This window comes from Paenibacillus tyrphae (assembly GCF_027925525.1).
In the GTDB taxonomy this organism is placed as follows: Bacteria; Bacillota; Bacilli; order Paenibacillales; family NBRC-103111; genus Paenibacillus_G; species Paenibacillus_G tyrfis_B.
In genome coordinates this window covers 228,589-286,259 of sequence record NZ_BSDJ01000001.1, presented here as the reverse complement: position 1 = coordinate 286,259, position 57,671 = coordinate 228,589, and the positions used below count along the sequence as shown (strand labels likewise).

Annotated in this window: 45 protein-coding genes (2 of these 45 only partly in view); 28 read left to right on the top strand and 17 right to left on the bottom strand. The window is 56.7% G+C overall.

Annotated features, from left to right (window positions below):
• From QMG93_RS01340 to QMG93_RS01300, 9 genes are all read left to right on the top strand, one after another.
• Positions 1-155, top strand: partial view of a sensor histidine kinase gene (locus QMG93_RS01340; RefSeq protein ID WP_281933101.1) — the 3' end only. Its footprint begins 1,654 nt before the window's first position; 155 of the gene's 1,809 nt are visible here — the last part of the coding sequence; its start codon lies off the left edge, out of view; it ends in the stop codon at positions 153-155.
• On the top strand, positions 148-1,671 hold the full coding sequence (locus QMG93_RS01335; RefSeq protein WP_281933100.1) for a response regulator transcription factor: 1,524 nt from the start codon (positions 148-150) through the stop codon (positions 1,669-1,671). Before QMG93_RS01340 ends, QMG93_RS01335 begins: the two co-directional genes overlap by 8 nt.
• A 149-nt stretch (positions 1,672-1,820) precedes the next feature.
• Positions 1,821-3,296: an ABC transporter substrate-binding protein gene (locus tag QMG93_RS01330; protein WP_216791762.1), complete on the top strand. Its 1,476-nt coding sequence runs from the start codon at positions 1,821-1,823 to the stop codon at positions 3,294-3,296.
• A 126-nt stretch (positions 3,297-3,422) separates the two neighbouring features.
• Positions 3,423-4,358 (top strand): ABC transporter permease, encoded by a 936-nt coding sequence (locus QMG93_RS01325; protein ID WP_036686454.1) that lies wholly within the window; start codon positions 3,423-3,425, stop codon positions 4,356-4,358.
• Positions 4,359-4,379: 21 nt separating this feature from the next.
• Entirely contained in the window at positions 4,380-5,306 is a 927-nt protein-coding gene (locus tag QMG93_RS01320) for a carbohydrate ABC transporter permease (protein WP_174806914.1), read from the top strand.
• Positions 5,307-5,550: 244 nt separating this feature from the next.
• Positions 5,551-6,870 carry a glycoside hydrolase family 125 protein gene (locus QMG93_RS01315; protein WP_281933099.1) on the top strand — a complete coding sequence of 440 codons (1,320 nt, stop codon included), beginning with the start codon at positions 5,551-5,553 and terminating at the stop codon, positions 6,868-6,870.
• Positions 6,867-9,980, top strand: coding sequence for an alpha-amylase family protein (locus tag QMG93_RS01310; RefSeq protein WP_281933098.1), 3,114 nt, complete (start codon positions 6,867-6,869; stop codon positions 9,978-9,980). The genes QMG93_RS01315 and QMG93_RS01310 overlap by 4 nt, the downstream gene beginning before the upstream one ends.
• Before the next feature lie 24 nt (positions 9,981-10,004).
• Complete coding sequence (locus tag QMG93_RS01305; protein WP_281933097.1) at positions 10,005-12,740, top strand: alpha-mannosidase; 2,736 nt, start codon at positions 10,005-10,007, stop codon at positions 12,738-12,740.
• Positions 12,741-12,880: 140 nt separating this feature from the next.
• A complete protein-coding gene (locus QMG93_RS01300; protein WP_281933096.1) occupies positions 12,881-13,402 on the top strand; it encodes an RNA polymerase sigma factor in 522 nt (173 codons plus the stop codon).
• A gap of 65 nt (positions 13,403-13,467) precedes the next feature.
• Here QMG93_RS01300 and pqqE read toward each other — a convergent pair whose 3' ends face one another.
• From pqqE to pqqB, 4 genes are read right to left on the bottom strand one after another with little or no spacing between them, the layout of a single operon-like run.
• Entirely contained in the window at positions 13,468-14,562 is a 1,095-nt protein-coding gene (pqqE, locus tag QMG93_RS01295) for a pyrroloquinoline quinone biosynthesis protein PqqE (RefSeq protein ID WP_281933095.1), read from the bottom strand.
• Complete coding sequence (gene pqqD / locus QMG93_RS01290; protein ID WP_281933094.1) at positions 14,559-14,834, bottom strand: pyrroloquinoline quinone biosynthesis peptide chaperone PqqD; 276 nt, start codon at positions 14,832-14,834, stop codon at positions 14,559-14,561. Before pqqD ends, pqqE begins: the two co-directional genes overlap by 4 nt.
• Complete coding sequence (pqqC, locus tag QMG93_RS01285; protein WP_281933093.1) at positions 14,831-15,538, bottom strand: pyrroloquinoline-quinone synthase PqqC; 708 nt, start codon at positions 15,536-15,538, stop codon at positions 14,831-14,833. The genes pqqD and pqqC overlap by 4 nt, the downstream gene beginning before the upstream one ends.
• 2 nt (positions 15,539-15,540) lie before the next feature.
• Positions 15,541-16,461, bottom strand: coding sequence for a pyrroloquinoline quinone biosynthesis protein PqqB (gene pqqB, locus QMG93_RS01280; protein WP_281933092.1), 921 nt, complete (start codon positions 16,459-16,461; stop codon positions 15,541-15,543).
• A 435-nt stretch (positions 16,462-16,896) separates the two neighbouring features.
• Here pqqB and QMG93_RS01275 point away from each other — a divergent pair, with 435 nt between their 5' ends.
• The 3 genes from QMG93_RS01275 (at position 16,897) to QMG93_RS01265 (ending at position 25,199) form a co-directional block, all read left to right on the top strand.
• The gene (locus QMG93_RS01275; RefSeq protein WP_281933090.1) at positions 16,897-17,352 is read left to right on the top strand and encodes a GNAT family N-acetyltransferase; all 456 of its coding nucleotides are present in this window, start codon (positions 16,897-16,899) and stop codon (positions 17,350-17,352) included.
• A gap of 274 nt (positions 17,353-17,626) precedes the next feature.
• Complete coding sequence (locus QMG93_RS01270; RefSeq protein WP_281933089.1) at positions 17,627-22,744, top strand: polysaccharide lyase family 8 super-sandwich domain-containing protein; 5,118 nt, start codon at positions 17,627-17,629, stop codon at positions 22,742-22,744.
• Positions 22,745-22,880: 136 nt separating this feature from the next.
• Positions 22,881-25,199 carry an AraC family transcriptional regulator gene (locus tag QMG93_RS01265; RefSeq protein WP_281933088.1) on the top strand — a complete coding sequence of 773 codons (2,319 nt, stop codon included), beginning with the start codon at positions 22,881-22,883 and terminating at the stop codon, positions 25,197-25,199.
• A gap of 278 nt (positions 25,200-25,477) precedes the next feature.
• Here QMG93_RS01265 and QMG93_RS01260 read toward each other — a convergent pair whose 3' ends face one another.
• Positions 25,478-26,194 (bottom strand): TetR/AcrR family transcriptional regulator, encoded by a 717-nt coding sequence (locus QMG93_RS01260; protein WP_281933086.1) that lies wholly within the window; start codon positions 26,192-26,194, stop codon positions 25,478-25,480.
• Positions 26,195-26,356: 162 nt separating this feature from the next.
• On the opposite strand from QMG93_RS01260, the gene QMG93_RS01255 reads away from it, so the two are divergent.
• On the top strand, positions 26,357-26,725 hold the full coding sequence (locus QMG93_RS01255; protein WP_281933084.1) for a VOC family protein: 369 nt from the start codon (positions 26,357-26,359) through the stop codon (positions 26,723-26,725).
• Positions 26,726-26,791: 66 nt separating this feature from the next.
• Here the strand turns inward: QMG93_RS01255 and QMG93_RS01250 are convergent, their stop codons facing one another.
• The gene (locus QMG93_RS01250) at positions 26,792-28,195 is read right to left on the bottom strand and encodes a TraB/GumN family protein (RefSeq protein ID WP_281933083.1); all 1,404 of its coding nucleotides are present in this window, start codon (positions 28,193-28,195) and stop codon (positions 26,792-26,794) included.
• A 332-nt stretch (positions 28,196-28,527) separates the two neighbouring features.
• On the opposite strand from QMG93_RS01250, the gene QMG93_RS01245 reads away from it, so the two are divergent.
• From QMG93_RS01245 to QMG93_RS01220, 6 genes are all read left to right on the top strand, one after another.
• Positions 28,528-29,523, top strand: coding sequence for an ABC transporter permease (locus QMG93_RS01245; protein ID WP_281933082.1), 996 nt, complete (start codon positions 28,528-28,530; stop codon positions 29,521-29,523).
• 1 nt (position 29,524) lies between these two features.
• Positions 29,525-30,406, top strand: coding sequence for a carbohydrate ABC transporter permease (locus QMG93_RS01240; protein WP_281933081.1), 882 nt, complete (start codon positions 29,525-29,527; stop codon positions 30,404-30,406).
• Between the two features lie 89 nt (positions 30,407-30,495).
• On the top strand, positions 30,496-32,028 hold the full coding sequence (locus QMG93_RS01235; RefSeq protein ID WP_281933080.1) for an extracellular solute-binding protein: 1,533 nt from the start codon (positions 30,496-30,498) through the stop codon (positions 32,026-32,028).
• A 107-nt stretch (positions 32,029-32,135) separates the two neighbouring features.
• Positions 32,136-33,395 (top strand): alpha-L-fucosidase, encoded by a 1,260-nt coding sequence (locus QMG93_RS01230; RefSeq protein WP_281933079.1) that lies wholly within the window; start codon positions 32,136-32,138, stop codon positions 33,393-33,395.
• Between the two features lie 128 nt (positions 33,396-33,523).
• Positions 33,524-34,450, top strand: coding sequence for a helix-turn-helix transcriptional regulator (locus QMG93_RS01225; RefSeq protein ID WP_281933078.1), 927 nt, complete (start codon positions 33,524-33,526; stop codon positions 34,448-34,450).
• Positions 34,451-34,550: 100 nt separating this feature from the next.
• Complete coding sequence (locus QMG93_RS01220) at positions 34,551-34,967, top strand: GyrI-like domain-containing protein (RefSeq protein ID WP_281933077.1); 417 nt, start codon at positions 34,551-34,553, stop codon at positions 34,965-34,967.
• A 130-nt stretch (positions 34,968-35,097) separates the two neighbouring features.
• Here the strand turns inward: QMG93_RS01220 and QMG93_RS01215 are convergent, their stop codons facing one another.
• The gene (locus QMG93_RS01215; RefSeq protein ID WP_281933076.1) at positions 35,098-35,571 is read right to left on the bottom strand and encodes a hypothetical protein; all 474 of its coding nucleotides are present in this window, start codon (positions 35,569-35,571) and stop codon (positions 35,098-35,100) included.
• Positions 35,572-35,802: 231 nt separating this feature from the next.
• On the opposite strand from QMG93_RS01215, the gene QMG93_RS01210 reads away from it, so the two are divergent.
• On the top strand, positions 35,803-36,315 hold the full coding sequence (locus QMG93_RS01210; RefSeq protein WP_281933075.1) for a TlpA family protein disulfide reductase: 513 nt from the start codon (positions 35,803-35,805) through the stop codon (positions 36,313-36,315).
• A gap of 74 nt (positions 36,316-36,389) precedes the next feature.
• Here the strand turns inward: QMG93_RS01210 and QMG93_RS01205 are convergent, their stop codons facing one another.
• From QMG93_RS01205 to QMG93_RS01190, 4 genes are read right to left on the bottom strand one after another with little or no spacing between them, the layout of a single operon-like run.
• The gene (locus tag QMG93_RS01205) at positions 36,390-37,604 is read right to left on the bottom strand and encodes an ABC transporter permease (protein ID WP_281933074.1); all 1,215 of its coding nucleotides are present in this window, start codon (positions 37,602-37,604) and stop codon (positions 36,390-36,392) included.
• A 1-nt stretch (position 37,605) separates the two neighbouring features.
• Complete coding sequence (locus QMG93_RS01200; protein WP_281933073.1) at positions 37,606-38,292, bottom strand: ABC transporter ATP-binding protein; 687 nt, start codon at positions 38,290-38,292, stop codon at positions 37,606-37,608.
• Positions 38,292-39,152 (bottom strand): hypothetical protein, encoded by an 861-nt coding sequence (locus QMG93_RS01195; RefSeq protein ID WP_281933072.1) that lies wholly within the window; start codon positions 39,150-39,152, stop codon positions 38,292-38,294. Before QMG93_RS01195 ends, QMG93_RS01200 begins: the two co-directional genes overlap by 1 nt.
• Positions 39,153-39,211: 59 nt before the next feature.
• Positions 39,212-41,260, bottom strand: a complete 2,049-nt coding sequence (locus tag QMG93_RS01190; protein ID WP_281933071.1) for an alkaline phosphatase — start codon at positions 41,258-41,260, stop codon at positions 39,212-39,214.
• 289 nt (positions 41,261-41,549) lie between these two features.
• Here QMG93_RS01190 and QMG93_RS01185 point away from each other — a divergent pair, with 289 nt between their 5' ends.
• The 5 genes from QMG93_RS01185 to QMG93_RS01165 all read left to right on the top strand — a co-directional run bounded on the left by QMG93_RS01185 (position 41,550) and on the right by QMG93_RS01165 (position 48,660).
• On the top strand, positions 41,550-42,470 hold the full coding sequence (locus QMG93_RS01185) for an ABC transporter permease (RefSeq protein ID WP_281933272.1): 921 nt from the start codon (positions 41,550-41,552) through the stop codon (positions 42,468-42,470).
• Positions 42,471-42,489: 19 nt separating this feature from the next.
• Positions 42,490-43,377, top strand: coding sequence for a carbohydrate ABC transporter permease (locus QMG93_RS01180; protein ID WP_281933070.1), 888 nt, complete (start codon positions 42,490-42,492; stop codon positions 43,375-43,377).
• Positions 43,378-43,424: 47 nt separating this feature from the next.
• Positions 43,425-45,107 carry an extracellular solute-binding protein gene (locus tag QMG93_RS01175; RefSeq protein ID WP_281933271.1) on the top strand — a complete coding sequence of 561 codons (1,683 nt, stop codon included), beginning with the start codon at positions 43,425-43,427 and terminating at the stop codon, positions 45,105-45,107.
• Between the two features lie 105 nt (positions 45,108-45,212).
• Complete coding sequence (locus tag QMG93_RS01170; RefSeq protein ID WP_281933069.1) at positions 45,213-47,117, top strand: sensor histidine kinase; 1,905 nt, start codon at positions 45,213-45,215, stop codon at positions 47,115-47,117.
• Positions 47,095-48,660, top strand: a complete 1,566-nt coding sequence (locus tag QMG93_RS01165) for a response regulator (RefSeq protein ID WP_281933068.1) — start codon at positions 47,095-47,097, stop codon at positions 48,658-48,660. The genes QMG93_RS01170 and QMG93_RS01165 overlap by 23 nt, the downstream gene beginning before the upstream one ends.
• A 62-nt stretch (positions 48,661-48,722) precedes the next feature.
• Here QMG93_RS01165 and QMG93_RS01160 read toward each other — a convergent pair whose 3' ends face one another.
• A complete protein-coding gene (locus QMG93_RS01160; protein WP_281933067.1) occupies positions 48,723-50,768 on the bottom strand; it encodes a LuxR C-terminal-related transcriptional regulator in 2,046 nt (681 codons plus the stop codon).
• 239 nt (positions 50,769-51,007) lie between these two features.
• Here QMG93_RS01160 and ilvB point away from each other — a divergent pair, with 239 nt between their 5' ends.
• From ilvB to QMG93_RS01145, 3 genes are all read left to right on the top strand, one after another.
• Positions 51,008-52,705, top strand: coding sequence for a biosynthetic-type acetolactate synthase large subunit (gene ilvB, locus QMG93_RS01155; RefSeq protein ID WP_281933270.1), 1,698 nt, complete (start codon positions 51,008-51,010; stop codon positions 52,703-52,705).
• A gap of 3 nt (positions 52,706-52,708) precedes the next feature.
• Entirely contained in the window at positions 52,709-53,212 is a 504-nt protein-coding gene (gene ilvN, locus QMG93_RS01150; RefSeq protein ID WP_281933066.1) for an acetolactate synthase small subunit, read from the top strand.
• A gap of 204 nt (positions 53,213-53,416) precedes the next feature.
• On the top strand, positions 53,417-53,983 hold the full coding sequence (locus QMG93_RS01145; protein WP_281933065.1) for a hypothetical protein: 567 nt from the start codon (positions 53,417-53,419) through the stop codon (positions 53,981-53,983).
• A gap of 87 nt (positions 53,984-54,070) precedes the next feature.
• Here QMG93_RS01145 and QMG93_RS01140 read toward each other — a convergent pair whose 3' ends face one another.
• From QMG93_RS01140 to QMG93_RS01120, 5 genes are all read right to left on the bottom strand, one after another.
• Complete coding sequence (locus tag QMG93_RS01140) at positions 54,071-54,913, bottom strand: Rpn family recombination-promoting nuclease/putative transposase (protein ID WP_281933064.1); 843 nt, start codon at positions 54,911-54,913, stop codon at positions 54,071-54,073.
• 73 nt (positions 54,914-54,986) lie between these two features.
• A complete protein-coding gene (locus QMG93_RS01135) occupies positions 54,987-55,460 on the bottom strand; it encodes a VanZ family protein (protein ID WP_281933063.1) in 474 nt (157 codons plus the stop codon).
• 7 nt (positions 55,461-55,467) lie between these two features.
• Complete coding sequence (locus QMG93_RS01130; RefSeq protein ID WP_281933062.1) at positions 55,468-56,439, bottom strand: nucleotidyltransferase domain-containing protein; 972 nt, start codon at positions 56,437-56,439, stop codon at positions 55,468-55,470.
• A gap of 452 nt (positions 56,440-56,891) precedes the next feature.
• Entirely contained in the window at positions 56,892-57,368 is a 477-nt protein-coding gene (locus tag QMG93_RS01125) for a hypothetical protein (protein ID WP_281933061.1), read from the bottom strand.
• Between the two features lie 119 nt (positions 57,369-57,487).
• Positions 57,488-57,671: the 3' end of a hypothetical protein gene (locus QMG93_RS01120; protein ID WP_281933060.1), read on the bottom strand. 272 nt of this gene lie beyond the right edge of the window; 184 of the gene's 456 nt are visible here — the last part of the coding sequence; the start codon falls outside the window, past its right edge; its stop codon occupies positions 57,488-57,490.

Here is a 57,671-nt window from a genome sequence, read left to right as displayed (position 1 = left end):
TCGGCGGCTCGTTCGGACTGCGGGTCGTCTACGAGCGGCTCAAGCTGCTGCATGGAAATAGGGCCGGGATGGAGCTGAAGAGCAAGCCCGGGGTTGGTACGACCGTGACGGTGTGGTTCCCGGAAAAGGAAGGAGCAGGAGAATCCGATGTATAGAGTGTTTTTGGTGGATGACGAGCCTTTCATTATTGAAGGGCTGTACGATATTATCGACTGGGCCGCGTTGGGGCTCGAAATCGTCGGTCACGCGGGGAACGGGCAGAAGGCGCTGGACGCCTTGAAGCGAACGCCCGCCGACATTCTGATAACGGATATCTCGATGCCGGTCATGACGGGGCTGGAGCTTGTCCGCGCTGTCCGCGAATGGAATCCGGGCCTCAAGGTCATCATCCTGAGCGGCTTCAACGAGTTCGATTATTTGAAGGAAGGCATGCGGCTTGGGATCGAAAATTATTTGCTCAAGCCGATCGACGTGCAGGAGCTTCGCTCCACGCTGACCACGACGACGGACAAGCTGAACGCTGCGCAAGCCGAGCGCGTCTTGGGCGAACAGGACATGCGCATTTTGAAGGAGCATATTATGCACCGGTGGCTGACCGGCCAGATTGCGCCGAACGAATTCGACGAGCGTGCCGAGCTGCTGCAATTGCAGCTGAACCGTCCCTATGTGCTTGTAGCGCTCGTCCGTTTTCCGGAGGGGGACGCGGGAGACGCCGACCTCGCCGCGGAACAGAGGCTGCCGGGCTTGTCGGCCATTCCGTTCCATAATATGGACGGCGAGCTGGTCGTCGTCTTTACGCTGGACGAACCGGCGGAGGGCAAGCGCGCCGCGCTTGAGATGTTGGCCCGGATAAAGGCCGATTGCGCCGCGGCTTCCCGCTCTTGCCGCATTTCGCTCGGCAGCGTGGAGCGGCTGCCTTACGAGGCAGCGCAAAGCTACGCGCATGCGAAGAAGGCGCAGGAGTTTTTCTTGCTTTATCAGGGCTGCGACATTCTGGATTATGAAGAGGTCGCCGTTTCCGGCGAGACGGCCGGACTCGATTTTCCGCTGGAGTGGGCGGAATATTCCAAGCTTATTTTAGCCAAAGATAAAGATAGCTTACTCGCCCGCATCGATCAGGATTACGAGCGGCTGCTGGCGCAGGAGGGCATGACGCCCGCCCGGCTCCAGCAAATCTCCATCGAGCTGATGATCCGCTTCAAGATGGAGCTGAAAGCGATTAAGCATACGGATTCGTCCGAGCTGTATCAGGAAGCCTTCGACCGCGTGCTGCATGCCGGAACGGTGGATCGGCTGGCCGACGCCGTGAAGACGGTGGCGGGCCTAACCGTCGATTCGTTGATCCAGGACGTCCGCAGCCCCGTCATTCAGCAGGTGCTGAAGCTGATTCACGACAGCTATGCCGAAGAGCTGTCGCTGAAGACGCTCAGCGGGCAGTTCAATATTCATCCGGTGTATCTCGGCCACCTGTTCCATAAGGAGACGGGCGAGAACTTTACGGAGTATATCAACAAGTACCGCATCGAGAAGGCGAAGACGTTATTGAAGGAGACGCATCTGAAAGTTCAGGAAATCGCCAAAACCGTCGGGTATTGGGAAACCAGTTATTTTTACAAACAATTCAAAAAATATGTCGGGATTTCTCCGACGGATTACAAGGGGCTGCTGTGAAGGGTGAAAAACGGCAGACCCTTTCTTTATTTTGTACAGCATACCTTTAGTTTCTTGCCTATTTGTAAATGCTTTCTTGAGTTAATGTAAAGGTAGCCATTGAAACGATTCAACGGCTGCTTGAAAGAAAAAGGGAGGTATCTGCGAACATGAAAATGAAAAAAAGAAGCCTGTTTGCCGGACTGGCGCTCATGCTGTCTGCTTCGGTCGTTCTGACCGCATGCGGAGGCAGCAAGGATAGCGCGCAGGACGCAGGAGGCGCCGCGGGCAAACCTGTTGAGCTGATTTGGTATACGATCGGCACGCCTCAAAAGGACGTTGACCGGGTCATGGAAGAGGTCAGCAAATATACGAAAGAAAAAATCGGAGTTACCGTCAAAATGAACATGATCGACTTTGGCGATTACTCGCAAAAGATGCAGGTCATGACCGCTTCCGGTACGCCGATGGATATTATGTTCACGTCTTCCTGGGCGTTCGATTACGTTCAGAACGCAAGAAAAGGCGCGTTCATGAAGATCGACGATCTGCTTGAGAAACAAGGCAAAGGCATCAAGGACATGCTTGATCCCGCCTTCTTAAGCGGTTCCAAAGTCGACGGCCACAACTATGGCATTCCGGCCAACAAAGAGCTGCCGGCGCAAGAGGTATGGCGCTTCAACAAGCAGCTGCTCGACAAGTACAACCTCGATATCAAGAACGTCAACTCGCTGGAAAGCCTGGAGCCGCTCTTGAAAACGATTAAAGAAAAAGATCCGGGCGTTATTCCGTTCTCCGTCGACAAAAACTACGGCGTCTTCGTACCTTACGACTACGTGATCGAGAAAATGCCGATGGCGGTCAGAGTCGACAACCAAGACTACAAGGTCGTCAACATCCTGGATACGCCGGAAATGAAGCAAACGCTCCAAACGATGCACAAATATTACAAAGCCGGCTACATTCCTACGGAAGCGGCAACGATGGTTTCCTCGACGGACGTTCAAAAAACCGGCAAATGGTTTGCAGACAAAGCAACGACGCAGCCATTCGCAGACAACCTGTGGACGGCAAGCTACGGATATCCGGTCGTCTCCACGCCAGCCAGCCCGGCTTACATCTACAACTGGTCCGTTATGGGCTCGATGCAAGCGATTTCGGCGAACTCCAAAAATCCGGAGAAGGCGATGGAGTTCCTGAACCTGCTGAATACCGATCCGGTGCTGCGCAACATGGTCGACTCCGGGATCGAAGGCGTACACTACAAAAAAGTCGGCGACGACGTGATGGAGAACCTGCCGGAATCGAAAAACTACGACATGCCGACGTTCTCGCTGGGTAACCTGATGATCACGTATCTGAACCCGACCGATCCGAAGGACAAATGGGATGGCTTCAAGAAATTCAACGCTACCGGTAAGCCTGCCGCGCTGCTTGGCTTCAACTTCGACCCGTCCAAAGTGACGAGCGAAATCGCAGCGGTACAGAACGTCAAAGAAGAATTCTGGGCGCCGCTGATGACCGGTACGGTCGATCCGGATCAAATTATTCCGCAGGCCAACCAAAAGCTGAAAGCTGCCGGCCTCGACAAAATCATGGAAGAAGCACAGCGTCAAATCGATGCATGGAAAGCAACCAAAAAATAATCAAGCTTCAAAAGGCAACAGAGCTTCTTGACCGAAGCCTTGACCGAAGCTTTGTAGGTGAACGATAAGAACGGGACTCAGGGCGAATGGCATTCATTCGCCCCGTCTCTTTGAACGCGAGGGGTGATGAATGTGAAGGGTGTGCTCAAGGATCTCAGTCGGAACAAAGCCTTGCTTCTCATGGTGCTTCCCGCCACGATCTGGTTTCTTTTCTTCTCTTACCTGCCGATGGCCGGGACGATTATCGCTTTCAAGGAATACCGGTACCACCGTGACGGGTTTCTGGCCAGCATTGTGAACAGCAAGTGGGTCGGGCTCAAAAACTTCGAATTTCTGTTCAGCACGAAGGACGCTTTTCTCATTACGCGGAACACGCTGATGTATAACGCCGTATTCATCGTAATCGGCCTGATTCTGGCCGTGGGGCTGGCTATCATCTTGGCGGAGATCGCCAACAAGAAGCTGGCCAAGCTGTATCAGACCGGGATGTTCCTGCCTTATTTCTTGTCTTGGGTTATTGTCGGGTATTTTGTATTCAGCTTCCTCAGCTTCGACAAAGGCATGATCAACCAAATCGCCAAAGCGTTCGGGCTTACCGCCACGCAGTGGTATAACGACCCGACGTATTGGCCGCTTATTTTGACACTCGTCTTTCTGTGGAAGTCGATCGGCTACAACAGCGTCGTGTATCTGGCGGCCATCATGGGGATTGACAAGTCGCTGTACGAGGCGGCAATGATCGACGGAGCGAACAAATGGCAGCAAATCCGCCACATTACGGTGCCGATGCTGACGCCGCTGATTACCATTTTGACGCTGCTTGCGATCGGACGTATTTTTTACGCGGATTTCGGGCTGTTCTACCAGGTGCCGCGCAACTCGGGAACGCTGTATTCGGTTACGAACGTTATCGACACGTATGTGTACCGGGGTCTGAAGTTTACCGGGGAAATCGGTATGAGTACCGCGGCCGGTTTGTATCAGTCGTTCGTCGGTTTCGTGCTCGTCATTACCTCCAATGCCATTGTTCGCAGATTCAATAAAGACAACGCATTGTATTAATCCATATGGAAAAAGGAGGAGATGACCGTGTCTGCGCGAACGATGAAACGAAGCCGGGATTTTCATCATTTGTCTCCGGCTTGGAACGTCATTTTTAACCTGATTGCCGGCTTTTTGGCTATTGCGTGCGTGTTTCCTTTCGTGTTCGTTACGATCATTTCGTTTACGGACGAAGGGACGCTGGCGCGCAACGGCTACCGGATCATTCCGGAAAAATGGAGTCTGGAAGCTTACCGCTACGTGTTTAAAGCCGGGGATCAACTGCTGCGGTCCTACGGTGTCACTATTGCCGTTACCGTCATTGGTACGCTGCTCAGCATGATTATGATTGCGCTGTTCGCCTACGCGATCTCGCGCAAAAGCTTCAAATACCGCAATTTCTTCTCATTTTTCGCTTTCTTCACGATGCTGTTCAACGGCGGGCTCGTCCCGACCTATATCGTCGTCACGCAGCTGCTTGGACTGAAGGACTCCATCTGGGGACTCATTCTGCCGCTGGCCGTGAACGCCTTCTACATCATGATTATGCGGACGTTCTTCTCTACGAGCGTACCGGATGCCATTATCGAATCGGGAAAAATCGACGGTGCGGGCGAATTCGGGATTTTCTTCCGCCTGGTTCTGCCCTTATCGCTTCCGGGGCTCGCGACGATCGGCTTGTTCAGCACCCTCGGGTACTGGAACGACTGGTTCAACGCGCTGCTCTATATTGACAAGCCGAGCTTGGTGCCGCTGCAATCCATGCTGATGCGGATCGAGACGAGCATGCAGTTTATTTTGCAAAATACGAGCAACCCGTCGATGGGCGTAGCCGTGCTGCAATCGCTGCCGCAGGATACGTCGCGGATGGCGATGGTCGTCCTGGCGACGGGGCCGATTGTGTTCGCGTACCCGTTCTTCCAACGGTATTTTATTCAAGGGTTGACGGTTGGTGCGGTGAAGGAGTAAGGAAGTTTTATCGGGCAAACGGCGGCGGCGGGCGGTGGGGTATCCACTTCCGGTCGCTCTTGTCCGCAGGAAATCTTTAATTTAAGCCGCTTGGCGGCGGATATTTCCCGCGGACAAAGGCGAACGCTGCCGCTCCTCCAGTGGATACCCCACCGCGTGCTACTGCAGCCGTGTGAGTACCCGACCCCAAAACATTCCTTTCTCCTTCGGTGAGTAGTAGAAAAAATGGAGGTTGACGGACGAGATGGAACAATTCAGATTACCTAAAATTCCGATTCCTGCGATGGAGCTGCCGCGGGCGGTGCAGGACGTGCTGGCGGAGGCGGAGGTCAAGCTGGCTCATCGTCCCAAGCTGCTGCAATTGTTTAAAAATTGCTTCCCGAACACGCTGGCGACGACGACGAAACGGATGGAAGACGGAACGACGTTCATTATTACCGGTGACATTCCGGCGATGTGGCTGCGCGATTCCGTAGAGCAAGTGATTCATTACGTGCCGCTGGCGAAGAACGACCCGGACCTGCAGCAACTGATCGCAGGCCTGATTAAACGGCACATTCAATATATCCATATCGATCCGTATGCCAACGCCTTCAACGAATCAGCGAACGACTGGCACTGGAATACGACGGACGAGACCGAAATGTCCCCATGGGTGTGGGAGCGCAAATTCGAGCTCGATTCGATCTGCTTCTCGATGCGCTTGGCTTACAAGTACTGGAAGGAAACGGAACGGACGGACATTTTCGATACGAACTTCAAGTCTGCGATGCGCAAAACGGTCGACCTGTGGAAAACGGAGCAGCGCCACTTCGAGCTATCGCCGTACCGTTTCATGCGCAATAACGACGTGCCGACGGATTCGCTGCGCAACAACGGGCTGGGCATGCCGGTGAACTACACGGGGATGATCTGGTCGGGCTTCCGTCCGAGCGACGACGCCTGCGATTTCCACTACAACATTCCGTCGAACATGTTCGCGGTCGTGACGCTGCGGCAGATGCGCGAGATGGCCGAATGGGTGTTCCGCGATCTGGCGTTCGTCGACGAGTTGAAGAAGCTGGAAGCGGATGTCGATCACGGCATTCAGTTGTACGGCATTTACCGCCATCCGGAGTTTGGCCCGATTTACGCTTACGAGACGGACGGCTTCGGTAACTACTGCCTGATGGACGATGCCGGAACGCCGGGACTGATGTCGATTCCGTATATCGGCTACACGACGCCGAACGACCCGATTTATCAAAATACGAGACGGTTTGCCCTGAGCAAGCAAAATCCGTTCTATTACGAGGGCAAAGTAGCGAAAGGCATCGGAAGCCCGCACACGCCGCCGGATTATATTTGGCACATGGCGCTGTCGATGCAGGGGCTGACGGCGGTCACGAAAGAGGAGAAGCTGGAAATGCTGGCGATGCTGGAAGCGACGGACGCGGATACCGGCTTTATGCATGAAGGCTTCCATGCGGACGACCCGACGATCTTCACGCGGAGCTGGTTTGCATGGTCCAACAGCTTGTTCTCGTTGCTTGTATACGAAGCGATGAAGGAAGGGATTGTATGACACGGCCGATCGTCATTTTCTACGATCCGGGCTTTCCGCTCGGCGAAGGGATGCAGGTCGATGCTGGACAATTGCAGGGCGTGGGGCAGGTCGTTTCGGCGGACCGCTTGGCGGAGGCGCTGAGCTCCGCCGAGGGCGGCTGCTTCGTCAACCTGCATGCGCCATATTTTCCGAAAAACGCTTGGCCCGCGATTCTCGGTTTTCTCCGGCAGGGCGGCGGGCTCATTAGCGCCGGCGGCGCGCCGTTCAAGCGTCCGGTCCGGGCGGAGAACGGAAGCTGGCATGTCGAAGCCGAGCAAACGGCTTACCACCAGCAGCTCCATATTCATGAGGTGCTCCGGGTCGATGCGGCTTCAGTAGAGAAGCTGGCAGCCACAACCGACATTCCGCTGCTGGTCGGCAAGGAAGCGCTGCTTACGATAGCGGACACGTGGAATCTGGTGCCGCATGTGACGAAGAGCAGCGATTTACCACATCAAATGGGCTCCGCCGGACCGATGGACACGCATATTTATGCGCTGCTGAAGGGCATCTCGGCCGAAGGCCGGGAGGTAGCCGCGCCGGTCGTGCTCTGGGAGCAAACAAAGGGCCCCTTCGTCGGAAGCCGCTGGCTGTTCCTTCATTTACCGCTGACCGCAGCATTCTGGAACGAGGGCGGGGCCGAAGCGCTGAAGGAATGGGCCGCGTTTTGCGCCAAAGGCGTGACCGAGCTGTGGATCAAGCCGAACTACGCTTCGTACGAGCCGGGCGAACGGGCGATGCTTACGCTGCAAACGCAGCGGATCGGGCGCGGAACCGGGGCGGGCGACGAGGCTTGGAAATTCTCGGTTTCCCTGGAGCACGAGGCAGGACAAGCCTCCTGGAAGCACCGCTTTGAAGCGGACGTCACGGAGGAGCTGAATATTCACCGCATTTCCGTCCCGCTTGACATTCAGAGCGGCTTTTACCATATCGTCTGTCAGGTGCAAGCGCCGGACGGGGAGACGCGCATCCTGCGGCAGGGCTTCTGGGGCATGGACGCCAAGCTGCTGGCCACAGGCACGCCGGTCAGCTGCGGCCGGGACTATTTCGTCAAGGACGGACGTCCGCTACCGGTCGTTGGGATGACATACATGACATCGGACGTGGCGCGCAAGTTTTTATTCCTGCCAAATGCGGCCGTATGGGACCGCGACATGGCGCAGATGAGGAAGGCCGGGATCAACTGGATTCGGACCGGCATTTGGACGGCGTACCGCAACATCATGCAGGTTGACGGGCACGCTTCCGAAGAGGTGCTGCGCTCGATCGATGCCTTCCTGCTCACGGCAAAGAAGCATGATTTGCAGATCACCTTCACGTTCTTTTCGTTTACGCCGGAGCCTTGGGAGGGCCTCAACCCTTACCTCGACCCGCGCAGCGTGGAAGCGCAGAAACGGTTCGTGCGTTCGATCGTCTCGCGGCATAAGGATACGAAGCATGTTGACTGGGATCTGATCAACGAGCCGTCGATGTTCGATCCGCCGCAGATTTTCTCCGATGGCCCGCGGTCGTGCCGCGATCCGTTCGAGCTGGCTGCTTACCGCGAATGGCTGAAGCAGCGGCACGGCTCGATAGGAGTGCTGCAGGAGCGCTGGAACATGTCGCCGGTGCAACTGCCGGACTTTGAAGCGGCGGTCCCGCCGGAGCCGGAAGAGATCAACTTCAACGTGCAGGATATGCACCAAGGGAAAAAAGGCACCCGCTGGCTCGACTACGCGCTGTTCTCGATGGAGATGCACAACCGGTGGGCGAAGCAGCTCTACGAAGCGATCAAGGACGTCTGCCCCGATCATATGGTTGTCGTCGGGCAGGACGAAGCCTTGGGTGCGCAGCGGCCGTCGCCGTTTTTCTACGCGGAGGCGTCGGATTACACGACCGTTCACTCGTGGTGGCTGAACGATCATCTTGTATGGGACGGCATCTTTGCAAAGACGCCGGATAAGCCGAATCTCGTGCAGGAGACCGGCATCATGTACGTCGAGACGCCGGACGGACGGGCGAAGCGCTCGGAGACGGAGCTGCGCAGCATTTTGGAGCGCAAATACGCTTATGCTTTCTCGACGGGCGGCGCGGGGGCGGTTCATTGGATTTGGAACACTAATTTCTATATGGACAATGCCAACGAATCGCACATCGGGGCGCTGCGGGCGGACGGAACGGAGAAGCCGGAGGCGGACGTTTCCTATGATTTCGGCCGTTTTATGGAAGAAATCCGGGATTTGTTCCAAGGCCGCAAGCTGGAAGAGGTCGCCGTCGTCTTCCCGTATTCCAACGACTTTTCCAACCGGAAATTGGCGTTCGATGCAACGACCCGTCTGACGCGGATGCTGTCCTACGAGCTGAAAGTTCCTTTCCGCGGAGTCGGGGAATACCATCTGGATTCACTCGCCGAAGTGCCGGCGAAGCTGATCATCCTGCCGAGCGCACATAATATAGATAGCGAAGCGTTTGCGAAATTGATCGCCATTGTACGGGCTACCGGAGCGACGCTGCTCGTCACCGGTCCTCTCGGACTGGATGCTTACTGGCAGCCGGAAGAGCGTCTTAAGGATGCGGTCGGCTCTTACCGTTCGGCCAACGTGCGGCGCGAAGAAATGCTGGAGCTCGACGGCCGCTTGCTGCCTGTTTCGTTCGGACAGCGCCGGATCGCCGAGGTGGCGAAGGAAGTTCGAACGGATGAGGCTGCTGAGGCGAAAGCCGACAAGCTGATCGACGTTCCGCTCGGTTCGGGGCGGCTCCTCTGGTGCCCGCTGCCGGTCGAATTGAACGAGCGCGCCGAGCCGCTTGCGATGCTATACCAGCACGCGCTGACGGTGGCGGGCTTCCGCGCGGAGCTGGAATGGCTTCGCGGCGGCGGATTCCCGGGCGTGTACGGACGGAAGCTCGCTTTCCAAGACGGCGCACTGTTCGTCTTCGTGTCCGAATTCGCCTTCGATACCGATGTCGAAGTGAAGGACCCGGTTACGGGCCGTCGGTATTCGTTTGTGCTGGAGAAAGAGCGTTCGGTGCTGTTCGCGGTCGACCGGGAAGGACGCTTGAAGTCCGTGTACCGGCCGAAGGAAGTTCATATCCAAGTGACCGGAGAGTAGTCCGGGGAGGAGGCGTCACAAGCCATGAGCAAAAAAAGAACCGCGCATATCATTTCCCATACGCATTGGGACCGGGAATGGTATCTGCCTTATGAAAAGCATCATATGCTGCTGATCCAGCTGATGGACACGCTGCTTCATACGCTTGAGCGCGATCCGGAGTTCAAGAGCTTTTATTTGGACGGCCAGACGATTATTTTGGAGGATTATCTCCAGGTGCGGCCGGAAAAAAAGGAGCAGCTTGAAGCGTACATCCGGGAAGGCCGCATTCATATCGGGCCTTGGTACATTTTGCAGGATGCATTCCTGACGAGCAGCGAAGCGAACCTGCGCAATCTGCAGATCGGGCATCAAGACGCTGCACGGTACGGGACGATCGCCAAGGTCGGCTATTTCCCCGACACGTTCGGCAACATGGGGCAGGCGCCGCAAATTTTGCGCCAGGCGGGTATCGACAACGCGATGTTCGGCCGCGGCGTCAAGCCGACCGGCTTCAACAATACCGTGTCCGATTCGGACTACGAATCGTCGTTCTCCGAGCTGCTCTGGGAAGGTCCGGACGGCTCGCGGGTGCTTGGCATCTTGTTCGCGAACTGGTACTGCAACGGGATGGAGGTTCCGACGGACGAGAAGGAAGCGAAGGAATACTGGGAGCGGAAGCTGGCGGATGCCGAGAAATACGCTTCCACCGGGGAGCTGCTGTTCATGAACGGATGCGATCACCAGCCGATCCAGCAGGACTTGTCCGATGCGATCCGTACGGCGCGGAAGCTGTTCCCGGACACCGACTTCGTCCACTCGAACGTGGCGGATTATTTGCAGGCCGTGAACCGGTCCTTGGACCGGGAGCTGTCCGTGGTGAAGGGCGAGCTGCGCAGCCAGCGCACGGACGGATGGTCGACGCTGGTCAATACCGCGTCCGCCCGCGTTTACTTGAAGCAGATGAATCAGCGGGGGCAAGCGCTGCTGGAGAAAGTGGCCGAGCCGCTGGCGTCCTTCGCGCACTTGCTGGGTAAAGAGTATCCGCACCATTTGTTCACGTACGCTTGGAAAACGCTGATGCAGAATCACCCGCACGACAGCATCTGCGGCTGCAGCGTGGACGAGGTGCACCGCGAGATGGTGACCCGCTTCGACAAAAGCCGCCATGTGGCCGAGACGATCGTCGACGACAGCAAGCGTGTCATCGCCGAAGCGATCGACACGTCCGTCTTCGCCCGCATGGGCGCGGAGGCGCGTCCGCTCGTCGTCTTCAATACGACGGGCTGGGAGCGGACCGGAGTCGTCACCGTGGAGCTGGACGCGGAGCGCTTGTATTTCCGCGACGGCTTCCCGCTGGACGAGATGAGCCGCCGCATGCAGGCGCTCGACGTCTCCGGCCGCACGCTGGTCGATGCGGAAGGCCGAGCCGTACCGTTCACGATGCAGGATCTGGGCCTGCAGTTCGGCTACGACCTGCCGGACGACAAGTTCCGCCAGCCGTATATGTGCCGCAGGGTGAGCCTCACCTTCGAGGCGAAGAACGTGCCTGCGCTCGGTGTCGCCGCGTACGCGTGGCTCAAATCGGCCGATCCGGCTTCGTCTCCGGCTGCCGATGCCGCTTCGCTGCTGAACGGCGACCGGGTGATGGAGAACGCCCTGCTTCGCGTCGAGATCGCGGAGGACGGTTCCCTCGCCGTGACGGACAAGCAAACGGGCCGCACGTTCCGCGATTTGGGCGTGTACGAGAATACCGGCGATATCGGCAACGAATATATGTATAAGCAGCCGAACGGCGAGACGACGCTGACGACGAAAGGACTGAAGGCGGATATCCGCATCGTCGAGGATACGCCGTACCGTGCGACGGTGGAAATCGTGCACGAATGGTCGGTTCCGGCATCCGGCGATGCCGTATTCGAGCAGGAGAAGCGGGAGCTGGTCTATTTCCCGCATCGCCAAGGGCAGCGTGTCAAGGACATGGTGCCGCTCACGATCCGCACGCAGGTCAGTCTGAGCCGCAGTGGCCGCGGTGTCGAGCTGCAGGCGTCCTTTAACAACCAGGCGAAGGATCACCGGCTGCGCGCACTCTTCCCGACTGACGTGGAAACGGCCGTACACCGCGCCGATTCGATCTTCGAGATTGCGACGCGGGACAACGAGCCGGCGGCGGAGTGGGAAAATCCGAGCAATGCCCAGCATCAGCAAGCGTTCGTCGACGTAAGCGGAGCAGGGGCGGGCCTCACGATCGCCAACCTCGGGCTTCAGGAGTACGAAGTGCTGCGGGACGGACGCAATACGATTGCTGTCACGCTGCTTCGATCCGTCAGCGAGCTGGGCGATTGGGGCTTGTTCCCGACGCCGGAGGCGCAATGCCTCGGCGAGCATACGGTGCGGATGGAAATTATTCCGCACAGCGGCGACGGCTCGGCTTCGGGCGCTTTTGCCGAGGCGTACCAGTTCCAGATTCCGTGGACGGTTTGCCAAACCGGCGTGCACGGCGGTCCGATCGCTTCGGGCTATGCCCCGTACCGCTGGGAAGGCGGCGCGCTTGCGTTCTCGTCCATGAAAGTGAGCGAGGCTTCCGGCGATCTCATGCTGAGATGGTTCAACATGGAAGCGGCCGGGACGGAGCTGGGGCTGCATTCGGCCCGCGGCGCGGAATCGGTCTACAAAAGCAACGTCTTGGAGGAAGCGGGAGCGCTTGTTTCGGAGGAGCCGAACCTGTCTCTGCCGGTCGGTCCTTACGAGATTGTCACGCTGGGCGTTAAGCGCAAATAAGATATATGCTGCAGGGCAGTCTAAACCTCACGAATCGGGGTTTAGGCTGCTTTTTTTGTGTCTGCTTTTCCAAAAAAGACACTTGAAGTACACATCGCGTTCTTATAATGGAAGAGATGATGAGAACGGAGGCAAAAAGCATGAATCCAAAGCAATACCAGCCGGCTTCTGCAGACGGCCAAAAACAGCTTCAACCATTCCGCAGCTTTGTCGAATCGCTGCAAGATCCGATCTACCGGCTTGCGTACCGGCTGCTCCAAGACCGCGAGCTTGCGGCGCAGGAAGTGGAGCGTACGTTCGTCGAGGTGTTTCGCAGATATGCGGAGGAAGGGTTTGCGCCGACGAACGGTTCCATGAGGACGGCTGCTTACCGGATGCTTATTCACCGGTGCAAAATGGCGAAAGCCGCGGGCAAACGCAGGCTGAAGCCGCGCAAGCTCAGCCCCCGTACGATTCTCGAAGCCGTCGATGCGCTGCCCGATGAGGTAAGGCTGATCGTTTCGCTCAAGTACGAATGTCAGCTATCCTATGAAGAGATCGGGGAAATTTTGGAGATGTCCTCGGAACGTGTAAAAAAAGGCGTTTGGCGGAGCAGGGAACGGTTAAGCGAATGGATGGAGGAGCCCCGCTCCCCTTTGAGCTTCGGGATCATTATGCATTAATCCAAGACCTTGGGACAGTAAAGCTTCCGTACAGGTCTTGGATTTATTTTTTTCTGGGGGCTATTTCAGCCCCGGTAAACGTAAGAAGGCGGCGCTTCGACAGAGCCCAAAGCTGTCGGACGGGCTTCGTTTACTTCGGCAACAGCGTCCGAGATCAAGCTGTGGTGATGCGACTGACGGCATACCGGATCCGTCTGCCAGGCATCGCCGGTGAGCAGGTAGGCTTGGCAACGGCAGCCGCCGAAGTCCTCGAAGCGGCGGTCGCAGCTGCGGCACGGCTCCGGCATCCAATCCGTGCCGCGAAAGGCGTTCAGCGCGGCGGATTCGGACCAGATCGAAGCGAGGCTCCGGTCCCGGACCGAATCGAACGTGAGCGTCTCGATGCTCGAAGCGGCAGGGCAGGGCAGCACTTTGCCGCTCGGAGACACGGTGAGCGAGATCCGGCCCCAGCCACCCATACAAGGCTTCGGAAGCTCGGCGTAATAATCGGGGACGACCCAGATCAGCTCCATTTGTTTGCTAATCCGCTTCTTTAGTTCGTCAAAAGAGGCTTCGGCCGTCTTGAGCTGCTCCTTCGTCGGCATGAGCGTTTCCCGGTTGACGAGTGCCCAGCCGTAATACTGGGTGTTGGCCAGCTCCAGTCGCGACGCCCCCCAGGAGAGGCAAAGTTCAACGATTGCCTCCAGTTCCCCGATATTGTGCCGATGCAGAACGACGTTCATATTCAAAGGAAGGCCTGCGACCCGGATGAGGGCGGCGGCTTGCCGCTTTCTATCGAACGCCTGGAAGCCGGCAATATGGTCGGACAGGCTCGGGGTTGCCGCTTGAAGGCTGAGCTGCAGGCTGTCGACCCCGGCTTCCGCCAACCGGCGGAGCCGTGCTTCGGTCAGCCCGACGCCGCTTGTGATCAGGTTCACGAATAGGCCGAGCGAACGCGCCCGTTCGATGAGCAGCTCGGTGTCGGCCCGCAGCAGCGGCTCCCCGCCCGTCAGGTGTAGCTGGACGACGCCCAGCCCGGCGGCTTCTTCCAGGACGCGCAGCCATACGTCGGTAGGCAGCTCGTTGTCCCGCCGCTCCAGCTCCTGCGGATTGGAGCAGTACGGGCAGCGGAGGGGACAGCGGTGAGTCAGCTCGGCGGTCAGCGCGTACGGCAAGCTCATAGACATCGTTCCACCCAGCCTTCCTCTACGGCCTCCGTTAAAAATTCAGCAATGTCGTCCTGCAGCCCGGTTTGTCCGTACTTCGCTTCCAACTCGCGCGTCAGCTCCCCGACGGTTCGCCGCCCGTCGCACAGCCGCAAAATCGCTCCGGCGGTCTCATTCAATTGAACGACACGCTCCGGGAGGAGCAGCAGCTCCTGCTTGCGCAGCGCGTCGAATTTCAGGCGGGCGGGGGGGCGAATGGCCGGCCGTTCCTGCAGCCCCCAGCTCATGCGCGGCTCTCCGCATCCGGGTAAGCGAGCTGCAGGGCATCAAGGAGTGACCATAGCACGTCGCACTTGAACGAGAGCGCGGCGACCGCCCGTTCCTGAGCGCGGCGGGTGCGGCATTCGCGCAGCACGAGCTCCAGCCCGTGATCGGAGTCGCGCGGCGCTTGGTGGAGCCGGGTGCGGAAATAGTCGAGCCCCTGCGGACGTATCCACGGATACAAATCCTCGAAGACGACGATGCGCCGGGAGACGAGCGTCGGCGCGAACAGCTCCGTCAGGGAGGAAGCGACGGCCTCCGGCCACGACTGCAGCCTGCAGAAGTTGACATATGCGTCGACGGCGAAGCGGACGGCAGGGAGCACGAGCCGCTCGCTGAGCAGGTCCTCGCGGGAGATATCGACGGCTTCTCCGAGGCGAATCCACGCTTCGATGCCGCCTTCGTCCCCCTCGCGGCCATCGTGGTCGACGATACGCTGCAGCCAGCGGCGCCGGTCCTCCCGGGTAGGCAGCTTGGCCAGGATGAGTGCGTCTTTGACCGGGATGTTTTGCTGATAATAAAACCGGTTGGCAACCCAGGCCCGAAGCTGCTCCGGGCTGAGCTTTCCCTCGTGCATGCGGACGTGATATGGATGCTTGTCGTGATACCGCTGTTCTCCGATCCGGCGCAGCCGCATCAAGAATTCGTCGTTCGACCATGGCTCGCTCATCGTCATACCTCCAGCTCCATGCCGTCGTATCCGATTTCGATGCCGAGCGCAAGCAGCGTGTGGCATTCGGACGACGCGGGATTCAGTATCGGATTGGTGTTGTTGATATGCACGTAAATTTTACGCGCCGCGGTCAGGCGGGCAAGCCGATGCAGGCTCCCGTCCGTTCCGTCGATCGGGACATGCCCCATGTCCCAAGCGGCGAGATCCGAGACGCCCAGCCCCTTCAGCTCGTCTGCTTGCCAGAAGGTGCCGTCCAGCAAAATGCAGTCCGCATCCGTCAGCATCCGCTCCAGCTCGTCCGACCAGGCCTCTACGCCCGGGGCGTAGACGGCTTTGCCGCCGGTCAGCCGGTCCTCGATCCGGTAGCCGACAACCCAGACGGGCGCTTCCTCGCCTCCGTCTCCGCCCAAGCAACCGTAAGCATAGCGAGGTGCTTTCGAGCCGAGACAGAATGGGATAACCTCCAGCCTTCCGCCGAACAGGGCAATAGGAACGCCGGGTGTAATTGTCCGCCAGTGTGCGCCAGCGTAAGGCTCCAGCATATGGCGGACGGGAAACGGCCCGGCCAGCGCTTGCATGACCGGACCGGTCGCATAAATGTCCAACTGCCCGCCTTCCCTTAAACTAAGCAGCCCGATCGTATGATCGAGCTCCGCATCGGTCAGCAGCACCCCCGCAATCGGCGTGCTGCGGAGCCCCGGTCCGGGCCGAAGGGAGGGCTGCGCTTCGATCTGCTGGCGGATATCCGGCGTAGCGTTGATCAAGTACCACGCGGCTCCGTCGTTGCTGACGGCCACGCTGCTTTGCATCCGGGTAAGCGCCTGTCCGTCGCGGGCGCGTGCCAAGCGGCAGTTGGGGCAAGCGCAGTTCCACTGCGGGAAGCCTCCTCCGGCCGCCGTCCCGATAATTTTGAGAAGCATCCGTCGTCCCCCTTATAGAAGGGATGCCGGATTTCTCCGGCAACCCGATTGTTGTGCGCTGCGGCTTCAGGAGCCGCTTATTTCTGGCAGGCATAACCGGTCACTTCGGCGCAGACGTCGATGATTTTGGCTTTTGGCTTGACCCACATCGTCGTTCCCTCCTTCCGTACTCGAATTCCCGGTAAAGTACAATCCGGCTGCAAGCTGCCGTTAACGGCAGGAAAACGGGCGCATCGGACCGGGGGCCATGTCCACAATGTATCCTATTCGAACGTCTGCAGTGATATGTATTTTTATGGAAAAATGACTCGGGTTTTGTTCAAAATTATCCTCTTGGATTGTTTGACTAAACCTATTTTTTAGCTTGGCCGGTCCCGCGCCTCTTCGTTACGATAAAGGGATATCAAACTAAGACGAGAAGGAGATAGGATTGAGATGATACAGCAGTTGGACATGACGCAGCCTGCGGTGGCCGAGCAAGTGCTTCGGGTGCAGCTTCCGGCCTACCGTGTCGAAGCGGAGCTGATCGGCTTCGACGGCATTCCCCAGCTCCGGGATACGGTCCAGACGTTGATGCAAGCGGAGGAGACGTTTTACGGCTATGCTGCGGACGGGACGTTGGCGGGGGTCATTGCGGTCGAAAAGCAGGAGGACGTGCTGCACATTACCCGGTTGGTCGTGCATCCGGATTATTTTCGCAGAGGCATCGGGAGAAGCTTGGTTCAGTACGCGCTCGAATCCGAACCGGGCATCCGCAAATTTGCGGTGAGCACGGGGGCCAAAAATGGTTCCGCAATCTCGTTATACAAGCAATTCGGATTTGCGGAGACCAAAGACGTCGAAGTCGCGCCCCAAGTGTTCATTACCATATTGGAAAAAGAAGTTAATTAATCCGGCTTGCGTCCGGAAATTACGATGCTGCCTAACCCGTCCTTATGGGCCTCTATAAGACGGGTTTTTTCGTTTGAAAATGGCTGTCTACGGCGGCGAAAAGCCGGGAACATTTTTTGCCCGGGCGGATGTACAAGAATTGAGCCTTGCCGAGCGGACGGCGTTTCTGTAAGAATAGGTTTCTGTAAGAATAGAGATGCAATAGCGGCCGAGTCCCGCGCGTTCTGCTTGAACTGGGGGGACGTTTGGCCGAAAGCCGCTGGGAGGGACCGGAATGAAAATGAACATAGTGAAAATTTTGACGATCCTGGCATTAGTGATGCCCGGCTGGTTGGTCTCGACAGGAGGAGGGATCGGGATGGCCGCTACAGGGAGCTTGGTGTTGAACGGCGATTTTGAAACCGTTGTCACGGACAGCTCCGGGAAGTGGACGGGAGGAAAAGCGCCGTCCAACTGGACAGGCGGATTCAAGGTCGGCGGCGGCGCCTTCGCTGTGGACTCAACACAAGCGCACGGCGGTACGAAGGCCCTGAAGCTGTCCGGAAGCGCGACATCGGACCGGGCTTCCGTCACGCAATCGCCGCTCGTCACACCGAATAAAAGCTATAAGCTGTCTTTGTGGATGAAGACGGACAACGTGAACGCCGGAAGCGGCGGCATGTATGTCCGGACGCAGTATCTTAACTCGAGTACGAAAATCGGCGACGGCCCGCTGACGCCGAAATTAAAAGGAACCAACGACTGGCAGCCGTACGATCTGTATTTGACGATTCCTTCGAACGTGAATAAAGTCGTGGTGGAGCCGATCTTCGATTTTGCTTCCGGTACCGCTTGGGTGGACGATGTGACGCTTACGGAGTGGACCGGGGCGACCGGTCTTGCCTTGGAGCCAACCGGCGTATCCGTCGAAGTGGGGAAAACCGCGCAGTTGACTCCGGTCGTTACGCCGAGCAGCGCGGCACCCGACGTAACGGTGCTCTGGTCGTCGTCCGACGCTTCGGTCGCTTCCGTATCGGCGGCGGGCTTGGTTACCGGTAACAAGGTAGGTTCCGCTACCATTACCGCTCAGACCGATGACGGCCGTTTGTCGGCGCAATCGATTGTCAGCGTGGAAAGCGCCCAGATGATGCAGGCCTACGATGCAATCCGGCTGAAATGGCTGGACAAGCTGACGGGCGGTACCGGCTATGACCCTGCGGATGCCGACTACGCTTATTTTTTGGACAGTCTGGCTTCCTCCGTCAGCAATGCGGAGCAAACCGGATTTTGGAACAAGCTGAACACGGCGGCGGGACGCACGTATCTCTGGAGCGATCTGGCCAGCACGACCGTCTCCGCGCAGATGACATCGAATTTCTCCCGCCTAAGAACGATGGCGGTTGCTTATAAGACGCCTTACTCGGCCTTGTACAACAATCCTGCGCTGAAAAAGGATCTTGTCGAGGCCATGGACTGGATGTACGCGAACCGGTACAACGAGAATAAAACGCCGTATGACAACTGGTGGGATTGGGAGATCGGGGCGGCTCAAACCATTAATGATATTCTTGTGCTGCTGTATGACGATCTGAGCCCGGCACAGGTGGAGCAGTACATAAGAGCGATCGACAAGTTTTGCCCGGATCCGGTCTATTCCTCCGTTCTCGGAGTGAAAGGGAAGAAGCAGAACGGCGCGAACCTGCTGGACAAGGCGCTGGTGGTCACGCTTCGCGGCGTGATTGGCAAAAACGGCGCGAAAATCGTACAGGGCCGCGATGCGATCGGCAGCGAGTTCGTCTATACGACGAGCGGCGACGGGGTGTACCGCGACGGCTCGCTGGTGCAGCACACGAACATCGCTTATACCGCAGGGTACGGCGGGGTGTGGCTGAAGGGCGCTGCGGATATGGGCTACATGCTGAACGGCTCGCCTTGGCCGATTACGGACCCGCGGACGAACACCGTGTACGATTGGGTGTCGCAAAGCTTCGAGCCGATCATCTATAACGGGCTTGCGCTCGATATGACGAACGGGCGGGGCATTTCCCGGCAGACGGCTGGCTCCGCACGGGGGCTGATGATGACCATCCTGCGCATGTCCGACGGCGCACCGGCGGATAAAGCGGCCGCTTACCGCAGCATGGTCAAGGAATGGATTACGAAGGACCAAATCACGACGAATTATTACCAGGCCTCCTCGTCGATTTATGAAATCAAGCTGCTGAAAGGATTGTTGAACGATCCCGGCGTGCAGCCGCGCGGCGAGCTGGTGAAGAGCCAGATTATGGCGGGCATGGACAAAGTGTTTCATTTCCGTCCGGGTTACCTGTTCGGCGTCAGCCTCTTCTCCGACCGGATCTCCTCGTTCGAGAAGGGGAACGGCGAGAACCTGAAGGGCTGGTTTACGGGCGTGGGCATGACCTATTTGTACAATGACGATCAGACGCAGTACCGCAATGATTTTTGGCCGACGGTGGACTCGTTCCGACTGCCGGGCACAACGACGGACGGCTCCGGCAAAACGCTGACGGCGACCGATTGGGCAAGCTATCCCAACACCCAAACATGGGTGGGCGGCTCTACGCTGGACGGTCTGTACAGCGCGGTCGGCATGGACTTTACGCTCAAGAAGCTCACCGGAAGCGACCTGCAGGGCAAAAAGTCTTGGTTCCTGCTCGACGACGAAATCGTCGCGCTTGGCGCGGGCATCACCTCTACGGGCAGCAATCCCGTGGAGACCATCGCTGACAACCGGAAGCTCACGGACGGGAACGACAACATTCTGACGATCGACGGCGCGGTTGTGCCGAAGGAGACCACAGATCTCAATCGGACGGTTCAATGGGCGCATCTGACCGGGAATGTTCCGGGGACGGATATCGGGTATTATTTCCCGAACGGAGCGAATGTGGCTGTGAAGCGGGAAGCGCGCACCGGCGCATGGAAGGACATCAATACGGGGTTCAGCTCGACGCCGATCACCCGCAATTACTTAAGTCTGGCATTCTCGCACGGCGTCAAGCCGGTGAACGCGGATTACGCTTACGTTCTGCTTCCGAACCGGAATGCGGCGGCAACCCAGAGCTACAGCGCGCAGCCGCCGGTGTCGATTCTCGCAAACAACGCTCAGGTGCAGGCGGTGCGAAAGCCGTCGCTCGGGATCACGGCGGCGAATTTCTGGCAAGCCGGGACGATCGACTCTTTGACGGCGAGAAATCCGGTATCCGTGATGGCGAAGGAACGGAATGGAGAAATTACGCTTTCCGTTTCCGATCCGACGCAGAAGCAATCGTCGGTGACTGCCGAGCTGAACCGCGGCTCGCTGGTACCGGTAAGCCAGGACAGCACGGTGCAGGTCGTTCAAACGTCGCCTAAGCTGATCGTACAGATCAACGTGGCCGGTTCGGCAGGGGCAACGCACACGATCAAGCTGCGCGACCCGCTCGTCCCGCACTGGGAGGGCGGCGCGCTGCAGGCCGCTAACGTCTCGGAAACCGGCGTATCCCTCGCCTGGTCCGGGGCGGTGACGAGCTCGGTAACCGATGCGACGTATCGCATCTATCAGAACGGCGCCCCGATCGCCAGCGTCAGCGGCAGCACCTACGGGTATGACGTGCGCCAATTGGCGCCGGGCACGACTTACACGTTCACCGTACAGATGGCGGATGCGGGCGGACGCGTCAGCACAGACGGTCCGAGCGTCACAGTAACGACTTTGCGTACGGAGCGGCCGGATACGGCCGCTCCTACTTGGCCGCCCGGCAGTACGCTAACCGCGGCGGAAGCGAACCGCGGCGAAGTCACGCTCGCTTGGACGCCTGCCGCCGATGACAACGGCGTAGCCGGATACCGCGTCGGCTGGGGCGCCGGTCAATCGGCTACCGTGGCCGGAAGCGTGTATTCGACCGTGATCCGGGGCTTGGCCCCGAACACGGCGTATACGTTCCGCGTCGAGGCGGTGGACGGCGCGGGCAATTGGAGCGCCGGCGGCCCGAGCGTGACGGTGACCACGGCGGGCATGGAGCCCGGGAAGCCGGGTCCCGGCCCGGGGCCGAAGCCTGAGCCCGGCCCAACGCCTGAGCCTGGTCCTGGCCCGCTGCCTGAACCAGGCCCTGGCCCCGGACCGTCGCCGAAGCCTGATTCGAGCTCCGATTCGGATTCCAGCTCGGACTCGGGTTCGAACTCGTCAACACCCGAAGCTTCGCCGAGTTCCACTTCGCAGCCGGGAGCATCCGGCTCTGTTGCGGCGGGATCGAACGAGCCGTCGAAGAAGCCCGGCACGGTCGTCGTGAAGGAAGAGGAGCTGCAGCGAGCAGCGAATGGTAAAGTGACGCTGCGCATGGACGAATCGGCGTCAGAACTGGCGCTCCCTGCGCAAGCGGCCTCCTTGCTGCGGAACAATCCGCTGGAAGTGGAAATCGGCAAGGCAGCGCTCACGATTCCGGTCGCGGTGCTGGCACAAGTGAGCGGCAGCCTGCCTTCTGATTCGGTGGACGCGCGGATTATGCTGCGTCTGCGTCCGGCGGCAGAGCAAGCGCTCGCGCCGAATGCGGCCAAGCCCGACCCGTCATCAGAGCTGCGCTTGGCGGGAACGGTGTATGAACTGCAAATCGACGCCGTCGCGTCAAACAAACCGGTTTTCCGTCCGGAGAAGTTCACTGCGCCGGTCGTGCTGAAGCTGCCTTACGATGCGGCCCGGACAGCCGATCCGGACAGACTGGGCATCTACGCCTATAACGAAACGTCGAAGACATGGGATTTTGTCGGGGCGAAGGTCGATAAAGCGGCGGGGACGGTATCGGCCGCCGTTACGGCCTACCGCACGTTCGCCGTACTGGATTACGACAAATCGTTCGCGGATGTGCCGGAGGATCATTGGGCGAACCGCACACTGAAGGTCATGGCGTCCAAGCATATCGTCAGCGGCGTGACGGAACGCGAATTCAACCCCCAAGGAGCGACGACGCGTGCGGAATTTGCCGCCATGCTCGTTCGCGCTCTTGGACTGAAAGCAAGCCCGTCGGGGACGTCTTTCCACGACGTGGACCCGAAAGCGTGGTATGCGGACGCGATTGCGGCTGTTCATGAAGCGGGGGTAGTCGACGGAGTGACAAGTACGTCGTTTGCTCCGGGCGAACCGATCACCCGGGAGCAAATGGCCGTCATGCTGATGCGGGCTTACGCTTTCCAGGGCGGCAAGGCGGCAGCGCCAGATGTACAGCAGCTTGCAGGCTACCGGGATGCCGGACAAACTTCCGCATGGGCGGAGGACGCGGTCCGGCAGGCGGTTCAGCTAGGCTTCCTGCAGGGGCAGGCGGAAGACCGGCTTGCTCCGCAAGTTCACGCAGCACGCGCCGAAGTCGCTCAAGTGCTGCTGCACATGATCACGGCAGCAGACCCGCAGGGGAAATAGCACTTGCCGGACAGGACCATAGAAAGCCATCCATGCGGGCGTACCGTGTCTTTTTGACCGGTGCGCCTGTGGTCTTGCCAAATGGCAGGACGACGCATTAGACTATAGTGGAGAAAGCGAGGGGGAGTCATACACCATGAAACGCACCTATTTCCGCATACGGAACCCGTTTGCTTCGTTTCGCAAGTCGATGCTGCGGCGCATGCTCGCCGTATCGCTTTTTGCCTCGATCTTCCCCGTCATCTTTGTCGGGTTCTCCAGCTATTGGTTTTCGTCGTCCGCGATCCGCGAGGAAGTGGACCAAGCCAACGCCCGCGTCTTGAAGCACGCTTCGTATTCCATCGATACGGCGCTGCAGCGGGTCCGCAGCAATGCACTCCAGATGTTGCTCGGTTCGTTTTTTAACGGCAACCTGACGGAGCAGAAATGGGCGAACTACGCCGGATTTTACTCCAATTTATTCCAAAATTTATCTTCTCTTCAAAATAGCAACGCCGAGATTAGCCGCATAGTCATGTATATTGCCGAAGACGATTATCTGGTGTCGCCGGATCAAGGCGGACATAAGGTTGCCGGAGAGGAGGACCGCCGGCAGCTGCAAGGCCTGCTTGCTTCCCGCGAGGCAATGTACTGGAGCCACGATACGTTCCGGTTTATGGGGGACGCCTCCGGCGGACAGGCGGGCGTAACGCTCGTGTGTCAGGTGCCGTTTCAAGCCTCGGAGCCGATCGGGCTGCTGCTTCTGCAGCTGAATCCGTCGTTCCTTCAGGAAAATATGACGCGATTTTCCGCTTATCCGGGCGAGCTTTCGTTCATCTTGAATGAGGAGGGCCGGGAGGTCGTCTCGTCGGCCGGGCAGCCCGCACCCCAGGGGTTGTATGAGCAGGTGGGAGAGCATCCCGGACGCGCCTTCTCCTTCGCGTGGGAAGGGCGGGATTATTTGGTCACCGCTCTCCATTCTTCATTCAACGGCTGGACGTACCTCGACATGGTGCCGTTGCAGGAGTTGAATGCCAAATCCCGTGGCATCGCCGTCATCACCGTGGCCATCGTGCTGGTGTTCCTGCTGCTGGGCGCAGCGGCGACGGCTTGGAGCACGAAGCGGCTGTACCGGCCGATCGAGCATCTGGTTTCGCTGGTGCGCGGGAATCGGGACGAGGAGCTGCTGGCCGACGAGATCGGCTACGTGCAGAGCCGGTGGGCGGAGCTGAATCAGGCGACAACCCGCCTGCAGACGCAGCTCAGCCGGCAGCTGCCGGCCATTCGCGAGGCGTTCGCGCTGCAGTGGCTGCAGGGGCATTACGCGCATTATACGTCGGAGCAGCTTCCGGTTCTGTTCGAACGTTATGCCGTACCATATGGGCACACACATGCTGTCTTCGTGCTCGCTTACGATCAGTCGCCGGACGGCAGCAGCCGCTTCCGGGAAAGCGACAAGGAATTGATCGTATTTACGATGAAAAATATCGCGCAGGACGTACTCGCGCAGCAGGGCGCAGGCGGCATGGTCGTGAATCTGCTGAACGATCAGATTGCCGTCTGGCTTTGGGAAGACACGGAGGACCCTGCGGCATGGTTCGCGCAGGTGCAGGAATTGGCCGCGGGACTGCGCGGCGTGCTGGCTGACTACTTGAAGCTGCCGGTCACGGCAGGGCTTGGGGACGGGCCGGGGGCGCCGGGCGGCATGCCAAGGCTGTTCGCGCAGGCGGCGATGGCGATCCGCTCCCGGTTCTGGGCCGGGACCGGTCAAGTCATCCGCAGCGGGGACGGAGACATCGGCGAAGCGAAGTCCTACCCGTACCCGTTCGAGATCGAAGCGGGGCTGGAGCAGGCGCTGCGCAACGGCGATGCCGCGGAAGCGGAGCTGCAGCTTGAGCAGTTCGCCGCCTATGCGCAGGAGACGCTGCGGGAGACGGAGCGGATTCGGACGGCCTATTACCAGCTTCTCACCGCCGCGCTGCGGGTCGTCTTCCTGCTCAATCTGTCGCTGAAGGAAGGCGACGGGACCGGCGACGAAACCGACCTGTACGTGCAGATCAAGAACGTGCATTCGATCCAGGAGCTGAACGACTGGTTCCGGGAGCGGCTGATTCGTCCCATTGCCCGGAAGGTGCAGCAAAGGCACCATCAGGAATATGAGCGGACGTTCGAGACCGCCATCGCGTATATCGAGGCGAATCATCATATCGATCTGTCATTGGATCAAGTCGCCGAGCGCTGCGGACTCAGCCCGCCATATTTCAGCAAGCTGTTCAAGCGGATCGTGGGCGTGTCGTTCATCGAATATTTGACGGCCTACCGCATCGACCGCGCCAAGACGCTGCTGCAGACGACCGGCCTGTCCGTCGCCGAAGTGGCGGAGAGCGTCGGCTATCAGCCGAAAAATTTCATCCGCGTATTCAAAAAACAAACCGGGCAAACGCCCGGTCAGTTCCGCGAGACGGGTTCGGCGTAAAGCCGGACCCGTCAGGCTGTTGAGAAAGTGGTCAAAAGAGATAATAGAGGTTACGATGGGGTGGGGTATCCACTTCCGACCGCTCTTGTCCTCGGGAAATTTGATTGAAAGCCGCTTAATAGCGGACATTTCCCGAAGACAAAGGCGGCCGCTATCGCTTCTCCAGTGGATACCCCACCTTCGTATGCATCTCTATTTTTATAAGCGACCACTTTCACAACAAGCTCACGGGTTCGGCGTAAGGCCGGACCCGTTTTATTTTGTCGAACCGCCAAGCCTTACTCCTGCGGCAGTTTGGTTGAAAAGCCTTCGATCAATACGCTTAAGCCAAAAGAAAACTCCTTCTCCCAATCCGTACTCGTGATATGGGGGGCCAGGCGGATCGTATTGGGGAAGTGCTCTTCCGGCAATTGGCGAAAAAACCGGCTGTACTGCTCGCCCATTGCTTCAAACGAAGCCTGATCTTCATCCCCGGCAAAAGCGTGAAGCCGGCTTTCTTCGGCGACGAATCCCAGCACATAGTTTTTCAGCATGGACGCGATCCACGGAATCTGGGGATCGGCGAAGCCGGCCGAGACGAAGAGCTGATATAGCTTTTCGATTTGCGTTAGACGCTGATAGCCTACCCCGATGGTAAGATTGAACAGCTCTACCGCATCCCGGTGCTGAAGAAGGACTTTCCTGAACTGAATTCCCCATTGCAACACTTGCTCTTTCCACGGTAGCGACGCCTCCGGCCAAACCATTTCCCCGCTGATTTTATCCGAAAGCAATTGCATCAACTGCTCTTTATCTTTGAAATGATAGTATAAGGAGGCGGTTTTGACCTGCAGCTTGTCTGCGATTTTGCGCATGCTGAGCTCCTTCAGGCCGATCTCATCCAACACTTGGAGCGCCGTTTGAAGGATACGAACCCGGTCGAGCGGAACATGCGCGGCTTCTGCCTCCGGCCAACCCAGGATGGAATCCGGGGGAGAGGTTCTTTTCCTAGCCATGAGAATTCACCCTTTCCGTTGACAAGTATACCATATTCGATTATTCTAACATTATTAGATTAATCTAATATAATTAGATTAAAGGTGATTCTGGTGCATACCTGCGATAAGGTACATATTCTGCCCTGCGGTAGAGTCAAAGTTATATAAGGAGGCAACTTTATGAAATTGAACCACTTGAATCTTTGCGTTAACGATCTATCCGAAGCAACGGATTTCTTCCAGCACTTATTCGGCTTTCAATTGCTCGACCAGAAAGGCGACGCTCTCGCCGTGATGAGCGATGGAGAGGGCTTTACCTTGGTTTTGAGCCGTTTTGGAGAAGAAACCGTAACTTACCCGAAAGATTTCCACATCGGTTTTTATGTTGAAACGATGGCCGAGGTAGATGAGTTCTACGCCAAGCTCGCTGCCGCCAATATTCCTGCGGAGCACGGTCCCAGAAAAATGAGAGGCGGCTACACCTTGTACTTTACGGCCCTGGGCGGCGTGCTGTTTGAAGTTACGTCTTTCTTTCGTGAATCCGAATGACGAATAGCAAAAGCCGCCCTGTATCGAATATGCTTCGAACCGGGGCGGCACTTTTATCGCCAATTGTTATTTAATAAATTGCACGTCATAGCCTTTTTGCTTCAATTGATCGAGAACCATATCTTTCACCGCATAGTGCGCCGCACCGATGACGACGAAATAGGTCGATTTACCGTCTTTCTCCAACAATTCCGCCAGTTTTTTCGCCATGTTCTTGTCCCGTTCCCCGAGCAGTTTTTGAGCCATCCCGCTTTGGGTAAATTGCTGGGAAGAAGCGGCGAAGGCTTGGGTAAAGCCGTCCAAGTCCCCCTTGGCCCACAGCTGCTGCCATTGCTTGAACTGTGCAGCCATATCCGGAGCATTGGCGTCAGGCGTTAACATCTGGTCCAGCACCGCGTTCAGTTCTTTCTCTTGCTCTTGTGGAGACGCGCTGCTCAGAATATCGCCTTGCAGCTTGAACCCTTCCAGCTCCTGAACCGGTTTTCCGGCCAGCTTGGCGCTCGATAGGAAGTGCAAATCGACACCCGAAGCGGTCGCCTGAGCTAACTCCTCTGGAGATTTCATGAGCGCCGTAAGGGCCAGATTGGAGTTGATCACCCAAGGCTTAAGTTGATCGAAGGCTTGCTTGGGCAGTCCCAATTTGTCGATTACGCGCCCCAGCTTTTCATAGGTTTCTTTGGATACGTGATCCTTTAGCGTCGTGCCATCGTTATAGCTCGTCAGACTGGTGAAATACTCCAATCCAGCCGTATCGTCCGGCATGAGATTCACTTCGACCAGCAGCGCGTCGGACGATTGGAATGCATCCTTGACCTCTTTCCGCAGCGGATACATCTCCGGAATCCCCAGGTGAATCGATCCGAACAAATACATCGTATTGTTCCCCTTCGTCACTTTCCAGAAAAGCCCTTTTGCCCCGCCGTCGGCGGTCTCATAGGCATATTCGATGACCCGGCTGGCCAGCACAGCCGCCTGCTCGACGGTACACGGTTGATCCAGCTCCAGACCGCTGCCCGTTCCCTGGACGATGCCTTTCTTCTGCAAATACGCAATCGGCTCAGCGTCCTTATCCATCTCAAAGGCTGCCGGCAGCTCGTACTGCTTTAACATACCGAACAAAGATTGGAGAACGGTGTCTCTGGTGATCGTTGCGGTTCCCGATGGCAGCGTGAACTCGCCCTTTTTGCTTAATCCGAGCGCATCCAGCTTCGCTCCGGCCGCTTGGACTAACGATTGAAATCTATCATGAGCGATCGGTTTTTGAAAGGTTCCGTCATAGTACCAAGACAGCGGGAAAATGCCGTATTTTTCCCCTTCGTTCAGTACGCCCATCGACCATGGACTGATCTGAGGCGCAGCCTGCGGCGCTTCGTTCGCCAGTGCGGGTACGACCGTTCCGAGCATTGTGGTGACGGCGAGCAAGCCCCCGGCCAGACCGCGTTTCCATTTGCTCCATGTTCCAGATTTCATGTGATGTTGCCTCCTAGATGTATGTAGTAGAATCATAGATAAAAGCAGTACTGATTATAGCCCTTTAGGCTGGGAAATTCAACCATGGGTTGGAAAACACGTGCTGCGGTCATGCTCATTTTTTGTAACGCCGGAGAAGACAAGAAGTGGGCATGAAGCGCATAAAATCGTGTACAGGCGCGTCTTTTCGGCATCTGTCGCGAGGGACGATGCTCCTTTTTTGCCCGGTTACCGCCCCAAGAATTGCGCCTTGCGGCCATCTCCGCTTCGCTGTACGATGCAGACATATTCGATCGAAGACGGATTGATCTGACAACGCAGGAGGTGGAAGCATGAGTTCATCCGAAACGGAAGCGGTTCGCGGTACGAACGTTCCGGCCGGCTTGCGGAAGAAAGGAGCCGGGCCGAAGACAAACGGCTTCATTAAGGAATGGGCGGTCGCTTTGCGAAGAGACAAGGGCTTGTACTTGCTCGCGGCGCCGGGATTGCTGTTTTTTCTCGTATTTAAATATTTCCCGATTTGGGGATTAGCTCTGGCTTTCAAGGATTACTCGCCTTGGAGCGGCTTCTGGGGCAGCGAATGGGTAGGGTCCAAATATTTCCAGGAATTTTTCTCGAACCCGGACTTCTGGATTTTGTTCCGCAACACGATGGGGATCAGCTTCATGAACATCTTGTTTTTCTTCCCGATGCCGATCGTGCTGGCGCTGCTGCTGAACGAAGTGCGCGTGCTGTTCTTTAAGAAATTCGTGCAAACGGTTATTTATTTGCCTCACTTTTTGTCCTGGGTCGTCATTGTGGGGATCTGCTTCCTGCTGCTCAGCCAAGGCACCGGCGTAGTCAACCAACTGATTACGGAATCCGGGGGCAAGTCGATTGCTTTCCTGACGAACCCGGACGGCTTCTGGCTCATGCTGACCGCGCAGAGCATCTGGAAGGAAGCGGGCTGGGGGACGATTATTTTCCTTGCGGCGCTTACGGCCATTAACCAAGAGCTGTACGAGGCGGCCCAAATCGATGGGGCGAACCGCTGGAAGCAAATGCTGAACATTACGCTGCCGGGCATCCGCAGCACGATCATCGTGCTGTTCATCCTGCGGCTCGGACAAGTGCTGGAGGTCGGCTTCGAGCAAATTTACCTGATGGCAAGCGCTCCGGTATCCAGCGTAGCTGACGTGTTCGACACCTACGTCTACCGCGTAGGCATCCTGAACGGCCGGTTCGGCTATGCAACCGTCGTCGGCGTCTTTAAATCCGTCGTCGGTCTCATCCTCGTCGTTGCGGCCAACCGTCTCGCGAAGCGTTTCGGAGAGGAGGGGCTCTACTAATATGAAAGCATCTGCCTCTTACCGTTTTTTTCAAGCGTCGAATTACGTGCTGTTAACCGTCATCTCGCTGCTGACGCTGCTGCCGTTTCTGTATGTGGTGATCATATCGTTCACCGACGCGAACGAGTATGTGACGAAGTCGGTCGTTATTTTTCCGGAAAAATGGAGTCTTGACTCGTATCGTTACATTTTGTCGACGGGAACGTTCATCCGATCGATGGGAATTAGCGCGGTGTTGGCCGTCGTTGGTACCCTGCTCAGTCTTGTCGTTACCAGCTCGCTCTCGTATGTGCTGTCGCGCAAGCGGCTCAAGGGCAAGCAGTTTTTCCTCGTGGCGATTTTGCTCACGATGCTGTTTCAGCCGGGGATGATTCCGAACTATATGCTTGTGGACAGCTTGGGCCTTACCAATACGATCTGGGCGCTCATTTTGCCGGTGCTGACCGGGGCCTGGTACGTGTTCTTGATGAAGAACTTCTATCAGGACGTGCCCGCCGAATTGGAGGAGGCCGCTAACATCGACGGCTGCTCAGACATCGGCGTCTTCTTCCGGGTCATGCTGCCGCTGTCGCTGCCGGCGCTGGCCGCTTTCGGACTGTTTTTTGCGGTGGCGTACTGGAATACGTATTTCAGCGCGGTGCTGTACATCAACGACGACTCGCTGCGGCCGATGCAGGTGCTGCTTCAACTGCTGCTGATTCAGGCGTCCACGCAGGTGGCCGACCCGAGCGTTGCGGCCATGATCCAAAGTGAGCAGACCGTGCCGCCTGATGTGATTAAGATGGCAGCTGTCGTCATCTCCTCGCTGCCGATCGTTGTGGTTTATCCGTTTTTGCAGAAGTATTTTGTCAAGGGTATGATGGTGGGCTCGGTCAAAGGCTGATGCATTCTAGTCTGACCGTGTCCGGCCGTTCACCGATAATAGAACATTCGCCTCGCATCCGGAAACATACTTAAGGGAGGTCATCTTGAATGAAAACGATGAAAACAATCGCAGCAGGCGCCGTATCGGTCGCCCTGGTCGCTTCGCTCGCCGCCTGCGGCGGGAAGGCATCTGATGCTCCGGCAGCTCAAGGGGACGGCAAATCCGGCAAGCCGATGGATATCACCGTCACGACGATCGCGTTCAGCGCGGCGCCGACCGGGGAGCTGGAAGGGCTCAAGAAGATCGGCGAGAAATTCAACGTCAATCTGAAAATCAACTACATCCCGGCCAACAACATCACGGAAAAGCTGAACGTTCTGCTGGCATCGAGCGACATCACCGACGTGATGTTCGTGGAGGACTTCAATACGACGCCGAGCTTCCTGAATGCGATCGACAAGGGCGCGTTCTGGGAACTGACACCGTTTATCAAAAATTATCCGAACTTATCCAAATATCCGCAAAACGTTTTTGATAACGCCTCCATTAAAGGCAAGCTGTATTCGCTGCCGCGGGTGCGTCCGCTGGACGGCTCCGAGGCACTCGTGCTGCGCAAAGACTGGCTTGAAAAGCTCGGCATGCAGCCGCCGAAGACAATGGATGAGCTGTATAACGTGCTTACGGCCTTCGCGAAGAACGACCCGGACGGCAACGGCAAGGCCGATACGTACGGATTGGCGCTCTTCGGTTCGCCGGGCCCGGCCGGGTATCTGATCAGTATGTTCGGCGCGGGAACGGGCTGGCAGAAAGGCGCGGACGGCAGCATCACCCCGAACTGGATGACGCCGCAGGCGAAAGAGGCGATGCAGTTCTGGAACAAAACGTTCCAATCTGGAGGCATCATGCCGGATCTGCCGGTCATGAAGAGCCAGCAGGTGCGCGACATGCTCGTTCAAGGAAAAGCCGGTGCGGCGATCACGAACGTCTCCGACGCCTATAAATTCAATCAAGACTTGAAAAAAGCGAATCCGAACGCCAACCTGGTGGCTTATGAGATTCCGAAAGCAGCGGACGGCAAAGCGCATTACGAGCAGGCTATCGGCTATTACGGCCAATTCCTCGTCAGCAAGAAAGTGAGCGAGGAGAAGCTGAAGCGCATTCTGGAAGTGTACGACTATACCGCTACCGAGGAAGGCTACAATCTGGGAACGTACGGCATCAAGGATACGGACTTCACCATCGGCGCGGACGGCGCGGTCACACAAACGGAAGAAGGTAAGAAGAAAGGCTATTCGGGCGACTCTACGGGCCAATGGGTAACCGGCTATTACAACAAGTATTTGCGCGCCAGCGTGCCGGGCATGCCGTCTGACGTACTGGAATACAATAAAAAGCTGGTCGATACGATCGCGGGACAATCCGAGCCGAATCCGGAGTTCGGGCTGCCGAAATCGGCACCGTTCAAGGAAAAAGGAGCCGACTGGAACAAAAAGATCAACGATATGATGATCAACGTCATTATCGGCAAAGCGACGATCGACGATTGGGACAAATTCGTCAAGACGATGAAGGACGACCCGGGCTATCAAAACCACATCAAGGAAATGAACGATAGCTTTAAGGCCAAGGGTCAGAAGTAATCTGGCTGATGAACCAAGCCCGCCTGTACTCCTCCAAGGGAGTGACAGAGCGGGCTTGGCTGCGAGGCTGCCCGAAAATTCGAAGAAGCGGAAGGAGATGTGCCGGCATGATGAAGCATGAGCCTTTGTTAGCTATACCGACGGAGCAGCAGCTCCGCTGGCAGAATCTGGAGCTGGGGATGTTTTGCCATTTTGGCATCAATACGTTTTGCGATCAGGAATGGGGCGACGGCTCGGACTCACCCGAGCGATTCCATCCGACAGCACTGGACGCTGTTCAATGGGTAAGGACCGCGAAGCAGGCCGGGTTTCGCTATTTTATATTGACGGCGAAGCACCATGACGGCTTCTGCCTGTGGCCGACCCGGACAACCGAGTATTCGGTGAAGTCGAGCCCGTGGCTTGACGGGAAAGGCGACGTCGTGCGCGCTTGTGCGGAGGCCTGCCGAAGCGAGGGGCTCGGGTTCGGTATTTATGTATCGCCGTGGGACCGGAATGCGGCCTGCTATCGGGATCGCGCCGCATACGACGACTTCTACGCCGAGCAGCTGACCGAGCTGCTGACGCAGTACGGGCCGCTCGTCGAGGTATGGTTCGACGGGGCCGGGTCCGAAGGCCGCGAGTACGATTGGCCGCGCATCATCTCGCTCGTCAAACGGCATCAGCCGGACGCGATGATTTTCAACATGGGGGCCCCGACGATCCGATGGGTTGGGAACGAAGACGGCGTCGCGCCGTATCCGTGCTGGAATACGGCCGAGACGGCCCGGGTCAGCATGTTTACCGAGGCGGCCGTGAACTGGCTGCCGGAGACGCCGGTCTGGCTGCCGGCCGAGTGCGACGTGCCGATCCGCAAGAATCACTGGTTCTGGCATCCGGACGACGAAGCTCGCCTGTTGAGCCTAGGGGAGCTCATGGACGTGTATTACCGCTCGGTCGGGCACGGAGCAACGCTGCTGCTGAACGTAGCTCCAGATCGGCGAGGGCTGCTGCCGGAGGCGGACGTGGAGCGCGTGCTGGCGCTCGGAGAGGAGATTCGCCGCCGTTTCGGCAGCCCGCTCGCCGAGGTGAAGGACGCCGAAGGCGCGGCGGAGTTGGTGCTGGACGAGCCTATGGAGCTGGATCATGCGGTGCTGATGGAAGACATCCGGTATGGCGAGCGCATTCGGGAATATTCGCTGGAAGCGATGCTGGACGGACGGTGGATTGAGCTCGTAAGAGGCAGCGCGGTCGGCCATAAGAAGATCGACCGGTTTGCTACGGTCCGTACGGACCGGATTCGTCTGAACGTGTTGGACAGCGCCGCCATGCCGAAAATCCGCTCGATGTCCGTATATTGCGTTTCTGGGGAAGAACGGAATATATAGATGCCATCGGCCCCGGCCTGTCCTTTCTGCTATAATGATCGTAAAAGGCGGCGGAGGGGCTGTTGACGAACGATGGCAGCTCCCCGTAATGACGCGGCGGGAGGGCGGAGCATCTGAGAACGGATCGTTTGTTGGCGATCACCGTGCTGCTGCTGAATCGAAAAAGGCTTAGCGCCAAAGCGTTGGCCGACCGGTTTGAGGTATCCACCAAGACGATTTACCGCGATATCGAGGCGCTTAGCCTGGCGGGCATTCCGATCGTCGCGCATCAGGGGACGACCGGCGGTTTTGAGATTATGGAGCAGTTTACGATCAGCCGTCAATTTCTGGCTCTGGACGAGCTGTTGTCTATGCTGGCTGCGGTCCAAGGCATACGTACGGCGTTTGACGACCAGTCGGTTTCCAATCTGTTGGAAAAAGTAAAAACGATGCTCCAGCCGACGGAGCGGGAGCAGTTGGAGCATGGCGGAGCGCCGTTGACGTTCGACTTCAATCCGTGGGGGCAGAGCGCGTCGGCGAGGGCGAGGGTTCAGGCACTAAGAACCGCGATCGGGGAACGTCGTACGGTTACGTTTCGCTACACGAATCTGGATGGAGCGGGAACCGAACGGACTGTGGAGCCGATCGGCCTGATCCTCAAAGGCTACCTGTGGTACTTGCATGCCTACTGCACGCTGCGGGGCGAATTTCGCGTATTTCGGCTGTCCCGGGTCCGGGAGCTTCGCGTGACGGAGGAGCGTTTCGAGCCGCGTCCGGCGCCAGCCTTGGACTCGTATTCCTGGCAGCCGGAATGGTCGGGGTCCGGCGCCTTGGATGTAGTGCTGACCTTTCGGCCGGAAGTCCGCGACCGCGTGGAGGATACGTTTCCGACGGAGCAGGCAGAGTGGCTGCCGGACGGTTCGATCCGCATCCGCGGCTGCTATCCGGCGAATGAGTGGTTTTACGGTTGGATGCTCAGCTTCGGGGACAAGGTGAGAATCGACGAGCCGGCGTTTATGGTGAGGGAGCTCAAGGAGCGGGCGCAAAAGATTATCGCTCAGTACGCGGAACTATGACAGGGGGCTGTCCAATTTAGCATCGTATACTAAGAAACGAAGGTTACAGAACATCGCAATTACTTGATGGTCAACTATACGATGAAAAGAGGACGAACCTATGGAAACGAGCTTTGCTTCCAAACCCGCAATGAACCTTGTCGGCGTGAGCGCCCGAACGACGAATCAGCGCGAAATCGGCCCGGACGGGGCGATTCCGCGGCTGTGGAACGATTTTTTTGCTGCGGAGCTATCCCGGATCGATGGGGTGAGCGAGCCGCATTTGACCTACGTGCTGTATACGGATTACGAGAGCGACGTGAACGGAGCTTACACGGTGCTGATCGGGCATGCGTGGGCGAAGGAGACGGCGCCGGAAGGATTGGCCGTAGAGGCGGTTCCGCAGGCGCGGTACGTCGTGTTCAAAAGCGAGCGAGGCCCCGTGGCCCGCGTCGTGGCCGAGGTGTGGCAGCGCATCTGGGCGTGGTTCGAGACGTCTTCGTACGAGCGCGCTTATACGGGCGACTTCGAGGTATAGGATGCGCGCGGCTTTGACCCCGGCGATGCCGAGGTCGAGATTTATGTGGCGGTACGCGAGGCCTGATCCGGCCCGAATCGGTTAACAGCTAGCTTGCTAGGAAAAGAGGGGGGACCGTGTGACGGTTCCCTTATTTCGTTTTCTTTTTCCATTTTTTATAATTGAAAATGAAATTATTTTTCTCCGTATGTACTCTATATTGGTGCAAGTTGGCCTTGACCGTTCGCGAGCCATCCGTTCCAACTTTAATTTTGAGCGACTTGATGCCGGACTCGACCGGAATGACTAAGTATCCGTTATGGGATTTGTCCATCTCAAAGGCCTGCTCCGTGCCGTTCGGGAACACAGCTGTAAAGACGGCATCCGCGTTTGAGCTGATCACGACCCGATAAATCGAACCGTCTACACCAGGTTTCAGATCCTCTTTTCCGTCCCCGGATGTAAAGAAGAAGCTGCCCTCTTTCGAGGTTTCGACAGAAAAATAATCCATAACGTCATTCGACTTGTTCCTTATGCCAGGTGGATCGTTCTGGGGTTGGTAGGCGTAAGCCGCTGTCGATCCGGTCAAAGAGAGGCACAATGCCAAAAGTAAAAGTTTTTTCATCTGCTTTTCCACTCCTTCTCTATACGATGGAAACTTTTTTTGCACAAAGCCAGCCTCAGTGAACCGCAGGCAGCGACGAAACCTATTCATAGAAGCTTCCGTATAAATTGCATGAACAACCTGATTCTACCATTTCAGATCGTTCTTTTACAAACATCTCTGTTGACATTCGGAAAACAATCTTCCGATACAATAAAGGGGACAAGCGGGAGAAGGACGGACGGTGAAACGATGAAAAGAAAAGGGATGCTGCTGCTTCTGGTCGCGCTGGTATCCTTGGTGCTGTATTCCAAGCTCCCGGCTCGTCCCGGGACGGCGGCGAAGATTGGGGCTCAGGCGCCCGCTTTCACGCTCTCGGCGTTGGACGGACAAACGTATACGTCGGAGCAATTTCGCGGCAAGCCGTTGATCATTAATTTCTGGGCATCGTGGTGCGAGCCGTGTAAAGCGGAGGCTCCGGCGTTGGCACGGCTGTATGAGCGGTATAAGGACCGGGTGGAGTTTGTGGCGGTCAACATTACGGCCAAGGACCGGATCGAATCCGTCCGGGCGTTCGTTTCGGAGCATGGCCTGTCGTTTCCGGTGCTGCTCGATGAACGGGCGGAGACGGCTCAGGCCTATCGTATCGTACCGATCCCGACAACCTATCTGGTGGACCGCAGCGGTATGATCGCGGATAAAATCACCGGTGCTGCCGACGACGCCACTTTTGAGAAAAAAATAACGGCGCTGCTCCAGCGTTAAAACGACGAATCGCCCTCTTTCAGCCTTTTTCGAGCTGAAGCGAGAGCGATTCGTCGTTTTTTTTACAAATCTTATTAGGCCGTGTGCAAATAACGGGCCGTTTCCGTCCGGTAAGCGCTGACGGCGGGGAGAATGCCTGCGATCATACCCAGCAGCGCAACGCCTCCGATAACGGCAGCTACATCCCAGCTGTAAGCGACCGCAACCGTCACGGATATTTGCGAGCCGATATAGTCCGACAACAGCCAGGTGAGTCCGCCGCCGAGCGCCGTGCCGAGCACGCAGCCGAAGACGACCACCAGCACGGATTCGAGCAGCACGATCGTGACGACGGCGCTGCGGCTTGCCCCGATGGCGCGCAGGATGGCGACGGTCCGTCTTCGTTCCACGGTGGAGCCGTACAGGGCGAGAACGACGGTCAGCCCGGCCATGCCCAGAACAACGTAGCTGATATATTTCAAAATTTGCTCGCCGCTGCCCATCATATCGAAGATTTTGGCGATGACTTGTCCGGGAAACACCGCCTGCGCCTCTTTGCCCTGATTGATCTCCTGATACATCTTCATCAGGTCCACGTAGCTTCGCGGCTTCACCAAGGCGGCGGTCACGCCATGTTCGTCTTCCTCGTGCTTTTGCTCCCCCGCATGCTCATGGCTGATCCAGTAGCTGTCCATGCTGACGTAAATCCCTTGATCCGAAGGGGCCGATACGCCGTGCAGGATGCCGACGACCGTGTAAGGATGGTCCTTGTGGCCTTCGTCGTGCTGCAACGATTTGGCGACGCCGTGACCGGAAATGAGCCGGTCCCCGACCTTGAGCCCGGTTTCCTTGGCGACTTTGGCACCGAGCACCGCTTCGAACGGCTTGTCAAACAACCGCCCGTCCGCGAGCCGGAAATAAGGCGGATCGCTGGGCTTCCCTTTCAGCGCAAAGAAGGAAGGGGTCGTGCCGACGAGCCGGAACCCTTTATAGTTATCACCGAGCGCAAAAGGAACCGCTTGGGTTACCCGAGGATCGTTCTCAAGCGTATGGTAATAATCCAGCGTAATATTCGCCAAAGGATTGTCCATCAAAAAGATCGTGTTGAACACAAGCTGGTTGGCGCTGCCCTTGGAGCCGACGATCATGCCGAACGGCTCGCTCGCTTTGACGATGCCCTGCTTGATGCCTGCGGAGAGCATCATGATGCTGAGCGTCATCGCGACGCCGATGCTGACAACGATGACGGTAATGAGCGTTTGGACCCGCCGGTTCATGAGGTTGCGCCAAGCCATGTGCAGCAAAGACATGTTACCCGACCTCTCTGGTATCGTAAATGGAAAGCTCCCGGAGGCTCACGACGCGGTCCAATCTGCCGGCCAGCTCCGGGTCGTGAGTGCAGAGCAGCAGGGCCGTCCCGTTCTGTTCGCAAGCTTCGGCCAGCAGCGAAAACACCTGCTCCGCATTGGCGTGGTCCAGACTGGCCGTGGGCTCGTCCGCCAGCACAAGGGCCGGGCGGTTCGCCAGCGCACGCGCGATGGAGACGCGCTGCTGCTCGCCGCCGCTGAGCTGGCCCGGCTTGTGGTGAAGCCGGTGCTCGAGGCCGACCTGCGCCAGCAGCTCGCTGGCGCGCTGCTTTTGCCCCTTCGGCGGGATGGTTTTGCCGAACTGCATGGCCGCCAGCACGTTCTCCAGCGCGGTAAAGCCCGGCAGCAGGTTGAAGCTCTGGAACACGTAGCCGATATGCTGCGCGCGGAACCGGTCCAGCTCCGCTTCGCTCAGTCGTTCGAGCTGCCGGTCCAGCAGGCGGATGGTGCCGCTTGTAGGCCGCAGGATACCGGCGATGAGCTGAAGCAGGGTGCTTTTCCCCGAGCCGCTCGGTCCGACCAGGGCCACCCGTTCGCCTGAGTTCATGGCAAAATGGGAGATGTTCAGCACGTGCACCTGCCGCTTGCCCGGAAGGGGGTACGATTTGGTCAAGTTCTCGGCATGCAGCATTACTTCAGCACCTCCACGTTGTCCGCGTTAATGCGGATCAGGCTGACGAAGCCAGTCTCTTCGTCCGTCTGCGAGCCGACGCTGAGCGTGCCCGTCACTTTGACCTGATGCTCCGTCGGCGTCACGTCCTTGCCCTTGGGCATAAAGACGACCACGATATCCGTCGGCCAGTCCGCATCCGTCGAACAGAACGGGCAGACGGTGAGCGCGACTTTGGTTAGCACGAAAAAGTTGACTTTGACGGTCAACGGCGGGGCCATGAAGCCGGTCATTTCCACTTTTTTTCCAGCCAACTGATTCACTTGATCCGATAGCTTCACGCCGCGCACCGTCATCTCGGAATACAGGTCCTCGAACGTCAAAACAGGCGTTTTGCCCGCTTCCTTCACGATATTTTTCGTCGCCGCTGCTTTAGCTTGCTTGGCCGACTGATCAGCCGCCGCTTGTTCGGCCGCGGGCGGCTTCTCTTGCGGCGGCTCCGTTCCGACTGCTGCGGGAGCGCCTTTGGCGGCCGCATCCGCCGCTGCTTGCACGCCGGGAGCCGCTGCGCTCCCCGTGGCCGCATCGCCCGCCGGGGCTGTGCCTGCGGGCGCGGTGCTCGCTGCCGCAGGGGCGGCCGCCGCACTGCCCGCGCCGGCCTCGCTCGCCCGTGCCTGCGGGGCTCCAGCAGCCGCGGTCTGCCCGCCGCCCGCTTGCCCTGCATCCGCCGCCGCCGCCGGGGCGGACGCTGCCGCCGAAACGGAAGAATCAACCGGCCCCCCGGAAGACAGGGGAACCGGTTGATTGCAGCCGGGAACGAGGAGCGTAACGGCGATCAGGCCGACGGTTAAGGCGGTCATGCCTCTTGGTTCAAGCCGCATGGGTAACGCCTCCATTCACTCCGTAATTTCCATTTATCGTTTGATCTCGCGAGCTTTGCTTACTTCGCGAGCACTTCCAGGATGGAGCTGCCGGACACGAACGTCGTGCCGTTCTCGAATTTATGCTCCAATGTAACATCCTTGCCGTTTTTCGTTGCTTTGCCGCTGTTCAGATTCAAAACAACCGTGCTGTTGTTGATTTGAATCGTAATTTCTCTTGTCGACGCGTTGAACTTCACCGTACCGCCCATCATATTGACGAAGCTGGCCAGTGGAACCCAGTTTTTGCCGTCCGATTTCGCATCGGATGCATTTAGGCCAAGCGCGTTAGCCATGCCGAAGAACACATCGGTGTTGTCCATTGTGCCTTTGAAATATTGCGACCCCGGACCGTACGCCATCAGCGGCACGTCATCGGCCGTATGGACGCCTTGGCTGTCCGCCTGACTAATGCTGCCCGGTCGCAGGAATCGGTCGCGGTTCGGATCGTCCGGATTCGCCAGCTTGGCCGGATTAGCTACATATTGACCGTCCTTGTTTTTCACCGTCGGGGAAGTCGGCACCGCATCGAATTTGTAATCTTCATAGTAGTCGGGGTGAGAGCCGAACACGACAGCCAGCTTGCGGTCAACGTCCGGCGTGTCCGGGAACCCGTCGCCGTTGCTGTCGACATACGTCGGGAATTTGGAATCCTCGTACGTGCGCAGCGCTTCGCGGCCGGACTTGCCGTCGCCTTCCCAATACGTTCCCGCGACGCTGACGGAGTGCGAGTGATCCGCCGTAACGATGATCATCGTCTCGCCGTTCTGCTCGGCGAACCGCTTGGCTACGCCGATCGCTTTATCCATCTCGATCGTATCGTAAGCCGCGCGCTCCCAATCCAGCGGATGAAGCTGCTTGTCGATGCTTGCGCCTTCAACCATCAGGAAGAAGCCTTTGTCGTTTTTGCTGAGCGTATCGAGCGCTTTTTGCGTCATATCCCACAGGTTCGGCTGATCCGTGAACGACTTCAGCTCCGCTTTGTTGTTCGTCGAGCGGTCGTAGTAGACGCTCATGTCCGACGTATGGAACAGGCCGAGCAGCTTGTCCGGCGCATTCGCCGCTTTCAGCTGGGTGGCGTTCTCGGCGATCGTGTAGCCTTTTTGCTGGAACATATCGAACAGGTTTTTCTCGTCCTTCCGTTTGGAGCCCGGCGTCGTTTTTGGAAGGAAATAAGCCGATCCGCCGCCCAGAATCACTTCCGGCTGCAGCTTGTACAACATTTCGGCGATTTCCGGCTTGTCCGAGCGTCTGCGCGTATGGGAGACGACGGCCGCCGGGGTGGCATCCTCGATTTCCGACGTTGTGACGACGCCGACCGACATGCCGCGGGTCCGCTTAAGCATTTCCGCCAGCGTCTCGACCTTCGGATCGTCAAGCGAGCTTTCCGTATTGTCCGGGTAGATGCCCAGGCCGTTGACCGCGGACTTGTGTCCGGTATTGTACGCGCTGGCGCTGTTGGCGGAGTCCGTCACGAGCGCATCCATGCCGGAGGTCGTCACGACCGCGCGCTGATCGAATTTATCCATTTCGAGCAGACTGTTGTACTTGCCCTCGGTGATCCCCTTGGACATGATGCGGGACATCGTCACATCTGGAAAAGCCATGCCGTCCCCAACGAACAGGATAACGTTTTTCGCTTTTTTGCCGCCTTGGTCGGCCAGCACGACTTCGTATTTCACGTTTTTCGCCAAGCCGTTGTCGGCTTTGACGGCGACTTCATAGGTGCCGGGCTCATTGATTTTGACGTCCCGGATCGTGAACTCCTGGCTTTTGTCTGTGTTGGTTTTGACAAAAGGCTTGCCGAAAAATTGCTCGGCATCTTTGCCGTTCACCGTAATGCTGACGGAGGAAGGCATCGCCGTCAGGTGATTTAATTCCACACGGAAGTCGAAGAGGCTTCCGGCTAAAAATTTCGCTCGGTCGATAGGTGCGATATACACGGATGGAGCTTGCGCGGTTTCCGCCGCATAAGCCGCCGGTACAGGCTCGGTAACGAATCCCGTGCCGCTTGCAAGCAGGCTGCCGGTGACCGCGATGGTGGTTAAGACTTTAAAAGCCTTTTTCATTATAAATAAGCACCTCCACTAGAATTGGACAACTCGATTATAGGCAAGTTGTGTAAAGGGGGATGAATGATTACGTTAAGAAATTATGAAGAATTTGACTTGCTTGTCCCAAAACGAACAAAACCCGAAAAAAAGCAACCCCAGCTGAAATTTTCCTCCTTACGCCGGAAGCGGCGGGCCACTACAATGAAAGTGATGAAAATGCTTACATACGAAAGTGCGAGCCGGAGGTGCAGTAGATTTGAGCTCTAACACAGATACGCCGATTCGGCGGCAGGAGCCGGCAGCCATGAGCCGTTCGGCATCCAAGCTGCTTCGCAGGCTCTACGGACAGCGTCATCTGCAAGTCATGGCGCTGCTTGGCGTCCTATGGATCGTCGTTTTCCACTATGTCCCCATGTACGGCATTGTCATTGCCTTCAAGGATTTCAATATCACGGCGCCGATTTCCGCAGCGCCCTGGGTGGGACTGGAGCATTTCAAAGCTTTTCTGGAAGACGACAGCTTGGCCGATGTGGTCAAAAATACGATCGGGATGAGCGTGCTTAAGCTGCTCTTCGGATTCCCGCTGCCGATCGTCTTCGCGCTCTTCCTGAATGAGCTGCGTTCCGTACGTTACAAGAAGGCGGTGCAAACGATCTCGTATTTGCCCCATTTTCTGTCCTGGGTCATTCTGGGAGGCATTTTGGCGACCTGGCTGGCCGACGTGGGGATCATCAACCAGTTGCTCCTGGCGATGAACCTGATCGAGGAGCCGATCAGCTATTTGGCCGAGCCCGACTATTTCTGGACCATTATCGTCACCTCGGACATATGGAAGGAGCTGGGTTGGTCCGCTATCATTTATTTAGCCGCCATCTCCGGCGTTTCTCCGGAAATGTACGAAGCGGCGACAATTGACGGGGCAGGCCGGTTCCAGAAAATGATTTACGTGACGCTCCCGGCGATCAAAGGCACGATTACCATCCTGTTCGTTCTTGCCGTCAGCGGCATTTTGAATTCGAACTTCGACCAGATTCTCGTGCTCAAAAACCAATTGAACGAGAGCGCCAGCAACGTCGTCGACGTGTACGTGTACCAGGTCGGGCTGAAGCAAAGCCGCTTCTCCTATGCAACGGCCGTAGGCTTGCTCAAATCGTTCATTTCGCTCGCTCTGCTACTCTCGGCAAACTACATCACGAAGCGATTGAACAATACGTCCTTATTCTAGGAAAGGAGAGGATCGCAGGATGGTTTCCATGAACCGCAGAACGCTGCGTGAGGTTATATTCGACCGGCTGAACGATGTCTTCATGCTCGTGATCTGCTTCGTCACGCTGTACCCGATCTGGTATGTGCTCGTGAATTCCCTGAACGACGGCAACGACGCGATGCGTGGCGGCATTTATTGGTGGCCCCGCATGTTCAGCTTTGACAGCTATTTTGCCGTATTCGCCAACGACGGCATCATGCTGGCGATGGGCGTGACGATCGCCAAGACGGTCGTCGGGACGGTCGTTCACGTGCTGTTCACCGCCATGGTGGCGTATGCGTTCTCGCGTAGAGAACTGATCGGACGCCGGGCCTATATGATGCTGGGCACAGTCACGTTGTTTTTCAGCGGAGGGCTTATTCCCTCGTACTTGCTCATTCGGGATCTGGGGCTGCTCGACAGCTTCTGGGTGTACATTATTCCGGCGATGTTCAGCTTCTTCGATCTGATCGTTTTCCAGGCGTTCTTCCGGGAGATTCCCGACGGGCTGGAGGAGGCGGCGAAGCTGGACGGCGCGAACGATTTCAAAATTTTCCGCTCGGTCATTCTCCCGGTCTCGATGCCTGTCGTTGCGACGATTGCGCTTTTCCATGGGGTGTACCAGTGGAACGATTACTTTACGGGAATGATCTACATCAATCAAAGCGAGCTTCAGCCAATCCAGACGTATCTGTACAGAGTCGTGGCCCAGTCCAGCTCCAATCAGATGATGGCCGCCACCTCCGGCACGATCGCGAAGTCCGTGTCCTCCCAGTCGATCAAGCTGGCGACGATGGTCATTACGTCTTTGCCGATTGTGATCGTGTATCCGTTTTTGCAGAAATATTTTGTGAAAGGCTTCATGATCGGCTCTATTAAGGGCTGATTCCATATCACTATGATGATACAGAAAAGGGGAAAACGTAGATGGGAATGAGTAAAACGCGCAAAACGTTCGCTATGCTGCTTGCTTTGGTCACGGCCGTATCCGCGAGCGCATGTTCCGCAGATCGCGGCAACGAACCGGCCAAAGAGGCAAAAACCGCTTCCACGGACACGGCGGCTCCGGCCGGAAATCCCGACGAGCCGGGCTGGAAGTCCGACACGAAGCCGATTACGTTCGACTGGTATTTGAACTTCTCCTGGTTTCCGAACAAATGGGGCGTCGATCCGACCTCCCAATACGTCACGAAGAAAACGGGCGTGAACATCAATTTTATCGTTCCGGCCGGCAACGAAAACGAAAAGCTGAATACGATGATCGCTTCCGGCAAGCTGCCCGATTTCATTACGCTGGGGTGGTATGAAGACGCGGTCAAGAAAATGATCGAAGGAGGCATGGTTCTCCCTCTGGACGAATTGGCGAAGCAATACGACCCGTACTTCTTCAAGGTGACGGACCCGGCCAAGACGACTTGGTATACGCAGAAGGACGGCCATTTCTACGGGTATCCGAACGCGTCCTCCTCCCCGCAGGATTACAAGAAATACGGGGAGAATTTCGTTTCCAACCAGACCTTTATGGTCCGCAAAGATATGTACGAAGCTCTTGGCAAGCCGGATATGAGAACGCCGGAAGGCTTTCTGAAGGCGCTGCAGGCGGCCAAAGAGAAGTTCCCGAGCGTGAACGGCCAGCCGCTCATTCCGCTGGGACTGAGCGAGTTTGGGGATACCGGCAACTACTCGCTGTTCGACGCGAACCAGAATTCCTCCATGCTGGCTAATTTTCTGGCTATTCCTTACGAAAAAGACGGCAAGCTATATGACCGGTACACCGACCCCGAATTCGTGAAATGGCTGAAGACGTTCCGTCAAGCGAACGAGCTCGGCTTGCTCGCCAAAGACATTTTCATCGACAAGCGTCCGCAGATGGAGGAGAAAATCGCCCAGGGCCGTTACTTCGCCATGCTGTTTCAACGCTCGGATATGGCTAACCAGAATATTTCGCTGTATCAAAAAGATCCGAACACGGCGTACATTGCCATCGACGGACCTGCCAACGCGAAGCAGGACCCGCCGACGTTGGCCGGTCCGGGAATTGCGGGCTGGACGGTGACGCTGATCTCCAAGGATGTGAAAGACAAGGCGAGAGCGATCAGGTTCCTTAGTTACCTGATCAGCGAAGAAGGGAATAAGGATCTGTTCTTGGGCGAAAAGGGCGTCAGCTACGATACCATTGACGGAAAAGACCAATTCAAGCCCGAAGCGCTCGACCTGCTGAACAAGGACCGCTCCGCTTTCGATAAGAAGTACGGTTCCTCCCATACCTTCTGGATGCTGATGGATACGAACATGAGCCTCAAATGGGCGCCGCCCAGCGTCGAGCCGATCAAGCAGCCGGAAGCATGGACCCGGGGCAAGACGAAGAGCTTCTCGCAATACGATAACATCGTGCCGACGGGCAATTCCGTCGAAGGGATCGCCAACACGAAGATTGCCCAGCTCTGGGGCAAGGCGCTGCCGAAGCTGCTGCTTGCCAAGTCCGATGCGGAATTCGATCAGCTCTTCGACAAATTCCAGAAGGATCGGCAGGCCGGCGGATGGGAGAAGGTAAGAGCGTACCAGCAAAAAGAATTCGAGGCCAATACTCAAAAGATTGCGCAATTTGCGAAGTAATTCGAGCGGTTCGGCCCGCGAGCCCGGCTTCCGGGGCTCCGGGCTTTTTTCTACTTTCCGTATTACAATAAGGGAACAAACGTCGGATAAAGGCTGGGGACGGAAATGAAAAACATGCGGAGCATGAGGCTTGCGCGACTGACGGACCGCATTTCTATACAGTTCAAGCTGATCGGGGCGTATATTTTCATTATTTTGATCCCTATCATTTTATTTTCATGGTATATATTCAACGGCTTTTATCATAATACGATTCAAGATACGCTCAAGAAAAATCAATATGCGCTGTCCAGTGAGAAGGCGTATATTTTGAATAATATGGAAATTATGCTGCGCACGGCACAGTTCTACACGGCGGACAAAGAACTCATGAATTATATGCAAAGCCCGGACGATCTGGAGGTTCCCGAGCTCGTTGATTTCAATGCGAAGTCGTTCTCCAATTTGCAAAGGCTCATGTTTAATAACCCGAACATTACGAATGTCCGCCTGTTTACGGATAATCCGAATACGATGGAAATCTGGCCGATGATTTTCCATGAAAGCCGAATCTCCAACAGGCCGTGGTACAAGAGCGTGCTGGAGCAGCGGGGCGAATTGCGCTGGGAGATTCTAGAGGACGAAAAAGACATCATGAACCGGGCCACGGCGGACAACCGGGCTGCGTCGACCTATGTCGCGCTGTTGAAAGAAATTGAATACCCGAGCGACAGGCATGTCGGCATTCTTGGAGTAGACATGAAAATCGATATGTTTTTTCAAAAAGTGTTCAGTCCCCTACAAGACGATCAATCCCGCATGCTGGTCATCGACCGTTCGGGACGAATGTTCACCGATACGGGCAGTGCTTTTTTCAAGGACATCGACTTGGAGCGGCTTCGGCGCGATTGGGCGGAGCGTCCTCATGAGGAAGGGGCCAGCTTTACGTTCATGGTTGGGGACACGCCGTATTTGTGCCTGACGACGCCGATCGACCAGATGAACGCCTATCTGCTCAATGTCGTATCTCTGGAAAATCAGGTAACGCAAATTCGGCATACGCGCAATCTCTTCATCGCCGCAGCGGTCGTCCTCATCACGCTGTTGTCCGTGATCACTTATTTTTTGCAGTCGCTGATCTTGAAAAAGCTGCATATTTTACGCGATTCGATGAAAAAGGTGCGCCGAGGGGATCTGAACGTGCAGATCGATATCGATGCGGGCGGCGAGGTAGGCGAGCTTGCGCATCATTTTCGGCAGATGATGAAGAAAATGAACGAGCTGATCGTGGAAGCGGTGAATAAACAAGCGGCGACGAAGGAGGCGGAGCTGCATGCCCTTAAAAATCAGATCGATGCCCATTTCCTCTACAATACGCTGGAGAATCTGAAGATGCTGGCCGAAGTGGAGGCGCAGTACACCATCTCGGACGCTTTGACCTCTCTCGGGGCGCTGATGCGCTACAGTCTGAAGTGGTCGAGCGAGTACGTGCAGCTTCGGGATGAACTGCAGCACATCCGCAACTACATCGCCATTATGAATATGCGCTATGACGATAAGCTCGACCTGCAGCTGGATATTCCCGAAGGCTACCGGGAGCAGGAGATGCTGAAAATGTCGCTGCAGCCTCTGGTGGAAAATGCGGTGAAGCACGGCATGCGGACGGAACGCACGCGACGGGAGGGGATGGCGATTCGGATTCGCGCTTGGAAAGGGGACGAATCGACGTACATTGAGGTGACGGACAACGGGGCCGGCATGCCGGGGGAGAAGCTTGCTGGACTGCGCGAGAAGCTCGTTATGGACGACGTTCGATTCCAGGCTCAATATGGACGCGGGCCATCCGGGGAGCAGGAAGGCAGAGGGATCGGCCTGCGCAATGTGATGCAAAGGATCGCCATGCATTACGGCAGCGAGTACGGACTGACCGTGGACAGCGAGGAGGGGACTTACACCCGGGTGACGATAAAGCTGCCCTATTTGATTTTATCGGGAGGGGTGTCTGCGGATGAGAAAAGTGCTTATCGTTGATGACGAGAAAAATATTAGGCTCGGTCTGCGAGCGATGATCGACCGCCTGTTCCCGGAAGCCTATACGTTCGATTTTGCCGAAGACGGGGCGGAGGCGCTGGAGCTCTTGAACCGGGCGTCAGTGGACGTCGTGATTACCGACATCCGAATGCCTGTGATGGACGGAATTGCACTCATTCAGCGGATTCAGGAGCTGGAGCGGAAGCCGGCCGTCGTTATTTTGAGCGGCCATGATGACTTTCCATACGCTCAAGAAGCGATCCGCTGCGATGTGTCGGAATATTTGCTCAAGCCGATCGTCCGTGACGAGCTGGCCCGGACGATGCTGAAGCTGGAGAAGGAATTGAAGCAGAGGGAGCGCATCGACGAACAATTGACAAGCTCGATGCGGCAGCAGGAAGCCTATCGGGAAAGTCAGCTAAGCTATTTGCTGCGCCATCCGCATCCGGAGGAGCCGGGGCTGCCGGAGCGATTGAAGGGATGCGGTCTGGAGTGGCTGGAGGAGGGCTTCCAGCTTGCGGTGCTGCAATATCGCGGTTCCGCCCAGGGCATGAGACCGCCCGAATTTCTGGGGCGCATTCAAGCCGAGCTGGAAAACGTTCCGGAACCGGCCGGACAACGTCGCGCGCACGTGTGGGATAAGGAGAACCAGCTTGTGCTGATCGCCCAGCGCCGCGAGCTTTTTCAGTTTTTGGCCGGGCGCATCGCGGAGACGGGTTATTTCGCCTACAGCATGGGACTGAGCAGCTATACCCAAGGCGTGACATGCGTGAGGGCAGCTCATCAAGAAGCGGAACAGGCGCTGAAATATACGTTTCTTCAATCCGCGCCGGGGGTCGTCTCCTACGAGGGCATCGCTGGGAAGAGCAGGGACTTTACGATCCCTGCGGACAAGATCAGAAAGCTGGGCAATATGCTGGGAGCCGGCCGGGAGAAGGAAATGACGTCGCTGCTCATGGAAGTGCTCGATATCCGGACGGTGGCGCGATACAATATTGCGTATTTGGAAGGCGTCAGCCGTGCGTTCAACGAGCTGATTTTTGACAAAGTGTTTCACGTTTACGGGGGCGAATCGGTCGAAATTCTCCGATTGTTCAAGAAGGTCGGAGATCTTTGGAATTTTTATTATTTTCACGATTATTACCACAGCGTGGAGGGGCTGCTGCATCGGCTGGACGACTATGTGCGCAGCATGAAGACGTTCCATATCGATCACAAAGAAATGAAGCAGGCCGTGCAGTATATGCAGGATAATTTCCATAAAGATTTGAACATGGCCGTCGTTTCGAATCACGTGTCGTTGAACTATTCCTATTTCAGCCAAGCCTTTAAAGAATATACCGGCGAGAGCTTCGTGAGCTATTTGAAAAAGCTGCGCATTGACAAAGCCAAAGAGCTGCTTGTCACGACCGGGCACAAGGTGTACGAGATCAGCGGGCTGACCGGATTCGAGAATACGAAGCATTTCAGCCGCGTGTTCAAGGAAATGGAAGGGATCAGCCCGCAGGAATACCGGGAGCTGCATGAAGCGCTGAAGCGGTAGCGGCTTCCGCTGTACGAATCGTCCAGCTTTCCGTAGCAGGCAGGAGCGGCACCGCAAAATGGCTACCCGTTGCGGCCGTCCCATATTTTTGCTGCCAATTGCGTCCGGTTTTTCAGCCCGGTCTTTTGCAGCATCGCATTGACGTGCTTCTTCACGGCAACCTCGCTGATGTACAGGGCGGCTGCGATTTGCGCATTCGTATCCCCGCGCACGAGCAGGTCGGCGACTTCGCGCTCTCTTGGCGTGAAGTCGAAGGGTTCCCCGGCCGCCGGCCCCGGCGGAGACGAAGCGGCTTTCCCGGAGCTGCGGATCAGTCTGTCCAAAAACGCGGGCAGTTTCTCCTTGCGCGTATCCACCCGGTACGTGGGAGTCGGGGTCGTACCGTCATAGCCGAGGTGCTCCGCCCCGGGAACCATCTCGAAGCCGAGGCTGCGGTAAGCCAGCTCGTAGTAATCGAGCGGGGGCGGGGAGGTAAGCAGCACCTTGCCGGCCATCATGGATTCGAAAAGCAGGTGGATGATGTCCGAACGCAGCTCTTCTTTTTCCAGATTTTCCACATCGATCGTAAACAGAAACGTGCCTGACGCTTGCTCCGGCGGCGTGCGGTACCGTGCCCGTTCGCCCGGCGGCAAGCTGGCGAAATACGCGCCGGAAATCGGCGATTGCGCGAGAAAATCGAGCGTCCGCTCGTGAATCGGCACGGAGGCCATCAAGCCGACGACGCGGCCCTCGGGACTGCGAAGCAGGCGCAGCTCGCAGCCAAGCTGCAGCATGCGGGGCAGATCGAGCGCCGTCAGTCGGTACAGCGTCTGCTCCGACGTCATCGTAAAGCGGAACAACGTGTCCGTTTCCGGGTCCGAGCAGGCGATTTTCCAGCTGCGGGCTTCCTGTTTGCGCCGGTCGATATAATTTTCGGCATCGTTCAGGTTGTGCGCATCGATCGTTTCCAGATAATTGCCCGACCCCGGGGCATGGCGAAAATGCGCCCGCAGCACCGGATTGTCCGTGTGAGGAATCATCTCGGCGATCTCCCACGACACGTCCTGCTTGACTGGAATCGCGCGGACAATCCGCGAATAATACGTTTCGACCAGCTTTTGGCCATACTGTTCGAAGGTTTGCGGCATCCGCTCCCGGAAGGTGAGCCGGATCGTTTCCCGGACCAAATCATGCATTTGCCAGCCGCCGGAGCAGCGCCGTACGAACGACAGACGGATCAGTCGGTCGAACAGTGAAAAGGGCACGTCCCGCTCCTCCAGCAGCGACAGCAGCTCCTGGTTAAACGTCCGCGGGACGGATGCGGTCAGGATCAGCCTGCGAAGCTCGTCGTCCGGCGCTTCCCGCAGCCACTGGCGCAGAAGGTCTTCCAGCGGGTCTCCCGCACTTGCGAGGGGGGAGCTATCTGCGCGGGCAATCGGACCGAGGAGCGATAGCGAGAGCGGGTGCCCGAACGTCCGCATCCAAACCGCTTCCTGAAGCTTCTCGTCGGTGATGCCATTTTGAAGCAGCCAGTCTTGCGTTTCTTCATAGCTGAGCTCGGACAACGGAAGCGGCACGATCAGCTTCTGCCAGGCGCTAGAAAGCTGCCATGACCCTGCCAATGGAAACCGCCCTGCAATCACGAGAAGAATATTCGAATGAAGCCTCGGAATGAACGTCTCGCGAAACCACCGGTCGAGGCTGCCCGCCTCCTCGTAGTGATCGATGCCAAGGATGATGCGCGTTTCCTCCGCCTTGTGCCGGATGCGCTCCAAGCATTGCCCCAGCAGCGCGGGCTCTTCCGGGTTAAACGACGCTCCCAGCTCAAGCAGAAGGTGTCCGCAGACGGCGGCCGGATTGTTCAAATAATCCCGCATATCAATCCCCAAATAACAAGCCCCATGGTCCGCCGCGCTTCGCCGGAACCGCTCAAGCAGCTGCGTTTTGCCCATCCCTCCGGTGCCGTACACATTCATGATCCGTTCCTGACGGTTTGCCAGCTGCGTCACGTATTGCTCGAACACCCCAAGCTCGAACGCCCTGCCGACAAAATCGTCCGCGTGCCAGCGCTCCAACCGTTCCCCTATCGTTTGAAAAGAAGAAGCTTGTTCCGTTCGTTTCGTCTCCAACGAGTCATCACCTGCCGCCGGTTTTTTATCACAAAGTATACTATTAGTGTCAACCAATGGATAGTACCTGCTTCTACGACCCCGTGATAAAGTATCGGTAATCTCATAAAACGGAGGCAGGGTAAATGAACACATTCTTCGAAGCGGAAGCGCGCCGCTTGAGCGGCATTGGAGCCGGGGAAGGCCCGGAATGTTACAGTGGACAGGGGGATCTCGCCGAACGGGAGGCGCTTCGCGCCATGCTGCTTGCCCCGGACCGGGTCAGCGGTTCGGAGATTTTGCTCCGCACGCTGCTGCTCGAAGGGGTGGAGTGCGTATTCGGCTATCCTGGGGGCGCAGTGCTGTACATTTATGACGCGATGCACGGGAATCCGCATTTTCGCCATATCCTCACCCGGCACGAGCAGGGGGCCATTCATGCCGCCGACGGATACGCCCGTGCCACCGGCAAAATCGGCGTTTGCCTGGCGACGTCGGGGCCGGGAGCGACCAATCTGGTTACGGGCATCGCGACCGCGCATATGGATTCGATCCCGCTGGTCGTTATCACCGGCAATGTGGCAACTTCGCTGATCGGCACGGACGCCTTCCAGGAAGCCGACATCGTCGGCATCACCCAGCCGATTACGAAGCACAGCTATTTCGTCCGCAAGGTGGAGGAGCTGGCTCCCATCCTTCGGGAAGCGTTCCACATCGCCGGGACGGGCCGCAAGGGTCCCGTACTGGTGGACATTCCGAAGGACGTTTCGGCGGCAATCACGGCTTTCCGGTTCCCGGAGACGGTGTCCGTGCGGGGATACCGTCCGGTGCGGGAGGCCAAAGCAAGCGAGGTGCAAGAGCTGCTGCGGGCGATCGAAGCGGCGGAGCGGCCGCTGATTCTCGCCGGAGGCGGGGCGGTGCAGGCGGATGCGGCGGAGGAGTTGACGGCGTTCGCCGGCCGGCTGAACGTTCCGGTGACGACGACGCTGCTCGGGCTGGGCGCTTTTCCAAGCGGGCACGAGCTGTGGCTCGGCATGCCGGGCATGCACGGGACGTATGCGGCGAATCAGGCGCTGCTGCACTGCGACTTCCTGCTCTCGGTCGGCGCCCGATTCGACGACCGCGTCACTATGCGCCTCGACGGCTTCGCGCCTCAGGCCACGATTGCGCACATCGATATCGACGCTGCGGAGATCGGCAAATTGGTGCCGACCGCGCTGCCCATCACAGGCGACGCCCGGCAGGTTTTGCAGGCTGCGAACGCCTTGTCTTCGGGCATCCGGCCGAAGGAAGGAGCTTGGCTGGAGCAAGTGAAGCGGTGGAAAGCGGATTACCCGTTGACCTATCGCGATTCCGAGACGGAGCTGAAGCCGCAGTATGTGCTGGAGATGATCTCGCGAACGACGGACGGCGAAGCGATCGTAACGACGGATGTCGGGCAGCACCAGATGTGGACGGCGCAATTTTACAAATTCAAACATCCCCGCTCCCTGCTTACCTCCGGCGGCTTGGGTACGATGGGCTTCGGCTTTCCTTCGGCCATCGGGGCGCAGGTGGGGCATCCCGGCCGGTTGGTCGTTTCGGTCAACGGGGACGGGGGGATGCAGATGTGCGCGCAGGAGCTGGCGATTTGTGCCATTCATCAAATTCCGGTCAAGATCGTCGTCATTAACAATCGAACGCTCGGCATGATCAAGCAGTGGCAGGAGCTGATCTACGACGGCCGGTACAGTCATATCGATCTGTCCGGAAGCCCGGATTTCGTCAAATTAGCCGAAGCGTACGGGGTCAAAGGGCTACGGGCATCCGACAAACGGGAGGCGGAACGTGCGTGGCAGGAAGCGCTGGATACACCGGGGCCGGTGCTGATCGATTTTCAAGTATCCAAGGACGAGCTGGTGTTTCCGATGATTCCGCAAGGACAGACGTTAAGCGATATGATATTGGAGGCGGAGTAGGACATGCAAAAGCACACGATTTCCATCCTCGTCAACAACCACCCCGGGGTGCTGCAGCGCATTTGCGGACTGTTCGGGCGCCGAGGCTACAACATCGACAGCATTTCCGTCGGCACTGCCGAAGAAGAAGGGCTATCACGGGTCGTCATTACGCTGAAGGGAAACGACACAACGCTGGAGCAGATCGGCCGCCAATTGGATAAGCTCATCGATGTGATCGGCGTCGTTCATGTCAGCCGCTATCCGATGGTTTCAAGGGAGCTGATGCTGGCGAAGCTGCGGGTGGAGCCCGCCACCCGGCCGGAAATTTTCGGCATCGTCGAGACGTTCCGGTGCTCGGTCATTGACATCGGCATGAACTCGGTCGTTGTTCAGGTCGTCGGAGACACGGACAAAAACAACGCGTTCCTGCACGTCCTGAAGCCGTACGGCATTCTGGAGCTGACCAGGACGGGAGAGACGGCCATGAACCGCGGTGAAGGCCAAGCGGGTCTCGCTTCCTTTTAACGAAACTTCCCCTTTTCTTTCCAGCTTAGTTTGAGGGATAATGGATCTTGGCAAAAGGACCGGCGATCCGAGGGGAGTGCTAGTAACGCATGCTGTAGCGTATACACTAGCTCATAGTGGGCTGGAGACCGTATACGCCTAAGTGCCATGCTTAATAAGTCCTTATCCTTTTGTACGAAACGATCAAGAGATGGAGAGAAGTTTATGGAGGAAGCGGGTCGGTTAGCAACACTTATCAAGATTTATACAGATAAAATGGAGCATGCCGCAGATTACAACGAGGCGCATAAGCTGCTTTACGAGCTGATAGATCGAGTGGGCGAATTGGATCCAGCGGAAGTTCAGAAAGAAATCATTGCCTACATCTCGGAAAATCTTGTCACGAAAGCATGGGTGCATGCTCACTATTGGATCGGGTCGGTGCTGAATCATCCGTCCCCCGCTTATATCGATTATTTGCTGCAAATCTTGGATGAAGAGGATGCCAACGCTCCTCATTACTGGGCATTAGACGCCATCGAATATATGCCTGAAGAGATGACGGAGTTAGCCATACCGGGGCTGAAACAACGTATAGAACCGATGAATCCGTCTTGGTGCCATGCGGTGATCGAGAAATATTTTGAAACGATTGTATGGAACGACGAGGGCGCAGAAGAGTTTATTTCGCCTTTCGTCGATTCGCCGAACGAAATGGTGGCGTTTCGGGCGAAATATTGGATGGAAACGTTCGAAGTCGAGAGGGAAGAGGACGCGGAGGGTGAAGATTAAACGGGCCTGCAAGGCAGCAGGGAGCAAAAAAACACGTCCTATTGAACGTGTTTTCTTGAACGACAGATGAAATTTTAGCAGAGGCAATTAGTGAAGCTGCTCTTTTAGTTTTTTGACTTCGCTTTCGGGCAATCCCGTTGCTTTAGCGATTTTGGTCACGTCCAAGCCCATTTCCAGCAAATTTTTGGCGACTTCAATTTCTTTTTCCCGTTTTCCTTCTTCTTTGGCTCCATCGATCATGGACGCTTCGTCGTGCAGCGCTTTTTGCCGCATTTCATACAATCGGCGGGCTTCTTCGTTCTGGCTCAGAAACTCCAGTGTATCCATCGCTTTTTGCAATGTCGGTTCGTTCATGGCGATGACCTCCCATAGTTCTTGTTTATCTACGCCTTTCAGGAACAATAACCACTTCACCAGCTTATCGGATAAGCTGGCCCTCTGCGATTGCAGCTTGGGCAGTTCCATGAAATGAATCTCGATATCATCGGTAAGCCTCGATCCGCTATGGTGTTCCCGCAAATGAAAAAGATTATAGTAACGATCATTCGGGATAAAGTTGAAATTTAAGATGTTAATGGTAATCGTCTTCTTCAAATCTTTATATTTTTGTCCTTCTTCAAGCTGGCTGGAATACATTTTGCTCCAGTAGTACAACGTCCGTTTCTCTATATCGTACCGGTTGAACAGCTGAATTTCGATGTTTACTTGCTTTCCGTCCGCCGTGCGGGCATGAAGATCGAGAATTGACTGCTTGTCGTACAGGGCGTTTTTATCAATATACGGGTTGAGGAGCTGAATGTCCGTGATCGGAGAAGGCTCGCTTTCTCTCAAGGTTACATTCAAAAAATCCAACAGTACGTCTTTATTTTCTTCAACACCAAAAATGCGTTTGAAAACGAAATCGACTTTAGGATCAAGTCTGTTGGTCATCCTATCAACTCCATTTCGTCTGCCATATTATTATACCACGACGGAAAACGTTCAGACATATGACAATATATTCTCACACCATGGAAATACCGGACGAGTCTTTGTGGAGCTTCCTGCCGAACACAATCTTGTACAGCACGTACCCGAGCGAGGCGCCTGCGTAGTTAAGAATGACGTCGTCGATATCGCCGGAACCGACGCGCAGCACCGTCTGCAGAAGCTCGATAACGATCAGCGGAACGATGAAGCCGAGCGAAAAGCCGAGAAATGTCCGGCATCTCCGAAACAAGAGCGGCAGCAAAATTCCGAAGGGAATAAACATTCCGATGTTGCCGCCGAGATTGATGAGCACAATGGAAAATGCATAGGAGTCAAAATAAATAAAATAATTGCCGATTGTGCGAAAAGGATGCAGGTTGTAACGGAGCTCGTCCGCATGAACGGACCGCCCGAACCCGACAAACATCATATACAGCATGCAGGACGTATACAAGATGAATGCGGCGGCGGTCCATAGATTGCGAGATTCCTTCTTTTTTCTCCTCATGGGATCTTTAGCGCACCTGGCTTTCTTCGCAAAGAACGATCAACTGCTCCGCTTGTTTCAGCAACGTATGCATTTGTTCCTCCGAATACGTTCGGAAGCCGAGCGTGGCGAGGTGCGTCTGCATCGCTTCCGGCAGCTCCCGGACATGCTGTTCGAGCGTTTGGCCTTCCGCAAGGGCAAGATAACACCAGAAGGCCTCGGCATAAAGCTGCCAAGCGAGATTATCCGGGTCTTCCGTTTCACGGTACCTCGCCGCTTTGCGGGCCGCGAGCTCGTCTTGAACGGATTGCAGCGCAAAGGCATCCGCATCGCCGCTCCGCTCCCGCAAGTAAGCACGGTAGGCCTGAAGCGACCCGAGCAGTTTGTCGGGCTCGGCACTGCCTGCACCGAACCGAATCTCCCGATAGGCCGGGTACAGGTCCAGTTGTCTTATGATCGGCAGCAATCCTCCCGTCGACATCGCGCTATGGACAAAATAAGCGTAGGCTTGTGCCGCATCCGCCCAAACGGCATCGGCAGCGAAGCTGGCCGTCAACGGTTCTTCAACGTCCAGACTTTCCTGAAGCCACGCCCGATGTTCCACTATTGCGGCCTTGGCCTGGGACAGCATTTTTTCCCGGCCTTGCGGCGATTGAAAAAACTCCGAAGCATCGGCGATCAGAGCTTGCAGCAGTCCCGAAGGGTCCGAAACGATGCGGGCTTCCTCCAGAAAGCGGAAATCCCACGGGGAATCGATAATTTGCTCCATTTGCGGCAGCGGGTGGACATGAAGCTGAATGACGTGCTCCTGAAATAACACATTGGCGCTGTAATGCGGCTGTTCTTGGTTCGACGTATAGACATTTAAGTCCAAGTCACTGAACCGATCCGCTTCGCCGCGCCCCACAGAGCCGCCTGCCAAAACGCCAACCTGCTGCGCGATCGGCTGCTGCTGCGCATAATGCCGCGCCAGATCCACATAAAACGAAGTATAATTCAATGACGTGACCTCCCGCAAAAACTAAAATGTAGTAAGCTTTCTAAATACAGACGATTAATTTTAACAAGAAGTTCCAGTTCTTGCTTAAATCCATTCATCGGGTCCGAGTATGTGCGAGAGATCGCTTCTGGGGGCTATTCGCAGCTCATAAGCATGACGAATCGGTAGCCTTTCGTTCGTTTCCGCACCGTAAACATTTCCGCAGCTGCGGCATTGTTTCAGGACAATTTGTCTGCACTCTTCAATATAATAAAACATGGCCCCCTGACATAACTCGCAGCACTCATCCCAATCTTTATTGAACAGCAGCAATATTTTTTGATATCATGCCAAGTGGCCCGTATGCTCTCCAGAATCGTTGCTTTGTTTTTTGGTGCTTCGCAAACGAACAAATGGGTTTCAAAATGCTTCAATACTTGATGAATAGCTCCGTAAATACTCATGCTTCCCCGTTATGGCAGCTTCGGCCAACCGTCCGAACTCGTGCTCCAATAATTCGTAATTTGCCACCGGCCTTCGATGTATTCGAGCGTCACGGTATCCGTATACTTGAATTCCTTGGATTTCCAATTCAGGGTCCGGACTTCGACGATGCCTTTCTTTTTGTAGGTTTCGATGTCTTGAATTTTTTTGATCCGGAACGATTGGATATCCCCGTAATAAAAACGGTAATTGACAACGAGCTGCCCATCGTTACGATAAATATATTTAGCCGCAGGGCCGACATTGCGGCTCTTCACAAACTCATTATAAAATTGGACCAGCGTAGTCTTAACATCCTTATTCTTAGCGGCATCCGGGTTCCCCGTTATCATCAGGTACAGGTAGTATCCTCCGGCAGCCAATAGGAGAAGGATGATCAAAATGCTTAATTTTCCGTTTGGTGTCTTGAGCTTTCTTCTTCTAAAATCGTAGTCAGTCTCCATCATCCCCGCAGCCTCCCCAAAAAAGATCTTACAAAACCAGCCGCCACAAAAAGAGAAGCAAGGTCCAAGGGATGAGGAGCGACGGTACTAGCCAATGCTTGCTCTGAATGATCACGACGAAATTAAGAAAAATGCTCAAAGCCAATCCGTAAGTTGCGGCTGTCTTCCATCCCCGATAGATAGGCTGCGACCATCTCGGGATATTCCGGCACCGGCATTCCGCCAAGCATGTGGGAGAGACCCATCATCGACAAGTTCGCCAACTGTCCCAAGGAATTTAGTAATAAGATAACTACTAATAGGTTA

Coding starts and splice junctions, on each gene's coding strand:
- QMG93_RS01325 (WP_036686454.1), top strand. CDS start 3,423: ATGAATGTGAAGGGTGTGCTCAAGGATCTCAGTCGGAACAAAGCCTTG.
- QMG93_RS01175 (WP_281933271.1), top strand. CDS start 43,425: ATGAGTAAAACGCGCAAAACGTTCGCTATGCTGCTTGCTTTGGTCACG.
- QMG93_RS01230 (WP_281933079.1), top strand. CDS start 32,136: ATGATGAAGCATGAGCCTTTGTTAGCTATACCGACGGAGCAGCAGCTC.
- QMG93_RS01320 (WP_174806914.1), top strand. CDS start 4,380: ATGACCGTGTCTGCGCGAACGATGAAACGAAGCCGGGATTTTCATCAT.
- QMG93_RS01205 (WP_281933074.1), bottom strand. CDS start 37,604: ATGTCTTTGCTGCACATGGCTTGGCGCAACCTCATGAACCGGCGGGTC.
- QMG93_RS01220 (WP_281933077.1), top strand. CDS start 34,551: ATGGAAACGAGCTTTGCTTCCAAACCCGCAATGAACCTTGTCGGCGTG.
- QMG93_RS01310 (WP_281933098.1), top strand. CDS start 6,867: ATGACACGGCCGATCGTCATTTTCTACGATCCGGGCTTTCCGCTCGGC.
- QMG93_RS01210 (WP_281933075.1), top strand. CDS start 35,803: ATGAAAAGAAAAGGGATGCTGCTGCTTCTGGTCGCGCTGGTATCCTTG.
- QMG93_RS01255 (WP_281933084.1), top strand. CDS start 26,357: ATGAAATTGAACCACTTGAATCTTTGCGTTAACGATCTATCCGAAGCA.
- QMG93_RS01245 (WP_281933082.1), top strand. CDS start 28,528: ATGAGTTCATCCGAAACGGAAGCGGTTCGCGGTACGAACGTTCCGGCC.
- ilvB (WP_281933270.1), top strand. CDS start 51,008: ATGCTGCTTGCCCCGGACCGGGTCAGCGGTTCGGAGATTTTGCTCCGC.
- QMG93_RS01315 (WP_281933099.1), top strand. CDS start 5,551: ATGGAACAATTCAGATTACCTAAAATTCCGATTCCTGCGATGGAGCTG.
- QMG93_RS01145 (WP_281933065.1), top strand. CDS start 53,417: ATGGAGGAAGCGGGTCGGTTAGCAACACTTATCAAGATTTATACAGAT.
- QMG93_RS01200 (WP_281933073.1), bottom strand. CDS start 38,292: ATGCTGCATGCCGAGAACTTGACCAAATCGTACCCCCTTCCGGGCAAG.
- QMG93_RS01335 (WP_281933100.1), top strand. CDS start 148: ATGTATAGAGTGTTTTTGGTGGATGACGAGCCTTTCATTATTGAAGGG.
- QMG93_RS01250 (WP_281933083.1), bottom strand. CDS start 28,195: ATGAAATCTGGAACATGGAGCAAATGGAAACGCGGTCTGGCCGGGGGC.
- QMG93_RS01235 (WP_281933080.1), top strand. CDS start 30,496: ATGAAAACGATGAAAACAATCGCAGCAGGCGCCGTATCGGTCGCCCTG.
- QMG93_RS01300 (WP_281933096.1), top strand. CDS start 12,881: ATGAATCCAAAGCAATACCAGCCGGCTTCTGCAGACGGCCAAAAACAG.
- QMG93_RS01165 (WP_281933068.1), top strand. CDS start 47,095: ATGAGAAAAGTGCTTATCGTTGATGACGAGAAAAATATTAGGCTCGGT.
- QMG93_RS01170 (WP_281933069.1), top strand. CDS start 45,213: ATGAAAAACATGCGGAGCATGAGGCTTGCGCGACTGACGGACCGCATT.
- QMG93_RS01270 (WP_281933089.1), top strand. CDS start 17,627: ATGAAAATGAACATAGTGAAAATTTTGACGATCCTGGCATTAGTGATG.
- QMG93_RS01195 (WP_281933072.1), bottom strand. CDS start 39,152: ATGCGGCTTGAACCAAGAGGCATGACCGCCTTAACCGTCGGCCTGATC.
- QMG93_RS01125 (WP_281933061.1), bottom strand. CDS start 57,368: ATGATGGAGACTGACTACGATTTTAGAAGAAGAAAGCTCAAGACACCA.
- QMG93_RS01260 (WP_281933086.1), bottom strand. CDS start 26,194: ATGGCTAGGAAAAGAACCTCTCCCCCGGATTCCATCCTGGGTTGGCCG.
- ilvN (WP_281933066.1), top strand. CDS start 52,709: ATGCAAAAGCACACGATTTCCATCCTCGTCAACAACCACCCCGGGGTG.
- pqqC (WP_281933093.1), bottom strand. CDS start 15,538: ATGAGCGAGCCATGGTCGAACGACGAATTCTTGATGCGGCTGCGCCGG.
- QMG93_RS01185 (WP_281933272.1), top strand. CDS start 41,550: ATGAGCCGTTCGGCATCCAAGCTGCTTCGCAGGCTCTACGGACAGCGT.
- pqqD (WP_281933094.1), bottom strand. CDS start 14,834: ATGAGCTGGGGGCTGCAGGAACGGCCGGCCATTCGCCCCCCCGCCCGC.
- QMG93_RS01275 (WP_281933090.1), top strand. CDS start 16,897: ATGATACAGCAGTTGGACATGACGCAGCCTGCGGTGGCCGAGCAAGTG.
- QMG93_RS01140 (WP_281933064.1), bottom strand. CDS start 54,913: ATGACCAACAGACTTGATCCTAAAGTCGATTTCGTTTTCAAACGCATT.
- QMG93_RS01180 (WP_281933070.1), top strand. CDS start 42,490: ATGGTTTCCATGAACCGCAGAACGCTGCGTGAGGTTATATTCGACCGG.
- pqqB (WP_281933092.1), bottom strand. CDS start 16,461: ATGCTTCTCAAAATTATCGGGACGGCGGCCGGAGGAGGCTTCCCGCAG.
- QMG93_RS01190 (WP_281933071.1), bottom strand. CDS start 41,260: ATGAAAAAGGCTTTTAAAGTCTTAACCACCATCGCGGTCACCGGCAGC.
- QMG93_RS01240 (WP_281933081.1), top strand. CDS start 29,525: ATGAAAGCATCTGCCTCTTACCGTTTTTTTCAAGCGTCGAATTACGTG.
- QMG93_RS01330 (WP_216791762.1), top strand. CDS start 1,821: ATGAAAATGAAAAAAAGAAGCCTGTTTGCCGGACTGGCGCTCATGCTG.
- pqqE (WP_281933095.1), bottom strand. CDS start 14,562: ATGAGCTTGCCGTACGCGCTGACCGCCGAGCTGACTCACCGCTGTCCC.
- QMG93_RS01305 (WP_281933097.1), top strand. CDS start 10,005: ATGAGCAAAAAAAGAACCGCGCATATCATTTCCCATACGCATTGGGAC.
- QMG93_RS01215 (WP_281933076.1), bottom strand. CDS start 35,571: ATGAAAAAACTTTTACTTTTGGCATTGTGCCTCTCTTTGACCGGATCG.
- QMG93_RS01135 (WP_281933063.1), bottom strand. CDS start 55,460: ATGAGGAGAAAAAAGAAGGAATCTCGCAATCTATGGACCGCCGCCGCA.
- QMG93_RS01265 (WP_281933088.1), top strand. CDS start 22,881: ATGAAACGCACCTATTTCCGCATACGGAACCCGTTTGCTTCGTTTCGC.